Consider the following 57,671-nt stretch of genomic DNA (forward strand, 5'->3'; position numbering starts at 1 on the left):
ATTTTGCGAAGTAACCATCCATGATTTGCGAAATTACCAATCCTCTCTTGTATATTTAAACGGAAATGTTACAGGAAGAAAACCAGGTGCGCCCATTACAGATGTGATGTTAAAAGAATTGTATAAACATGGGGATAGCATAAAAGATATGCCGGGATTTACGACTAGATCAAAAGACGGAAAAATATTAAAAGCATCCATTTCTTTTATACGAAATGAAAAGGAAAAAGTTATTGGCTGCATTGGCATAAATTTTGATATTACATCTATTTTAACTGCTACGCAAGTTCTGCATGATTTATCGATGACGTCTGATATTGAAGGGATAGAAGCGACACCAGAGATGTATGCAAAGGATATTGGCGAAGTTTTTCAGCATATCATCAGAAGCACGTTGGATGAAATGGGAATTCCAATTGATAAAATGAAACGAGAAGATAAAGTCTCTTTTGTGAAGCAATTAGATGAAAAAGGAGTCTTTCTTATAAATGGTGCGATTGATCAAATAAGCGAAACATTAAAAGTAACCAAGCAAACGATTTATAATTATTTGGATGAAATTAGATAGTTGTCAACAAGGCGAAAAACTCCTTCATTTGTGAGAAGTTTTTTGCCTTGTTCTGCATGAAAATCGAGAACCTTTAGGAAAAAACAGGATAGTTTTTCTCCATCCTAACATTTTTCTTCACCTGTTTTTATTTTAGGACTTATTAGTCAGTCCCTTCATTAAATTAAAGAAATACATTTACAATCATAAAGAAAAGCAATATTGCTATAACAAAAGCTAGCAATAAATAACCAATTAATCTAATAGGTTTTGGAAAGGAAGAAATGGAAAAGGGCTGCAATTCTTTTTCGCCTAGCACCTTTCCTAGCATTTCTATTTCTTCAGAAACATAGATGCTATTATCTTGTTTGCTCATATCTTCTTCTATTTTTTGTGTTTCATGTAGATTTGTCATTAAGATTCATCCTTTCTGCTAGGTTACATATAAAAAATTCACTATGTTTTTGTTGCTGATAAACCAATGGCATCGACAAATAGTCTTCACATACAAGTGGAAGAGGAAACCCTGCAATAATGCCAATTAATATGCCATAAATGGAAAAAAATTCATTACATTATTACCTTTTTGTATATATAATGGTCAATATTAAGAAAAAAACTAAAGGGAAGTCTATAAAAATCGGGCGCAAATACATAAATTCTAAAAATCAGTATGCCATTTATACCTATTTATTGCTATGTAATCTATAATTTAACATAATTATTCAAAAAACAGCTGAATAAAAGGGAAGAACTTTCAAAATAGAGGGGAAGTTTTTATGTAACAGCAGGTAATATTTATCTAGAAATGTCCTAGTTTTTTTATTGAGCATCAACAGCATATTGCGATAGACAAAAACTAGGAGTATAATAATCTAAATATTAACATCTTAACAAATATTGGGGGCTTTCCTAGTGGGATTTTTACATGAAGTTTTTGCGACATATGCATCTTTTTTTGACTTTGAGATGTGGGCAGAGGTTTTAACAGATCCTGTTTCTTGGGGATTAATCGGCACATTGATTATATTGGAAGGGCTGCTTTCTGCAGATAACGCCTTGGTTCTTGCCATTATGGTCAAGCATCTTCCGCCGGATAAACAAAAAAAGGCACTGACCTATGGATTGTTTGGAGCCTATTTTTTCCGGTTTATTTTTATCGGAATTGGCGTTTATTTAATTAAATTTATGTGGATTAAAGTGTTGGGTGCAGCCTATCTTGCGTGGATTGTGATTAAGCATTTCTGGAAAGGAGAAGAGGACGAAGAAGCAACTGGCGTCAAAAAGAAAGGATTGCTTGTTCGCACATTCGGCATTTTCTGGGCAACTGTAATTTCCGTTGAATTAATGGACTTGGCTTTTTCTGTTGACAGCATTTTGGCTTCTTTTGCAGTTTCAGAGGAAGTATGGATTCTCCTTCTTGGCGGAATGATCGGCATTTTAATGATGAGAACGGTGGCTAAATTATTTTTAGTGCTTATAGAAAAAGTGCCAGAGCTTGAAACAACTGCTTATGTACTGATTGGCATTATCGCTTTAAAAATGTTTGCAAGTGTTTTAGGCTATGAACTGCATCATTATGTATTTTTTGCGATTTTGATCATTACCTTTATTATTACGTTTATTATTCACTTTATTAATAAAAACAAAAAATTCTCAGAAGAAATTGTATCAACAAAAGAATAACTTGTTATCTGCCTGTTCCTGAATTGGACAGGCTTTTATTTTGTGTATTTATTAGCATAAGAGGAGGCAACAAAAGAGTCTGGCTTAATTTTTGGCTCAATGCCGATAGATTCCATTCTTGCGACCATTTCATTGACAAATTCCCTTGTTTTATTGCGGGCACCTGATCCAATATCAATATGTCCTTCAATCGCAAAGGTAGAACCTTGATAAATATAGGGGAGGACAATGTCAATTAGTTGATTTTTCTTTTCCTCTGTAAATAGACTTACGACTTCTTCTGTCAGGGTGGTTTCATAGGAAATTTTTTCATGGAGGCGAAGTACTTTGCGGGGAACTATTACTTTGCGGATGCAAGCCCAAGCTCCTTTCCCTTTATTTTGGATAACAATTCCTGTAATAAAGGTCGTATGTTTAGCGTGCACTTGGGAGTCTGTGCCGATCATAAGGCGATAATGCCCAATTGGGTTCCGCTTCATAAATGAAACAATGCGTGTGAAAACTGTTTCAAAGGACATATTCCTTTCCTGCAAGTTTCGAAAAGTAATCGATGGCTTTTCTTCAATATTCATAGACAATTCCTCCTTTTTTTAAATAAGGCTGAAAAACGCATGAATTCAATGAATCATCCTAACTATTACTATATTGTATGAATGGAATGATAATTTAGCACCCGATGATTTTTAGGCTTTTGTAGTGATTTTATTGAAAAAATGTAAATAAAATGATGGCGACAACTACTATAATCGAGATTATTGCTTTGCCGCCTCCTTTTATAAGAATTAGACATAGCAGGGAAATATTCCTTTCTGTTAAGCAGATGGAAAAGATAATTATTTTAAAACTTGACTCTCCCCTTAGAGGATACCTTAATGTATGGGGTGAAAGGAGGATATATGAAATATAGTGTAAAAGAATTAGCGAACTTAGCTCATGTTACAGTAAAAACCCTTCATCACTATCATAAATTGGGATTGCTTATGCCAAGTGAAATTAGTGAAGCAGGCTATCGCTACTATGGGATAGAGGAATTAAAAAGGCTGCAGGAGATTCTGTTTTATAAAGAACTTGATATTCCGTTAGCCGAAATCAAAGGCTTAATGGAGGATGCTTCCAACAGGATGCAGACATTAGAGAAACAAAAAGAATTATTTTTGCAAAAACTTGACAGATATGCCAAATTGCTAAAAACATTAAATCTATCTTTAGACTATTCAAGAAAAGGTGAGAATATGGACAAACATTTATTGTTTAAAGGGTTTAACACAGAGGAAGAATGGCAAACTGCATTAGAAGAACAAAAAAACCATCTGCAAAAAGAATATCAAGTAGAATTCGATACTCAAACTATTGAAGTGGAAAAAATGAATCAACTGGCCATAGAGGCTAAAAATTATCTAAACACGATGGCAGCGTCATTAAGAAATGGCGTAAAATATAATGACCCGATTGTGCAAAAACAGGTGCAAAACCATCTCGACTTTTTAAATAAACACGGTCATGCCCTCAGCAAGGAAGACTATATCCAGCAAACAAAGTTTTTTCTGCAGGATGATTTCCATCGCAATATGCTCGAAAGCCAGCAAATAGGATTGGCTTATTATCTCGTAGCTGTTGCGAAAAATCTGTAAAAAGACTGCAGGCATATAGAAAAAACTCCACAAGAAACAAGTATCTTGTGGAGTTTTTTCTGAAAATTACTCCTTGCCAAATACCCCGTAGAAAAAAATATGGATCAAGGATTCTATTATATCTGTATCCTTGCTCATCTTAGCAGTATCAATTATTTCTTTATATTGTTTAATCAGCATATTTAAGTATAAAAGAAAGGCGTCGCTCGATATTTTATCGGATATCTCGCCGCTTTTTTTGCCATCTTCTATTAAGCGCAGAAGGGGCGGGAGAATTTTTTCTCTATATTCTTTTTCCATAGAAAGAGAGAGTTTATCATCTTCTATAAAAATCTGCTGAAGCCAATCAGGAGAAAGCGTATGATAAGATTCATGTTCATGCTGAATGAGTTTATTGATTTTTTCCTTTATCGTATAGTCTCCATTCATATATTCTAGATAACGATCCATGGATTGATTTAAATAATATTGAATGGCTTTTTCCAGCAATTCTTCTTTGCTGCCAAAATAGTTGTAAATCGTTACTTGAGAAACGTTTGCTGCTTTGGCGATATCACCAATGCGAATTCTATTGGGATCTGATGTTTTTAATAATTCTATTGTATTCCTGATAATCTTTTCGTTAATTGCTGCTGCTCTTTTTTCAAATCCATTCATCTATTTCACCCTATATATGTAGTATTAATGAAATTATAACACAAATATATTTCAAAATTTATTGACATCATAGAGAACCAGTTTTAATATAATTTATGAAATGTATTTATTAAAATATTTCATAAATTTCAGGAGGTGTTCATTTGTTAGTTGTGCAAAGGTTAACTAAAACATTTAAAAATGGCAAAGGCATCAAGGATGTTTCTTTTACGGTAAAAAAAGGAGAAGTATTTGGTTTTCTTGGCCCAAATGGTGCCGGCAAATCAACTACAATCAGACAGATAATGGGTTTTATGAAACCAGATAAAGGCTTGGTGCAAGTAAATGGCTTGGATACATGGAAAAAGCAAGGAATCGTGCAAAAATATATCGGCTATTTGCCTGGAGAAATTGCTTTTATTGAAGGAATGACAGGCAAAGAGTTTCTCGATTTTATGGCCGCCATGCATGGAATAAAGGATTCTTCTAAAAGGAACAGCTTAATTGAACGTTTGCAGTTTGATATTTATACACCAATTCGAAAAATGTCAAAAGGAATGAAGCAAAAAGTCGGAATTGTTGCTGCTTTTATGCATGATCCTGAAGTAATTATTTTAGACGAACCTACTTCTGGTTTGGATCCCCTTATGCAGAAGGTATTTATTGATATTGTGCTGGAAGAAAAAGCAAAAGGAAAAACTTTTTTAATGTCATCCCATAGTTTTGCGGAGATTGAACGAACATGCGACCGAGCGGCCATTATAAAAAACGGGATTGTTATTGCTGTAAAAGATATTCATGAATTGCAAACCATGCAGCGAAAACTTTTTGAAGTGACATTTCAGCGTGAACAGGATGTGCAATCATTTTTACAATCTGGGTTACTTTGTGAATTTCAGGAAGGAAACCGGGTAAGAGTAGCTATTCAAGGAGACTATAATAGATTTTTAGCAGAAACAGCGAAATACAATATTCGCAATATCGATGTTTTCACCCAAAATTTAGAGGATATTTTTATGGATTATTATGATAGAAGGGAGAAGAAAGGATGAATCTAACACTTTATAAACAAATGATGAAAGTACATATAAAAGGCATCATGAATTATGCAATCGGATCTGCTTTTTATATGATACTTATGGTATGGATTTATCCAAGCATTGCAGATAATGCCAAATCTTTAAATGACTTAATGAAGGCAATGCCAGCAGGTGTTTCTAAAGCATTTGGCTTAGAGAGCGGATTCAACAGCTTTGATTCCTATATTTCTGGAGAATTTTACGGGCTGCTTTTGCTTCTGATTATGACGATTTTTTGTATAATGCTGTCAACACAGCTAATCGCAAAGCTAGTGGATCAAGGCTCGATGGCTTATTTGCTTTCTACTCCCACTACTAGAGCAAAGATTGCCATTACGCAAGCCGCTGTTTTAGTGACAGGCAGTTTTATTATCTTATTGATTACTACTATTTCAGGCTTTATCGGCTACTATTTATTTATGGAGGATACAAGCGTTTTTCGTGCCATGACATTTATCCAGCTGAATCTTGGAGCTTTTTTCTTATTTTTTGCGGTTGGCGGCATTTCCTTTTTCATTTCTTCTCTTGTTAATGATGAAAAGAGGGCCCTTGGAATAGCTGGCTCTATTGCATTTGGGTTTTTCAGTTTAAATTTATTAGGGAAAATCAGCGGAAAAATCGAATGGCTAAAAAATATTTCGATCTATACATTGTACAATCCAAGTGAAATCGTCAGCGGGCAAGCTGATATAATCCAGTCATTCATCATTTTAGGAATCATTGGTTTAGCAGCTTTTATTATGGCAGTCCTTGTATTTAAAAAACGTGATTTGCCATTATAAAAATTATTTCAAACAAAAAAGTCGATTTTGATGAAAATCGACTTTTTTGCTTCTTTTGCTGACTATAGATAAGGGGCGTTTATACGGAAAATGCACTTGAATATTCCACGATGCCTGAAACATTGTAAAGCCCATTATCAGTTAGCTCTAATGCCATAAATGCTTCTTCCGGCACATCAAATGGCGCTTGAATCCCCCAATAAGCCGCTTTTTTAAAGCCGAATTTGGGATAATATTCAGGATGCCCTAACACAATAACAGAGTGGAATCCAAGTTCTTTTGCTTTTTTTAGTGCTGCATGAATTAATAGTTTCCCAATGCCTTGTTTCTGGTATGCTGGCAAAACGGCTACAGGTGCAAGTGCCAATGAATCAACCGTTTGCTTGTCTGAATGAATCTTAATTTTTGATAAAAGAATATGTCCAACGATTTCTCTCTCTACTGCGATTAATGATAATACAGGGATAAATGCGTCTGATTTTCTAATGCGAGATACTAATTCATGTTCTGTTTGATCACTATGCATACTATCTGCAAATGCCCGTTTTACTACATTTTCGGTTGTTTGATAATCCTCAATAGTTTCCTGTCTGATGATAATATTCATAAATAACCCCTACTATTTCTTTTTGTTCTATTTATTCATTTTCCTTTTTTTTATTTTAGCATAAAAATATAGTTGCTTATTTTCATTTTTACAATAACTTCCTTTTCCGTTAACTTTGTTTGGACATTTTTAAAAATAATCGCTATTGGATTATCAACTAGATTTCATTGGGAAAATTCGCCATTTTGATGGGGTATATGAACTTCTTGTGTAACTACATTGCTTTCATAACCTGTCGTCAACATAATAATAATTTCCTTTTTCCTATCCTCATTGATATCCAGATAGTAGAGAAGAGGAGCATAGTTTTTATTTCTGACATTGATCCACTAAAATAAACATAAAGGAAGAAAAATTTTTTAGCATTAATTATTTTTTCCAACTTTGAAGAATCATTTATTCAAAGAGTTCGAGCAGCTGACTGAAATTTTCTATCACATGATCAAACTCTATTGCTTTTCCAAATCCATATTGTGCATAAATAAATGGGATTCCTGCGATTTTTGCTGCGTTTCCATCACCTATTGTATCACCTACATACACAGGATTTGACAGCTGGTTCCGTTTCATAATCAATAAAATATTTTCTGCTTTTGAAAGTCCTGTTCTTCCTGGATTTTCATAATCTGAAAAATACTTTTCTAATTGGTGATATGTATAAAATGCCTCTATATATCCATCTTGGCAGTTGCTCACAATATACAGCCTATATTTTTTTGATAACTTTTTTAATGCATCTTCAACATATTCATATAATTTCCCGCCATATTGTTCAATATATTTATTTTCAACAGCGCCACAGGTCATCATCAGCTGTTCTCTAGTATCTGCATCTAATTTAGGGAAAAGTTTTTTTCCTATCTCTGGTGTTTGAAGCCCCATCACATTTTGCACATCATTTTTTGTCACTTCTTTATTAACATGCTTATTTTGTTTGAAAACACTATTCCAAGCAAGTGCGACAGTATCGCATGAATCCCATATTGTTCCATCTAAATCAAATATAATACTATCCATTTTTTTAAGCCCTCCCTAAGCCTATAATACGTCAGATAAAAAATAAAAGCACTTTTTTTGTGAAAGCTCTTTCTTTCTAAGAACACGTATAGCTGCAGCTGATAATTTATGCCAGAAGGGCGCTTTAATTTCTTGAGTTGTTTTTCATCTGACTATTCCTTATATAAATTAGAAGTAAAATTTAAACATGAATACTGTTATACCATTTGAAGCAAACATAATATCCTTGGAGGAAGAGAGGAGAAGAATCGTTATATGCAGAAAAGAAAATATGATAATTCTTCGATGGAAAAATATAGCTGGTTGTTTAAAATAAGAAAACCCCAACAGAAGTGTTCCAGCACTTTTAATAGAGTAGAACGGCTGATAACTAAAACAGCCCAAATTAACTTATCTCAAATATCTGGACATAAAAGGCTAAATTTCAAAATGAAATTTAGCCTTTTATTTAGAATCAACTTATTTTAATGTTTCTGCATATTCCTGCACCATTTCTTTTGTGACGATTTTTCTTGTTGGCACAACACCTTGTTTGGCAAGTTCATTCATTTCTTCTGTAATAGCATTAATTGGGGCTACCGTAAATGCTTCGCCATTTAAACATTTTTGCAACGCTTCCTCAATATATGTTTCGCGTTTGGCATCTAATTGCTGAAAGTAGACAACACGGCTGTTTATTTTTTCGACATGTTTGGTTAAGGCTTTATGTACACTCATTTTTGTTTTAGCTCCTTTTTTATGTATCTTTTCCTATTTTAATATTGAAAACAGAAAAATGAAAGTATTTTTGTTAATTAAGATACATAATATGATTATGGTAAACTAATTGCAGTTTTCTAATTAGTAAGGTAATCATAATAAATTAGTTTACATAATATAGTTATGATAAATTAAGCAGAGATAAACAAGATCACCCAACTAATATGAGACATCAAAATAAAAAAATAAAAACACAATGGGATAGATAAAATGACATACCAATTTCTTCTATTTTTTGTAGTAAAAAAGAAAGCGAGAGCAATTAATAAAAAGGATAGAAAAAGTTTACAAAAAAGAAAAAGAGAAGGAGACAAAATCCAGAGGTTATTCATCAATGGGTTAGCCTCTAAAATTAGATTATAGCGCAATCCAATATATGTAAAAATAGCATCTGCTCCATTCAAAAAACTAAGCAGCAAAAATAAAAATTTCATCGTCGCACCCCCATCAATAACTTTCTAAAAACATCCTTATATTTACTTATTATCCTAAAAATAGGCATAAATTTATATAGGTCAATGCTAGCGAAATGAAAAGTAATTCCTTTGTATCACCTTCTACTGCATTACCGCGCATAATATCTCTTATGTGCGGTTTTTTATGATTTATAGTATAATAAAGATAATGAAAAAGGAGGCAGGAGAAACACAGTATGATAGAAAAAGAGAGATTGTTAGATTGGTATAACGAAGAATTGATGATTTTCCAAACAGAGATGGATAATAAAGATTACAGTAAATTCACTATTGATAATTATATGCGTGATATTTTATTTTTCCTGGAATACATAACAAGAAAAAAACAAGAAAAAGCAGAATTATCGGAAGTGAAAAAAATCAGTTTAACGTTATTTATGAATGAATTAAAAACAAAAAGAGGTAACGGTGCAGCATCTAGAAATAGACGTTTAACTGCCATCCGTTCTTTTTATAAATGTCTGGTTGATTATGAGCTTGTCAGCAAAAATCCCGCAAATGAATACGAAAGCGCAAAAGAACAGAAGGGAAAGCTGCCGAGTTATTTGGAAAAAGAAGAATTGCGGGATTTTTTTGCGATGGTCGAAAAAGTTTCCCAAAAACAGCATATCAAACGAAATAAAGTGATTCTTGGACTGATGGCGTTTGCAGGTCTTCGGGTGACAGAAATCCACACCTTAAATATTTCCTCCATTCATTCCTTAAAAAAGGGCATCATTGTGACAGGGAAAGGCAATAAGTCCCGATATATCCCGCTTCCTGCAAAGCTTTATAAGGAAATGATGGAATATATTAAAGAAGAAAGAATTTTTCCGATGAAAGGTTATGAAGATGCTGTGTTTATTTCTAGAAGAGGCAAAAGAATTTCCCGGCGCCGCATTCAAGAAATCACAGAAAAAATTTGTGAAACAGTAGAAGACACATTTCCAGACTATAACTGGAAATCAAAAGGAATCTCCAGCCATAAATTGCGCCATACATTTGCCACCCATTTAGTAAGGGACGGCAGAGACATTCGGACTGTTCAAGAGCTGTTAGGCCACAGCAACTTGAATACAACGCAAAAATATACTCATGTATCGGATGCGCAAAAAGAAAAAGCAATGGATATGGAGGTCTCTGACTATTTTTAAAAAAATCAATAATAATATTATGTAAACTAAATATTTTGCGGAAATAAATGCATCCATCCTATTTTAAAAGCATTGGAAACCCTCCCATTTATCCGCATATTTATAGAGGAAAGAGCATATGCATACTATTATAGTGCCAACATAAGGGAAGTGTTGCAATGCCGCAAAAAAAACATAGTGTTATCGTAAAAGCAAAAATGCCCCAAGTCTGGGATTTTGTGCGCTCAATGGATAACTGGGCGCCCCTTGTGCCTGGGTATATCCAGCATCAAATTCTTTCTGATAAGGTGTCGACATGGGAGTTTAAAACAGATTTTGGTCTAATCAAAAAAAATATTCAGTTGCGGGTTGATATTTTAACATGGCAAGAACCGTCAAAAATAACGTTTCAATTAACAGGAATAAATGAAAAATTTACGGGAAATGGCTACTTTTTGGCAGAAAAAGCAGGAAGTTCAGCTACAAAAATGACTGGTTTTTTAAAAATTGAGGCAACAGGAACGTTTGCTGCAATGATGAACAGCATGCTGGAACCGAAGTTGGAAGAAATAACCGAAGAATTAACCAAAAATGTTTGTCAAAAAATCGAAAGCTTATAACACGATAATAATATTATGTAAACTAGAAAAATGATTTCCATTTGGGGATTGTTTTTTCTTTTTTTAAATCTAATATCTTGATTTCAAGATAAAAATTTTGTATGCTAATTTTATTCATACATAGATAAAAAGAACTAGGAGGAATACAAATGAATTACTTTTCTGCATTAATTAAAGAAAGAAGATCTGCCAATAATTTTATAGAGGAAGTGCCTATTGACAGAAAGGAACTAAATGACATATTTGAGGAAGTGAAACTGGCGCCAAGTGCTTTTAACTTGCAGCATACTCATTATGTGGTTATTCAAGATAAAGAAATAAAAGCAAAAATGCAAGAAGCAGCATTTGGACAGTATAAAGTTCACTCTGCATCTGCCGTAATTCTGGTAACTGGAGATAAAAAGGCGTATGAAAAAGCGGGATCTATTTATGAAGGATTGAAAATGCTTGGGATTTTAAATGAATGCCAGTATGATTCGATGGTAAAGGAAACAGTCGAAACTTATTTGACAAGAGGTCCTGTTTTCCAACGGGATGAAGCAATTCGCAATGCTTCGTTATCGGCGATGCTTTTTATGCTTGCAGCAAAAAATAAAGGCTGGGATACTTGCCCAATGATTGGATTTGACGCCAATAAAGCAAAGGAAATCCTTCAGTTACAAGAAAATGTCGAGCCGGTTATGATGATTGCTATTGGCAAAGAAAAAAAAGAAAGCAGGCATCCTAGAGGCTATCGAAAACCGATTTCAGAATTTGTTCAATATTTTTAAATATTGTCAAATGGACAGCTTCCTCCCTTTCTGGCAAATGTACAAGGAGAACAAAATAAATTTTCAGCTAAAAAGTGGCATTAGGAGAAATCGCAAAAAGTGGAATAGTTACTGTTTTTTATCTTTTTGGCCACACTACCAGTAAAGGAGTGGGAACAAATATGAAAATCGCAGAAAACGTATATGGAATTAGAACAGGCATTAGCAATGTCGCAGTAGTGACAGGACTTGGCCCAAGCAAACAAGATTATGTATTGATCGATGCAGGCATTCCTTTTTGCGGCAGCTATTTGCAAAATGCATTAAAAAAAATCGTCGGAGATAAACAGCCATTAGCGATTATTTTAACACATGGCCATTTTGACCATATTGGCGCTATTAGCCATCTTTTTAAAAGTTGGGATGTTCCTATTTACGCTCATGTGAAAGAACTGCCTTATCTTCAAGGGAAAAAAGTATATGACCCGCCGCATCCGTTTCGGATAAAAGGATTATTATCTTTTATGTCTCCTTTTTATCCACGTGATGGGATTATGTTGACAGATGTGGTGAATCCGCTGGAAAGCAATAAAGAGATTCCATATTTAACTGGATGGCAAATGATTCATACTCCAGGACATACAGAAGGGCACATTTCCATATTTCGAAATAGTGACCGGCTGCTGCTGGCTGGAGATGCCATTATTACTGTAAAACAAGAGTCCCTATTTGCTGTGTTGCAGCAGCGAAAAGAACTCCATGGCCCGCCAGCTTATTTTACACCAAATCGTTATCAAGCCAAACAATCGATTATAAAACTAGCAGAATATATGCCAGAAATTTTATATTCTGGCCATGGAAAACCAATGCATGGACAAGAATTAACAACAGGATTAAAAAAATTAATAAAACAGTACGAATGGGAAGGGGAAAATGCGCCTTCTTTTAGTTAATTTGGATAAGATAGAAGGGAGTTTCCCTTCATCTGATATCATTAGGTCGAAAAAATGACTCTGTTGCTTCTTTTTCGGTTCTGTTTGCGTCAGTTTTTTTAAAATAGCTATTTTTCGACAAAACTTGTCATTTTGCAGTTTTTTCTTAAGCATCTAATGTGATGGGAAGCAGGATATTCCGGTTAGGCAAAACACTTTATCCAGTAATTTTTTCATGTTATGATAAATTTTTAAAAGATATTTTACGATTGAGGAGTTTATAATGGATGAAACTTGTTACATGGAATGTGAATGGCATTCGAGCGTGTGTAAAAAAAGGCTTTTTAGACTTTTTTAACGCCATTGATGCAGATATATTTTGTATTCAAGAATCAAAATTGCAAGAAGGCCAAATTCAATTAGCTTTGGATGGTTATCATCAATTTTGGAATTATGCAGAAAGAAAAGGATATTCTGGAACGGCGGTTTTTTCTAAACAAAAGCCACTTTCTGTTATATATGGCATTGGAGAAGATTTTCCTGAAACGGAAGGCCGGGCGATCACATTAGAATTTGAATCATTTTATTTAGTGAATGTGTATACCCCTAATTCAAAACGGGATTTAAGCAGACTAGATTATCGCATCGAATGGGAAAAGCAATTACAGCTTTATGTAAAGACATTAGATGCACAAAAGCCTGTCATTTACTGCGGGGATTTAAACGTGGCTCACCAAGAGATTGATTTAAAAAATGCAAAATCAAATATCGGCAATTCTGGATTTACAGAAGAAGAACGGGGAGCAATGAGCCAGTTATTGTCCCATGGTTTTATTGATGCATTCCGCTATGTTTATCCGAAAAAAACAGATGTCTATACATGGTGGTCCTATATGGCGAAAGTGAGAGAGAGAAATATTGGCTGGAGAATTGACTATTTTATTGTCTCGGAACGATTAAAAAACAAATTAATTGATACAGACATTCACTGTAGCGTTATGGGAAGCGATCATTGTCCTGTACAGTTATCTATCAATTTGTAAGTGAAATGGGGATGAAAGATGACTATTTTATTAAAATACATGGCAGAAAAAGATTTTCCCATGTATCAAAAAGCGCTTGTCTCCGAATACGCAGAGGAAAAAATAAAAGCTGGAACATGGGCGAAAGAAGAAGCTCTAGAAAAAGCAAAAGAACAAATAGAAAAACTTTTGCCACAAGGCGCCCAATCCGATTGTCATTATCTTTTTAACATTGCAAAAGGGGCTAATGAAGAAACTATTGGTTATCTTTGGTACCACTTAGACCTGAATAATCCATTAAAAGAAGCATTTATTTATGATTTTGTCATCAACGAAAAAGAACAGGGAAAAGGGTATGGCACAAAGGCATTATCTTTACTGGATGACCATGTACAAGCGCAAGGGGGAAAAAAAATAACCCTTCATGTATTTGCCCATAATGAAAAAGCAATTCACTTGTATAAAAAAATGCGTTTTCAAACAAGAGATCTGGTAATGAGCAAAGAATTATAAAGAGAAAGCAGATGGACAATCCATCTGCTTTCTCTTTATTTCTTATACAAATATGCCTCTGATAGAATGATTTCATTTTCGGTCAAAATATATTCATGGCATTCCATCAAAGACTGATCCAGTGAAGCAGGCACTCTCTCTTTATTATAGGCACATACGAGCATTAGTTTATTTTCCGTCACCAATCTATCTGCTTCGTGTTCAAATTCCTTTAGAATATGCAAAACTTCTTCTTCTTTATTCCACTCCACATGCGCCCATATCCGAAAAGATAGGTTTTGTTCGAGATATGGTTTTAGCACACGGTCCAAATAGGCAAATATATAAGGGGGATGAAAGCTTCCGCTAGAAAAATAATAGTCAAAGTTATTGATAGGATAAATTTTTTTCCAATCTTCTTGTGACAAAGAAGCGGATATTTTTTGTTGAAGCAGAGAATAAATTCGATCATTTTCAATTAAAATAATATGATCTCCTTGTTCAATTCCAGCTATTATGTATGCAGCAAGATTTTCTAAATAGTTCTCTTGTTTTTGCGTGGCATAATAAATATGTGCCGTTTGTTTAGAGCTGCTTAATTCTTTAAATTTTTGTTTCATTAATCTTTCCAACTCCCTTTATTACTTCAGTTTTCCATTCTGCTCTATAAATAGGATTCCTGTCGATAGCAACTCTGAAATGATATTTATAAATTTTTCCCTTTATTTTCTCATAACCAACTCTCCATTAACAACATTCTGCCTAGCTGACTGAAGCAATACTCTTTTTTTGCAAAATGAGGGAGTTGACATTATGCTAAAATTATTATTGGAATAGTTTCAACATAAAAAAGGAGAAGACATTTATGAATTTTAAAGGCATTCACCATGTATCTGCCATGACTGCCAATGCAGCAAAAAACTATCATTTTTATACAAAAGTATTGGGGCTTCGCCTTATCAAAAAAACAGTGAACCAAGATGATCCATCTGTTTACCATCTTTTTTATGGAGATGAAGAAGGAAATCCGGGGACGGAATTGACCTTTTTTGAGATCCCAAACCTTGCACAGCATAGAGAAGGCGTAAGCAGCATTTCTGCTTTAAGTCTTCGGGTTCCAACAGATAAGGCATTAGATTATTGGTCCGACCGTTTCGAAAAATTAGCAGTAAAGCATCGAAAAATCCAACAACGCGCCGAAAGACACGCACTAGAATTTTTCGATTTTGAAGGCCAACGCTTTTTCCTCGTTTCCGATGAACAAAATAAAGGGGTTAAAGGAGGAGTTCCTTGGGAAAAAGGACCCATTCCAATGGAATTTGCGATTATTGGTTTAGGACCTGTTCAATTGACTGTTCGCAAACCTGATTCTACTATTCGTTTGCTAACAGAAGTAATGGGGTTTCGTTTTAAGAAAGACTTTCTTTCGACTATTGACGGACAGCCCGCCATTCGTGTGTTTGAAACAGGAGAAGGAGGGAGTGGAGCGGAACTCCATCTAGAAGAAAGAAACGATTTGCCTATCCAGCGATTAGGAAGAGGCGGTGTTCATCATGTAGCCTTTAGAGTAGACAATGAAGATGAATTATACGACTGGATAGAAAAAATCAATGAGGCAAGATTTCAAAACTCTGGATATATTGACCGCTATTATTTTAAATCTCTATACTTCAGAGAGCCGAATGGAATTCTATTTGAATTAGCCACAGATGGTCCAGGTTTTGCGACAGATGAACCACTAGAATGCCTTGGAGAATCATTGGCGCTTCCTCCTTTTTTAGAAGCCAAACGAAAAGAAATAGAAGAGAAGCTAAAACCATTGGATACAGCGATAGATCGCAATTAGAGAACAAAAGCGGAACCAATTATGGTTTTCGCTTTTTTTACATTGACATCATGCGGACAAGAAGTGTAGCATTTTATATGTGTAAACATACTAAGCAGCATTTATAGAAGCAATTGCATTTAGGGGGAAAAATAATGAAATGTGTATCCATAGATTTAGATGGCACCTTATTAAATGATGTACATCAAATCTCTAGCGCTAATAAAGAGGTTATAAAAAAGTTAAAAGACAATCATATTGAAGTCATTTTAAATACAGGCAGACAATATCCAGATGTGATAAAAGTCGCTGGTGTTTCTGAGTTGGAAGTGCCGATTTTTTGCTTAAATGGCAGCATGATGTATGCGCCAAATGGCGAACTGCTGTATGAAACGACTTTATCCATTGAATTATATAAAGAGTTATTAACCGTTCTGCGACCATTGGATGTCGGCATTCTTGTCTACACAAATCAAGGAGGATTTCCTGCAACCTTGCCCCAATTAAGAGGGAAAGCATGGGATGAGATTCAAGCAATGTTTGACAATCAAAACTATGACAGCATCTTAGATTTGAAAAATGTAAAAATCTACAAATTAATTGCTATTGTCGATGAAACAAATATAGCCAAAATTGCAGATGTAAAAGAAACATTGCGGAAACTCGATACTATTTCCTTTTCTTCTTCTTTTCCAAATAACTGTGAAATCACATCGAATGAAGCTCAAAAAGGCAAAGCAATTAGAAGGTATGAAAACTTGAAAAACCTAAGTTTTGACGAAATCTATTCATTTGGCGACGGCGGCAATGATGTCACTCAATTTGAAGTATCGACACGTTCTTTTGCGATGGAAAATGCTCCAGAGGACATTAAAAAAAGAGCAAGCGATTTAACCAAAAGCAATAATGAAGATGGCGTAGCTTATGCGATTGAACATATTTTAAAATTAGTATAGTTAAATAGTTTAGATAGATGTCCGCTGCGAGTGGACGTTTTCCACAGGTGAAGCCAAGAATCGCCACTTGAAAGGATATCAAGTTTTTTCTATGATCCCTATCCCAAAAATGAGCAAAAGGTCTCAAGGAGCGCACTCTTTGAGACCTTTTGCCGACAATCTGGCATTTCTATGCAACTATAGAAACGTTTTTTTATTTTTTTCCACATCCATACAGCTTTTTTTACGAAAATAATTTATAATGATTAATTGATTGTATACATAAAATAAGAAATAGATGCCTTTATATAGAAGGAATTGACGATAGGAGTTTGATTTATTTTGAAAAAAATCGTATTTACAGGCGGCGGTACGGCAGGACATGTGACGCCAAACATCGCTATTATAAATGAACTGAATAAAAAAGACTGGGAGATTCATTATATTGGTTCAAAAGCTGGGATTGAAAAAGAATTAATCGAAAAAATCCAGATCCCCTATCATTCTATCTCAAGCGGGAAGCTGCGACGCTATCTATCAGTGGAAAATGCGAAAGATGTCTTTAAAGTGCTAAAAGGCTGTTTGGATGCACGGAAAGTCTTAAAAAAAATAAAACCGGCTGTTGTTTTTTCAAAAGGCGGATTTGTGTCGGTGCCTGTTGTAATTGCTGCAAGCATGCTGAAAATCCCGGTCATTATTCATGAAAGTGATTTAACGCCAGGGCTTGCCAATAAAATCGCCCTTCGTTTTTCATCAAAAATTTTCACCTCATTTGATGAAACGATCAACTATTTGCCTAAGGAAAAAAGTACAGTTATTGGTTCCCCCATCAGAAAAGATATCTTAACAGGTTCTGCTGTTAAGGGAAGAATCTTTTTAGATTTCACGAGCACTAAACCAATCATCACGGTGATGGGCGGAAGCTTAGGGGCACGGAAAATTAATGAAGTCATCCGGGAAAATTTAGAAGAATTAACACAACAATACCAAATTGTCCATTTATGCGGCAAAGGAAATATTGCAGCAGAATATACGAACAATAAAAATTATAAGCAGCTTGAGTATGTCCATGAAGAATTGGCGGATATTCTGGCTGCGACAAGTCTTGTGATTACAAGGGGCGGCTCTAATGCCATTTTTGAATTCCTTGCTTTAAAACTGCCGATGCTAATCATTCCATTAAGCAAGCTGCAAAGTCGGGGAGACCAAATATTAAATGCTAAATCTTTTACGAAAAAAGGATTTTCTTTAACATTGGAAGAAGAAGAAATTACATCTCAAACTTTTTTAGCGAAATTGGCGGAGTTGGATGAAAAGCAAAAAACCATCAAACAAGCGATGCAGCAATATAACAAACATGATGCGTTAACAGCAATCTTAGAAGAATTAAAAAAATATTAAAGCAACCGGCTGACTCCATTTGAGCCAGCCTTTTTTCTTGTTTCCTCCATCTTTTCCTTGCTATTTATGCTAAGAAAAGCCACAATAAGGAATGTTATACCTTTTTTATCGAAGAAAGTAGGGATTTAGTTGCAAGATTTTAAAAGTTTAGGTATTTCCTCCAATTTAGAAGGGAAATTAAATAAATACGGGATTACTAGTCCAACACCAATACAAACAAAAGTAATTCCATCTTTGCTAAAAGGACAAGATATCATTGCACAGGCACAAACAGGCACAGGGAAAACATTTGCTTTTGCTTTGCCTATATTGGAAAAAATCAAAAAAGATGCCCTTTATACCCAGGCGCTCATCCTTAGTCCAACAAGAGAATTGGCCTTACAAATAACAGATGAAATCAATAAAATAAAAGAAGAAGACATAACTGTGCTTGCTGCCTACGGAGGACAAGATGTAGAAAAACAGCTCCATCGTTTAAAACAGCATATTTCTATTATTGTTGCAACGCCGGGACGTCTGATCGACCATCTGAAAAGAGGAACAATTGATTTAAGCAGCCTTTCTTTTCTTGTATTAGATGAGGCAGATCAAATGCTTCATATTGGCTTTTTAGAGGAAATCGCATTTATCATGAGGCAAACACCAAATAATCGCCAAACAATGCTGTTTAGCGCTACTATTTCATCTGATATAAAAAAATTGGCTAAAAAATATACAAAAAATGCCGCATATGTCACGGTGGAAAAGAAACAAGGACCTGCCTTAACTGTAAAACAAATCAGCATGCACACGCCACCTCGGGCAAAGCAGGGTGCTTTAATGTCTCTAATTAAAGAAGAGCAGCCATTTATGGCCGTTATTTTTTGCCGCACTAAACGTCGGGTGTCTAAATTATATGAAGTGCTTCGCGCTAATCGTTTTTCCTGCCGGGAACTTCACGGCGATCTTTCGCAGGCAAAAAGAGAACAAGTGATGAAAGAATTCCGTGAGGCAAAATTCCAGCTATTGATTGCAACAGATGTAGCAGCAAGAGGGTTGGATATCGACGGAATCACCCATGTATTTAATTATGATATGCCAATGGATGCAGACAGCTATGTTCACCGAATTGGCCGAACAGGCAGAGCAAAGGCTGAAGGATATGCGGTTACATTTTATTCATCCGATGACCGTCCTTTATTAGATGCAATTGAAAAAGAATTAAATATTACCATTGAAAAGAAACCATTGCCGAAAAAAGATGGAAATGGAACAGAACAGTCAACAGAACCGATCCATCAAGCAAGCACTCATTCTAAAAATGCCAATGCAACAAAAGGAACCTTTAAAGGCAAAAGAAAAAGCAAACCGGCGAAAAAAGACGCTGTTTCCCGTAAGCAAGAAAACAAGCAGAAAGAAACAAATCCTGCCTTTGAGCGCTTTAAAGAAGCACGCAAGAAAAAAACAGCCGGCAGTGCCATCTTTAAGCCGAAAAAATCAAAAAAACGCTAATTCGTTTTTTCTTTTTATCCGGTAGATGCTTTTTTTCTACTGGATATCTTACATATTATACAGAAATGAATAGGAGACTAAATCATGTTAAAAAAACAGATGCACGCATATTTAGAACAACAAGCAAAAACAGATGAACCGCTTTTTTTCTTTACAGAAGAAAAGAACTACCTGCTTGAACACTCTTTTGCTATAGATAAGGAGCTGCAGGAAAAAAACACCCCAGAAAGATTTCAAAATATATACTTAGAATTAGCAAATAAAGAAACAGATGAAACGATTGAAGAGAATGTAGATTCCGCTTTTTTATCCACAGAAATCCACTATTTCGAAAAAAAGATAGAAGAATATTTATATGTGGAATCAGATGCTTTTAGCATTGTTGGACTGGAATCCCTCTCTTTAGAAGTAGATTCTGTTTTTCGCACATATGAAGGGATATTCGGTTTGAAAATTCCTAAAAAGGCAGAAGGAGCAATCCGAAGCTTTTTCGAAAAAACATTAGCAGGGGACCATACTACCTATAATTTAATGTTTAATGCACAAGACGGGATGTGGGATGTCAACTTGCCGATTGAAGCAATCCCAGGTTTCTCCAAACAAATGAACATAGGGGACCTCTTGCAGCTTATCTATTTATTTCTATTCCAATTAGGTGAAGAATTGGAAAAAAAGTAGTAGAATAAGGAGAGAAAATGGCAAAATGTTGGATGAATACATTATTTACATATGTAAATGCAAGAAATGAGGGAAACGTATGTCAGATTCAATCGTACGTGTAAAAGTGAATAAAAACGAGTTTACTTGGGATAAGGAGAACGGATTATTTAGCTTTGATGGTGCACCCGCCCTTCTTTTTTGGGATACTGCCATTGAATTATTTATTGATACTATTATGGAGGTTTCCGGTTCAGATGTATCAACTGCTGTGTTTGAAACGACCGGATTCCGCATGGGCCAGCTTGTCAGCAGCTATTATAAGGACAAGTTTGAGATTAAAGAAATTCTTGCTCAATATAGCGATATTTATCGGAATGCGGGCTGGGGCAATGTAGAAATTTCTTATTTTTCATTAGAAGAAAAAAAAATAATTGTCCGTTTACAAAATAGCTGGGAACACCGCATCTTTAAATTATTAGATAAGAATCAAGCATCTGTCCTTTTGCCGAGTCATTGGGCAGGTGTATTCTCTAGTCTGCTTAAAGAAAATATGTGGTATAAACTGACGAAAAATCAACTGGCTGGGGATGAATATGATGAAGTGGAAATTTTTCTGTCGGCCTTCTCCCCAAATCAAAATATTCATGCTCTGACAAGACAAAAAGAACAACGCTATATCAAGGAACTAGAAGAGCAAGTCGATAAACGTACAGAAGAATTGACTAGCCTTGTAAAAGCGTTGTCTACCCCTGTTCTGCCAGTGCTGCAAGGGATTTTGGTCATTCCTCTTGTTGGGAAATTTAATGATGAACGTATGGAAGACCTTATGCAAAAGGCTTTGTTTGAGTTTAAGAAACAACGGGCCAATTATTTGCTTTTAGATTTAACAGCCGTTAGCGATTTTGATGAATATATGGTCGACCGCTTGCAAAAGTTAGTGAAAGCAGTAGATTTAGTAGGAGGCAAATGTATTTTAGTAGGCATCTCGGCTTCTTTCAGTCTGAATATCATTCAATCAGGCGTTCAGCTAAAGGATATCCCATCTTTTTCTACATTGGAGCAGGGAGTCGAGTTCGCTTTAGAACAAACAGGTTTTGAACTAACCAAAACAAAATAATGCCTTCTTATTTTGTATAAGGCTGCTAGAAAAGAAGCTGCTGTCGCTTTTTTCTAGCAGCTTTTTTTTATCCTGCCAAAAAAAAAGAGAAATTTTCCAATTATGAGCAAATGGGCTATAAAAACGCTGTCGCTATCTAAAACGGCCATTTTAATGAAGCTTGGTTTAATGCTACTTGATTGTGTCAACACTGATTTAGAAAGAAGGCAAATCAGGGGAGAGAGCATAAAAAATGAAACAAATTATATTAGCGGTCATAATTGCAGCACTTATATTTTCGCAAAACTGGAGCAATAACAATAACCGAGCAGAAGCAGATACTGTTTCGTTTTCCATCAGCAAAGAACTACAGACTATTGTTTTAAATGAACCTGCATTAAAAGGCAGTCTTGCAGGCATTAGCATTCGAGATCAGCAAAATGGCAATATAGTGTATGAGCATATTGGAAATATTAGGCTTGCTCCTGCCTCTAATATGAAATTGGTGACAGCAGCTGTTGCCTTATCTGTTTTAGGAGAAAATTATCGTTTTTCTACAGAAGTAGCCACAGATGGAAAAGTCAAAAATAATGTTTTGCATGGCAATCTTTATTTAAAAGGAAAAGGCGATACAACCTTAATGGCAGATGATTTGGACCAGCTTGCCCGCACTCTAAAAAAGAAAGGCATTCAAAAAGTGACCGGCAGCCTTATCTATGATACAAGCTGGTATGATTCTATGCCATTATCTATTGATCTTGCTTGGAGTGATGAAGCGGCCTATTATGGGGCAAAAATTTCCCCGTTAACCGTTTCGCCGACAAAAGAGTATGATGCAGGAACGGTTTTAGTGGAAACATCTCCAGCTCCAAAAGCAGGCAGCCCTGCCATCCTTGCTGCAAAACCGGCAACAAAGACAGTAAGGATAGTGAATAAAACCAAAACGGTTGAAAAACAAGGCAACAAGAAACTGCGCTACACAAGAGAGCATGACGGGAAAAAAATTATTGTGTCAGGCACCATTCCTCTCGATGCTTCGGCTGACTCCGAATGGGTATCTGTTTTTGACCCAAGCAAGGTCGCAGCCGATTTATTTCAGCAAGCTTTAACCAAACAGGGAATCCAAACAAATGGCATTCATAAAGGTGTTACACCAGAACTTTCTACGCTTATTGCCTCACATAAATCTATTCCATTAGCTGAGATTCTGATCCCTTTTATGAAATTAAGCAATAACACCATTGCCGAAACATTGCTGAAGGAAATAGGAAAAGAAAAAAGTGGAAAAGGAAGTTTCGAAGCAGGCATTGCTGTTGTCAAAGAGGAGTTGAAAAAGTTTGGACTAAATCCTGATCATATGCTGATTCGCGATGGTTCCGGCATTTCGCCGATTGATTTTGTGACTGCAAATGATCTATCCCTTTTATTGTTTCATATCCAAAAGAAGCCGTGGTTTTCCGTTTATTTAACTTCCTTGCCAGTGTCAGGCAATAAAGAGCGGCTTGTTGGCGGAACCCTGCGGTATCGCCTCCATTCTGAAAATACAAAAGGAAAAGTGCGGGCTAAAACAGGATCTTTATCTGCTGTGAGCACATTATCTGGTTATGTAGAAAGCAGAAGCGGCCAAAAGTACATCTTTTCCATTCTTTTGAATCATCTAGTAGACGATGATAAAGGAAAACAAATTCAAGATAAAATTGTGGAAGCATTGGCGGCGCATTGATGCGCTTATCTTTTGATAATCTGCAACGTCAAAACTGCAGTCTACATGATTCTCTCGTTTTTTATAATATAAATGGTAAAATTTTTTCCTCACTTACATCTTTTTTCCAAAATTGGACAAGATAAAAGCAAGATGAACACCTAGGAGGAAAATGAATGAAAAAAGAATTGCTTTTTGCGTTTGCTGCCTTTTTTTTGATGTCCTTAAGTGCGATTACAGGTGTATATGCATTAGAAAAAGAAGAGATAAACAAAATCGTGCAGGAGAAATCCATTGATTTTGCCAAAGATGGTTCCAATGAAACAGTTCAATTAAAAGGAATCACCACAAAAGAAGATCCTAATTTTTTCAAAAAACTTTTTTTGGAAGTGAAAAATGAAGCCAATAAAACCAATACTCTTCCCTTAGAGGGCGGCTATAAACCAACTTTCGAAACGGTGGATATTAATGGTGATCATGCAAAAGAAATATTTATTACCGTTTTCACTAATAAAAAGTTGAGCAAAGCCAATTATTATTTATATTCGGTATCAAAGGGCAATGTAGAAGAGATACCATTGCCAGAAATCCCTAGCATTTCCAGTCAATTCAAACCGGATTATAAGGCCGAATTATCTATTTCAGGACAAAAAACCTATTTATTTAATTTATACAGCAAAAAAGATACATATGAGAAGTTAGGTCTATATCACAATGGCCAATTAAATGAGCCGACGGAACTAATTGTCCAGCCATTTTCTCCTCTTACTGTCATCACTTATCATGAAACTCCTGCTTTAAAAGGAAAACAAAAAATAAGCGGGATTGCACCGGTTGATACCATTGCTTATTTAGAAACCATATGGACGAAAACAAAAAAAGGCTGGAAGCTAGAAAAAATGACCATGAAAGAAATAAGCCATCACGGACAATAAATGGGAAAAAGCTTAAAAGTACTAGATATATTCAATCAGTACTTTTAAGCTTTTTTATCAGAAAAATATTTTAGCATTTGGAGCATAAAAAGCATAGGAATCCATCTTTTCTTCGTTTTGCCACTTTTTCTAATCCGTAAAGTAGTATAATGAAATATAAGTGAACTAGAATTGTAGGCAAGAAGGGAATTGAGAGATGATATGTCTTATTTAAAGTTATTTGTTTCTGCTTGTATTGGCGGATTGCTTTTTCACTTTTTTCATTTGCCGTTGGCGTGGATTCTTGGTCCAATGATTGGCACCATTTTTTATACGAAACTCACCAGACACTCGATAAAAATGCCGATTCTTTTTCGTGACTTTGGTTTAATTTCCATTGGATATATGATCGGCCTTACCTTCTCCAAAAAAGCATTAGTGGAAATGTTTACCCATTTGCCCTCCATGTTAGTGATGACTTTATCCATGATTGCATTTAGTCTGATTCTTGCATTTTTTACCACAAAAATTACACATACAAACTACAAGTCTACAATAGCTGGAAGCATTCCTGGAGGGCTCACACAAATGGTGGCATTATGCGGAGAAATAAAAGGCATTGATCTTGCCGTAGTGACGATTATCCAAGTGACCAGAATTGTATCTGTTGTAATGCTCGTTCCATTCCTTGTATACAGTCCTTTGCTTCACGGAAAAGAACAGGCAAGCGACGGAATTATACATATCAGCACTTCTTACCACTGGTCTATCCTATCCTTTTTCCTATTGGCCGCAATTGCTGCTTTTTTGAGTAAAAAGGGGAGATTTCCCACCCCTTTCCTAATTGGTCCGATTATTATGATCGCCGTTCTTGTCATAGCAGGAATTCATGTGCCAGCACTGCCGGTCAGTGTCATCAGCATTTCTCAACTTTTTATTGGCATTGATTTAGGATTGCGAATAAAACTCGGAGAAATGGAGAAAAAAGCCATGTTTTCAACTGTCGCTATTATTTCTTCGATTTTATTGGTGAGTTTTTCCTTTGTTTTAGGCATACTCCTCCTTCATTTAGAAAATGGCATCACACTGATGACCGCATTTATCGCCCTTGCTCCAGGGGGCATGGCAGAAATGGCGATACTTGGCCAATCCGTGGGCGGCGATTTAACCATTATTACGACCTATCAACTATTTAGACTGTTATTTATTCTTTTTTGTGTACCGTCTATATTAAAATGGATGTTTCTTTTATTGGATTGGAATGAAAAGCGGAAATTGATAATAAAAAGTGAGGAGAAATAGCATCCTAGCTAAAGAACCTTTTTACCGCAGTGAAACCGACAAAAAGGAAAAACAATAAAAAATAGACAAATGACATTAGGGTGCCGTTTGTCTATTGCCTAGTTCCTTTATTTTCTATATGCTTGAGTAGTTTCTCTTTTTTCAGCTTTTCATTTCCATTTCACCTCAAAATAGTGAAGAGAATCTTCAGGTGTAGCCCAATGAGGAAGATTGTTAAGTGGAGAGTAGTTTAAAAGGGACATGTATTAATAAAAAAGCCAAAAAGAACATTGGGTAAAAGCAGCAGGAGTGTACTGTATTGCTATGAAAATAAAGGCTGTTCGAGTATAATTTATATAAAGGAACGCAAGATAGTCTCATTTAATAAGGTATAAGAAACTATTTAGGAGTGATTATATTGCGGAATGAGGAGAAAAAGGATATGGAAACAAACACAAAGCCGATTGAATCAACTATTGTATGTGAAAAAGACTACGAAAAATTAACAGATATGGTTCGTAATCCTGCAAAACCAAGCAAATTTGTTGAGAATATGTTCAAATTATATCAAGAAAAAAAGAACAATTAATTTTATCGTATGTTTGATTATATTTCCGAAGAATATTTATCTAATGCTCATATTGAAAAATTGCAGGATTTTCAATGTAAAGATGAAATACAAGTGGAAACTTTTCTGAAGGAAGAGGCTTTTCCATTAATGGAACGAAATTTAGTCAGAACTCGATTATTCTTCGACCAACAGAAGAATTTAATTGGGTTCTATTCTTTGTTTAATGACACCATAAAAATGAATAAACAAAAAAGAAAGCAATTGGATATAAATTTGCCGGATAAAGTGAAAGAAATCCCCGCAATACGTTTGCATTATATAGGAGTGGATAATAGATATAGAAAAAATAACTATGGTCTTTATATAATGTCCTCTGTTTTATATCATACCGCTCTAGTTGCGAAAATAAGCGGCTGCCCTCTAATTATAGTAGAATCAACCAAAAACGCCAGAGCATTTTATGAAAAATTTGATTTTACCTATATATGCCCAAAAGATAGCTATTACATCTATTCGTTAAATACAAAATATTTTGCAGGCTTAGTAGAGAATCGTTAAAAAGTCCGCTTATAAAATAAATCATATTAAATCTCCATTCCTAAAAAAAATAAAGCGAATGGGGATTTTTTATAATTGTTCGTGTTCAAAAGAAATAGAGAAGTGTCCCGCCTATGGAAGAATGGCACTTTCACAAATAAAACACGAATTATAAATTATTTTTCATCGTTAATATTCGTATTTTCCTTTTCATTCCACTCGGATTTTTTCTTTATCTTAAACTTTTTTCCTCTACGCTCCTTATACAGCGTTCCATTATTGCTATTTTGTGTAAAATAAACTAATTAACTGATGCCTCATTAAACCAACAAGTTTATCCAGAAGGCCGTACATTAGGAAGAATCGCTTGGCATTTTACAACCATTCTTCCAGAGTATTTAGCCTATTTTGGATTGGATATAGAACAAATAGATGATGCCAAACAGGTTCCCTCTACAGCACATGAAATTGCAAGAACTTTTAGAAAAACAAGTTCCAAAACAGCAAAAGTTATTGAACAGCAATGGACAGATGAATCTCTTAAGCAAATACAAGAATCGAATGATAAGATTTTAATGGGGCTAATTAAGCATATTGTGCACCATAGGGGACAAATTACGGTTCTGATGCGGGCAAGCAGGGCTTAAATCATGTGGGGTTTATGGACCGCCAAAGGAAGACTGGATTCATTTAGGTGTAGAAACTACTCCCCCGCTTTAAATATATTTGCCGTGACTAGATGGAGACATCATACAGCATAGCAAAAAAGCGACCATCTGGGATATATCAGTTGATCGCTTTTTTTTGCTAAAGCAATTGCATGCTATTCAGCGGCTTGAAACATGTTTTGTCAGAGCGGCAGATTTTCTTATATACCCTTTATCGCGATGATAAAGAACCAAGGCAATGACCAATACTCCTGCTGCTACCCAAATGGATTTGTTTCCTATATAAGTAGTAGTAAAGGTTCCTAATAATGCACCAACTAAAAAAGAAATAATAATGACAAAAAATTGTTTAAACTGTTTTTTTGCTTCTGCATCATGATAAATAAATGCTGCATAAGCGGCTTGAGTTGCTGTACGCAGACTTCCGGTCGTCATGGTCGAATTATAGGCCCACTTATCCAATTTATTAAAAGTAGAAATCTGCAAAGAAGAAACAAAAGCAAGACTTGTTGTAACGATAATATTTGGCATGCTTGCCGGCAAAAAGCCAACGATTATCAATACAAGACACTCCAAAATAAGAATAGAACGTCTATAGCTGTATAATAATTCCCGCAAAAAGGGAAGCTTCACCACTTCTGAAACTAAAACTCCTATAATAAAAGCGACGATTGGGGGGATGAAAACAAGTGCATTCCTCCATTCTCCAGTCGCTAAATGAACGGCAAATAAAACGATATTTCCTGTTTGTGCATTCGCAAACACTCCGTCCCTTGAAATAAATGTATAAGCATCTAAAAAACCGCCAACCATTCCTAGTAAAACTGCTAAATGAATGGAATTCGAAGCTAAGGAGGGAAGTGTTTTTTGTATAGGTCTCATTTATTGTAAATCTCCTTTATTTGGTGAAACATTTTTTTCTGGTGGTGTTTCACTCTTCTGACATATATTTTCTGCTAAAACTTTAACATAAAACCACCATAAATTCTGTAAGGAAATTATGAACATTGACCAAAAAGAGAAAAAATAATGGAATGGTTGGAATAATAACAATCAGTTTCTTTGATTTGCTAAAAGAGAAATAATATTTTTAATTTTACGAATAATAACCTATGATAACTTAATGCTTTATTATTCGTTTTAATATGTTATACTTTAATTGTGAAAAATAATATAAAGTATAACATATTAAAAGGAGCGGATGTTAATGAGTGTTACAATTGCAATCAATGGGTTTGGCCGAATTGGAAGAATGGTATTTAGACAAGCTATTCTAAATGAAACAATTCATATTGCAGCAATTAATGCTAGTTACTCTGCAGAAGCGTTAGCACATTTACTTAAATATGACACAACACATGGCAAGTTCGATGGAGAAATACGTTGGGAAGAAAAGGCGTTAATTGTAAATGGAAAACGTATCTTGTTAATTAATGAGCGAAATCCATCATTATTACCTTGGAAACAATTACATATAGACATTGTGGTAGAAGCAACAGGAAAATTCAACAGCCGGGAAAAAGCTGCACTTCATTTAGAAGCAGGCGCAAAAAAAGTAGTGTTAACAGCACCTGGAGACAATGCAGACGCAACGATTGTCATGGGAGTAAATGAAAAAACACTTGATATACATAAACATACGGTTATCTCCAATGCATCGTGTACCACAAATTGTTTAGGACCAGTTGTCAAAGTGATTGACGATTCATTCGGCATTGAAAATGGATTGATGACAACCATCCATGCGTATACAAATGACCAAAATAATATTGACAATCCCCATAAAGATTTAAGAAGAGCAAGATCTTGCGGGCAAAATATTATTCCAACAACAACTGGCGCTGCAAAAGCTTTAAAGCTGATTTTGCCTCATTTAGAAGGCAAGCTTCATGGAATGGCCTTAAGAGTGCCAACCCAAAATGTTTCTCTTGTGGATTTAGTGGTTGATTTAAAGAAAAACACAACGGTTGAAGAGGTAAACAATTGTTTTGCTTTAGCACAACAAGAAAATTTTAAAGGCATTTTGGAAATTACCGATGAACCATTGGTATCGAGCGATTTTAATACAACAACGGTTTCAGCAACAATCGATGGCTTATCGACCATGATGATTGGAGAAAAAAAATTAAAGGTACTTGCCTGGTATGATAATGAATGGGGGTATTCTTCAAGAGTGGTAGATTTGGTCGCTTATGTTGGAGAGCAGCTTAATCGAAAAAACACAGTGATGGTTGGCTGAAAAATCGAATAGTGCAAAAAGAGGTTGGCATTAGGAAAAAAGGCAAACCTCTTTTTCTTGTTCTTATAAAAATGGCATATTATTTTGCTGTTTGTTCGCTTCCATTAAGAGGGAGAGTATTTTTGCTTAGAAATGATTTATACCACAAAGCAATGAATAGGGCTGCTAAAGCTATAAAACTTGTAATAAAAAAGCAATGGAAGGGGGGATATAATCCAGTGTTGCAGTAAAGTCCCAATCAATTCAAAAAAACTGTTTACTTTTCCAATTAAAATCAGACGCAAATAATTTCCACCATAATCATAAAAGGGGACCATTAAGCTGAAATTAATTTGCTACACATACAACTATTTTGAATTTTTAGGAAAATTAATTGTGACTGCAACAGCAAAAAATCATTCATTTGCTGAAACAAGAAGAAGAAATGGATGCATTAAATCTTGCTTTTGTCTTGCATATATCCGATATGGCAGCAAAACAACATCTATATGCTCTTCAGAAAAAGGACCTTGTTGCATATAAGGAATAAGGAGGAGATGCGTAAAATAAGAAGGCCAGCGAAAATGTGGCGATTGCCTTCTGCTGCAGATAAATTTTTCCCAAATCGTTATGCCAAAAGTCTCCACTATGAAGGAGGCCTTTGGCAATAAAGGCTTAGAGCAATTATTAAAAACAGGGAACCAGGAACTGATTGAGGCGCTTCTGCAAAAAATAGGGGGAAATCAATCATTAAAGAGAAATTAGAAACATTGGCCGACTTAAGAACAGAAGAGGGCTATATGGCTGAAATAAAACAAGAAGAAGATCATTCGTATCTCCTTATGGAAAAACATTGCCCCATTTGTGCAGTCGCTTCCGCTTGTTCAGGATTTTGCAACAAAGAAAAGAAATTGTTTCAGGCAGTTGGCAGGAAAAACCCGCTGCACCTACCAAATACGTGAAAATCTTATCATCTAAGGGATGAAACTAGATACATTCTTATTTTAATTGGCATAGCGGGTGATAAACGCTATATTTCGCCCAATATGCTACGTTAAATAAGTGAAAACACAACGGAAAGAAATCGCTTTCTTTATGAGCGGTTTTTATATGGATGTTGACACTAAACTTAAATAATAATATTGAAAATAGTATGTGCAAAAATGAGCATATCAAAAAGAATACAGATGGACGATTAAAAATTGAATAGCCAACTATACATATAATAAATAATGAAGTTTTTGTTTGATGCTCGCAAAAAACCTCCAGAAAAAAACAAAAAATAAAGATGCATGGATGAATGCTATAATTCATAATTGAAAACAGTCTCCATAGAAAATTTAAATTCAAACTAATTAATATATAAATGGGAAAAAATTTTTATTTCGTCTCACTATTACTAGTATACTTAATTATGAGATGAAAAATAAGCATTTATCTGTTTCTTCCTATAATATATATTATGTCGGGGGCGTTATTCGAAATGACAAAAAGGCAAACAATGTTTCCTCCACTGATTTTATATTTTCTAAATCAATATATTTTGTACTGTATTCAATTTCCTCCCTTTTCTGTAAAATTTTCTTATCATTGATGATAACTAAAGTTATTGACCCTATTCTAGAAATAAACACTATAAAGGCCGATAATACTACTTCATTGTAGTATTATCGGCCTTTATTTATAGTTCAATTTATTGTTTCCCTAAAAGGTGCAAACAACTGCTTGTTATTTTTTTGAAGAGATAAACTCTTTTTCTACAGGAAGTAAGTTGGATATCATGTTGTTAACAGCACTAAACAAAGCTTTTACAGATGATGTCATAATATCTACGTCAATCCCACAGCCCCAATATACTGCACCATCTAAAGTGGTGATTCCCACATAAGATACAGCTTTTGATCCTGAACCTATCTCTAGCGCATGCTCCTTATAAACTAAGTCCTTATAATGGATATCCAATTGGTTTTGAAGAACATTGCTGATAGCATCTAGTCTGCCATTTCCACTGCCACTCAACTCGTATTCTTCATTATGTATCCGAATCGATACAATCGTTTCGTACTGTTCATTTGGAGTAAACTTGTAATTGATAAACTCGACAGGTTTCTTAATATTGATATATTCCTTAATGAATATATCATAGATTTCATTCGGCATAAGTTCCTTGTGATTGTGATCTGAAACATTTTTCACACTATATCCAAAGTTTTCACGCATTTGGGCAGGCAAATCAAATCCATATTTTTGTTTAAGTATATAACCGATGCCGCCTTTTCCGGATTGGCTGTTGATTCGGATAATATCTCCTTCATATTCTCTGCCGATATCCATCGGATCAATCAATAGATAAGGTACGTTCCAATGCTCACATTCCCTTTCTTCGCGCCATTTCATTCCTTTGGCAATGGCATCTTGATGAGAGCCTGAAAATGCAGTGAACACAAGTTCGCCTCCATATGGATGTCTTTCATGAACCGTCATTTTTGTCAATTTTTCATACACAGATATAATTTTAGGAATATGATCAAAATTCAGCTTGGCATCTACTCCATGGGAAAACATATTTAATGCAAGCGTGACAATGTCTACATTTCCTGTTCTTTCTCCGTTGCCAAATAATGTTCCCTCCACTCTCTGTGCTCCAGCAAGCATTGCAAGCTCTGCATCTGCAACGCCAGTGCCCCTGTCATTGTGCGGATGGATAGAAAGAATGACATTATCCCGGAAGTTTAAATGATTACTCATATACTCAATTTGGCTTGCGTACACATGAGGCATAGACATGGATACAGTAGCCGGCAGGTTGATAATCACCTTGTTGTCAGCTGTAGGCTGCCATATATCAAGCACTGAATTGCAAATATCTAGCGCAAACTCCATTTCCGTACCTGTGAAGCTTTCTGGAGAATACTGAAATTTGAAATTCCCTTCGGTTTCAGCAGCATATTTCTTCAGCATTTTTGCTCCAGTTACAGCAATGTCAATAATTTGTTCTTTAGATTTTCTGAACACTTGCTCACGCTGTGCCACAGAAGTGGAATTGTAAAGGTGCACCACCGCTTTATTCACACCTCGCAGCGCTTCAAACGTTTTCTTTATAATATGCTCTCTTGACTGTGTCAACACTTGAATGGTCACATCATCCGGAATCAAATCTTGTTCAATCAATGTACGCAAAAAAGCATACTCTGTTTCTGATGCAGCAGGAAAACCCACTTCTATTTCCTTAAAGCCAACTGCTAAAAGCAATTGAAAATATTCTAACTTTTCTTCCAAGCTCATAGGAACGACCAACGCTTGATTTCCATCTCGAAGATCCACGCTGCACCAAGTAGGAGCCTCTTCGATATACTCCTTCTCCGTCCATTTTAAGCTTTTTGCTGGAGGCATAAAGTAACCCTTAGAATACTTTTCAATATTTTTCATTTTTACTTCCCCTTTTCCTTAATAAATAGTTTGTTTAAATTAAAATAAAAAAAGCCTGTCATCTCATAAGAGACGACAGGCTTTGCCTACGTGGTACCACTCTTTTTGATTCATTAAAAAACTAAATGAACCCGCTTCAAGACTTTATTACGGCAGTCAACCGTTAAGACCTACATATCAGCCCTACCACTCCTGAGCGAGTTGGGGAATTCATCGACTGTCTTTCACCAACCGACAGCTCTCTAAACGATAAATATTCCTTAATACTCTCAATCCATGTGTTTTGAATTATCTAATTTTCATAATTTTATAATTTGTTGGATAAATAGTCAACTCCTAATTTAGCTGATTGCTTTTCCTTCCCTTTCTGCTATGTATGACAATATTTATTCGGCAACTATCAACGCTATAGCAATAAATGCGAATAATTTTACAAAATTTCAATAATTCATATACATTTCACCCTTCCTTTTTCCAAAATATATTTTTTCATTTTAATGAAATAGCTATCCCTTTTCATAAAGCGGGAAAATAAAGTGATTTTCTTATTGAATCAAAATAAAAAGCCTTGCTGCATAAAAAAACAGCAAGGCACTTAAAATTTTCTACTACACTTTATTTCTTTTAATAAATGTTCCCATCTATCTATTATCATTCTTTTCTATTAGGAATCTTTGATTTTCTAAAGCCATCAAATATATGAATAACAGCAAATACCACAAAAATTGAAATGATTCCACCAGTTATCCACGCTTTTAACTGCAGAGCTGTGATGGAAAATAAATCGGTCATATAAAAAATAAATTTTTGGTTCAGCAAATCTGGATTGCTGAAAATAACAATAAACACAGTGGTTGCTAAAATTTCGATAACCCCATTTATGATTGCCATATTTTTGGTCCACTGCCCTTTTATTAATTGATAAATGGCCAATGCAGCTTCTGCTCCGACAATGACAACAACAAACGCCCAATACTGCAGCAAAATATCCTGATTCAACGCTGGTATAATAAACTCAAGCCTATTTCCGCCCCCTTCATATACTCCAAGAAGATGATTGGCATAGAAATAAAGTGTTGCCCATATCGCTGTCCACATGAGACTTCCAAATACTTCAAACTTTGTGATAGCCTTTTTCTTTGGGATATAAGGAATATTCTTTAAATCATCGGGCTTCCACGGCTGAAAACTTGCCGTTAAAGGCGTTTTGTCTTTTACTTTGTCTGTTCGCTCTAAAATAGCAAAAACAATGGTTAACCAAAAGAAAACTTGAAAACCTGCTTCGAGAACCCTCCAAATTCCTATTCCGATCATGTCTAATACAAGATTCATAACTGCTTCTTCCCCATTAAAAGCAATAATATGCTCTGCAATCATGGAAAGCAGTGAAATAACAGCAGCAATAGGCAAAATCATTTTTAATAAAGATAGGTATAAATCAAAGTAGCGAGGCCCAATTAAATGCATAGGCTGATCCCGATATCTGCTGGCCAAAATAGCCGGATTTCCCAGTTTCTCAAGCACTAATTTTACATCGCCTTCTGTATAATCATCTGAAAGCATATCCTCAATAGTAGATCTTAACTCCATTCCAATATCTTCACGGTTTTTTTCAGGAAGCCTTCGAACAACTTCTTCTATATAAATCTCAATCAGATTCATTTTCTTCCTCTCCTTTTAATAATCCATATAGTTCTTTTGAATTTTTTAGCCATTCCTTTTTCAACTGTAAAAAGACATCTACTCCATATTCACTTAAAACATAATATTTGCGGGGCCTGCTTTCAGTCGTATCCCAACTGCTGGTTACTAGTTCCTGCTTTTCTAAACGACGAAGCAAAGGATATAACGTGCTTTGATCAATGGGAATTCCTGAATTCTCCAATAATTGAACCAAAGAATAGCCGTATTGTGGTGTTCGCAATTGGCTTAAAACAGCTAATGTCAATGTTCCTCTCCTTAACTCCGTCATTAATGAATTTAGTAATGTACTCATTCACCCACCTCATTTATTAGATACTATATGTCATACACTATACGGTTTATACTATGTATCATACACTATTGTTGTCACTCAAACAATTGAAATAAAAAATATTTACATAAAAGCTGATTTCCTCATAAATAAAATATTTTTTTAATCGCTATAAATCTTGATAGTCTGGGAATTTCTATTTTTTTTAAGTTCGCTATTTATTATGTCGAGGTCTTTTTTTAATGACAAAAAGAGCGAGTATTGTCTACTCGACTCTATAACGATAATCCCTGGATTTTATTGTTTCTACATCAATGTAATTGATGCTGTATTCAATAACATCATTGATAAACAATTGATGCTTTTTGGCAAATTCTTTGACGCGTTCTAATAATTCTTTATCATACGTTGTTTTATACTGAACGCGATCTTTTGGCCTTGTTTTTTTATCAAACATGATGATTCCTTCTGCCATCACATGCTGCAATCCATTTTCAATTAAATAATTGGCATGTGTATCATGTTCATCAGCCAGTTCATTTAATTGTGCAATAATGTTCTTGCTGATATTTGTTCGAAATTTGACCCTTGTTTCATCGACTTCTTGAATTAATCTTCCATTCACCTTTTTCCACATATTTATTTCACCTTTTGTTTAGGATGTTTTAAGCTATATAATTATTTATAACATTATAATAAATGATATTTGCAAGTTTGGTCACCTTTACTTATCTTTGAATGTTATTCAGCAAAAAAATCTTCATAAGGGCTGGCATACAAATCGATATCAAATTCCGCTTCGATACTTGAGGCAAATTTGATTGCTTCTTTATCGAGATATAAAGCTGGAGTGCTTCCATTTGCTATTTTAATTACGATAAAAAATTTGCATTCAACTAAATAGTTCTCTTTTATTTCCTTTATTACTGAAGTTTTATTTTGCAGCTTGTTTAGGATCTGCTGAAGCTGCTCATTGACATCACACGAAACTTGGTAGCCCGTGCTTAAATCCCAACTCGTCTCTTTTCTGGAAAATGATGAGGAACGATTAGCGATTAGTTCACCTTTTTTATAAGCTGTAGTAGGCAATACTCCTAATTTTCCAGAGATATTTTCTATTGGGAATGCATCGCCAAATATACTGAAACAAACCATTACAGTTGTTTTTGTCATAAGTCCCGCCTCCTTCCAAACTTCCTCCTATTCTAGTTAAAGTATTTCTCCACTTCGTTCTTATCTTTTAAAATGATAAAATCCATATTCTCTTGTTGAAAACTTTTTAAAAGCTTTGGTTTGCTGTCTGTTTCAAAAACTTTATTCCATTCAAACATCTTTTTAAATAGGCGAAAAGAAGGTGTATAGTTGGCTTCCTCTATTCCTAATAACTGTCGTATATATCGTTTTGTAATTCTATATTTCCTTACTAAATAAGGGGTATCCAACAAGATGACTATATCCGCATGCTGAAAACTTTTTGCTACCCAGTTGTGATATTGGCTTCCTTCTATAATCCACCTTTTTGTCTTAACTATCTCATCTAAATAGGCATCTCTTTCCTCATCCGTTCTTCTGACATCCCTCAATTCCCCCCTTTTCCATACTACATTATCCAGCTCATAATAAGGCTGGCCATATTGTTTCGATAACACTCGCGCTAATGTAGTTTTCCCGCTGCCTACTGAACCAATAATATGTACTTTATCCGGCATATTTCTTTTCAATTGCTTCACCACGCCATCTATTATTAGCCCATACTCTCTACATTTCTTTGTTAGTTTATAATTACCTTCTTTCGTAATTAAAAATTATGAAGCCATTTTTTTCCTCTCGTATTCGCTATCAATAAATTTAAAATATGGCAGTAAAATCCCTAACAATGAGACGATACTAATAATGGAGCCTACTCCTATGTATAAAGGGCGTATTCCCCATAATTCACTGAAAACACCGCCCGCTGCTACTCCTAATGGCATCATGCTTCTTATAATAAGTGAACGCACAGAGAAAACTTTGCCCATCAGTCGCTCTGGCACTATTTGTTGGGAAATGGTCAAGTTGTTTACATTAAAAACCGCCATCACGATGCCAGCAAGCACTTCTGTAGCTACAGCAAAAACAATAGAACTGGTCATTCCTAAATTAATATAAGTTAAGCCGCCTATCATTAAAGAACCGAGCATAAGCACTCTTCTGCTTTTTAGTATAATTTTCCCCACAAGCAATGTGCCAATCACATATCCTAAAGGGAATCCCGCCATAAAATAACCGTACATTGTGTAATTTCCATGGAGCACATCCGTTATATACGGGATATTGATCACCATTGCCACCCCTACGCCAAATTGGACAAACGCAAGGAATATACCTAACCAAACGATTGTTTTTTGCTGAAAAAAATAGCGGCTTCCTTCGATAAATTGTTCTGCCCAAGTTTTTCGAACACTTGAAACCGTTCTTTTTTCATGAATGCCCCCTAATAAACAGCCGCTTGCAATAAACAATAGACATACTAAACTTAATGACAAACGAATTCCTCCATACTCGATAATAATTCCAGCCATAACAGGAGCACAAAATGTCATAAAACGAACAATGCCATCTGTATAAGCATTTGCGGTGCTTAATTGTTCAGTGGAAACAATTGTCGGCAGAATTACTTGGTTGGCAAGCGAATAAAAAGGAGAAATAAGGCCTACCAGTATTTGCACGGCATATATATGCCAAGGGATTAATGAATTGGTCAAATATCCAATCAGTGGAATAAGAAAAATAATTCCCCTGCTCCAAAGGGAAAAGACCATTATCTTTTTTCTGCTCCATTTGTCAATATAGGGCCCAATAAATAATTGAAGCACAAGTGAAGGCAAAAAATAGACTAGCCACATGCTGCCCAAAGCCATTGGCGAACCAGTCAATTCATAGATTAAAAGAGAATTGCAAAATGCTCCGACAGCACCGCCCAATTCAGAGACAGCATTTCCTATCCACATACATGAAAAAGATTTATTTTTAAATATACGCAATCCAGCACCGCTTTCTCTTTAAATTTCAAGTCTATCTTAGGTGCAAGTATAAATCTAATTCTTTTGCCAAAACATTAATTGCCTCTTTTTTTAAAACGTATCTTGCATTTCTTATCTCTACTAACTGAGCGGATCTCAGCATTTTTAAATGATGATGAACCGTTGATTTTCCTAAATCTAATTGATCTGTAATCTCCTGAAGTGTACGACTACTTTCAAATAGCAGTTTCACGATTCGTAGTCTCATCTCATCACCTAAAGCCTTATATTTTGCTACTAAAAAATTGTTTGGCATATATTTATCAGCTGAAAATACACTCTCATTGGAAACAGGATAATAATATACCTTCGCTCCCTCAATATCAGCAGCAATATTCCATGGACGATAAATAAATTGTGGAATCAACAAAACTTTATATACACTTGGTTCAGGTGAATAGGTAATGCCAGCTGTTGCCCATTCAACCAATTCTTCCGGATTCATTTTTGTTTTCATCTTTTCTTTTGTTGCAGCATCTGTTTGCAATATGGGAGTTAAATTGCTTAATTCCGTCTCCACTACTTCCTCGTACCATCCTGTCATGACACATATTAGATGGCGTTTCAATTGCTCAGCATCTGCATGACTAATAAATGCAATGTAATTTGGAAAAAAAGAGTTATCTTGTGTTAATTCCATTAGTTGTTTTATGGCAGTTTTAACTTTATTTGCTGCTTGTTCTCTTAAAGCTTGCTGTGATTTCCCTATGTATGGAAGACATATAAATTTTAGTTCTGTTGGTGAAAGTTCCTGTATATAAGATGTAAATTCTTTTATGGTTAAAAAATCCTTTTGATGCAGTAATTGCAGTAATGCTTTCCATGTATTATTTTTTTCTACATAGTCTAAATGATTACATAACTCTACAGATAAAGATTCTTTTTGTTCTATCCAGTAGCTCCTTGGTTTTTCTAATGTATCCAATAATGGAGTATTTGTAATGGCAGCTATTCCTAATGCACATTCCCATAATGCCGAATATTTTATTTCCACTTGATACGTTTCTTGTTTTCTGCAAGTTGCACTAAAAACTTCCATACTCGAATACCTCCCCTTAACGTTTATTCCTCTTCATTCTATATTGATAGAATGAAATATTCAATAAATATAGAATATTTATATATGATTTTACATATAAAAAACTTAGTTCTTTCTAGATAATGGTGATCATTAGGAGTAATGATGAATTCTCTGTTAATAAAAAATGGAAGAACTACTTAATTAGCAGCTCATCCATTTTACCAAACAAATCTTTACAATTATGTATCGCCACAACCAAAGAAAGAAAGATGCACCACGACCATTATAATACGCTTCATTTCGCATAAAAAGAATAAACAGTTTTTATTCCTTTCCTAATGAAAACCCTTCAAACAGTCTCCCCCCATATGGCTTTAATACCATATCACACAAATGAATTACCTTATCTTTTTCACCTAATCTATAATAATCCTCAAATGCTTCAACAAACTTTTCGGCCAATGCTTCATCGTATTCTTTTAATGCACGAATAATCCATTTGGAAGAGCCAATCCAGCAACCATTGGCTCTTAAAACAAACTCCTGTAGAAGTTCCGCTAGTGTATTAGCTATAAATAGTTCTTCCCCACGTTTAGTTGATCCTATAAAGTCGTCGAGAGCGTCTGTTATAAAATAACGTTTTATTGTCAGTAATTCTTTGGTCCACCTTTCAGGGCCCTTATCCAATAACGATTTCGCCTCTTTTTTTATAGATTCTAAAATTCCCTCATCTTTTAAAATAATCCCTTCCCATACCATTCTTGGCATAGAAGGTTTTGCATTGTGATAGTCCCTATCAAAAAAATGTTTATAGGAAGTTAAGTTATGAACGAAAATCTCTATTGCCCACCCAAATTCTATCAAAGACTCTCTGTAGGAAGTATGAATACCTTTATCAAATACGACTATATCAAGATCAGAAGTAATCGTTTCTTGCCCTCTCACAACGCTTCCAGCTAATACCGCACCTTGACAGTAGGGAAAATGCTTATCAACAAATAATTTAGCTGCTTTCAGCGGTTCTAACCTTTTAGTAGTTCCCACTATTCCATCCCCCATGATTAATTTAGTTCATAATAAATTTGAATGCACCTTAAATTTATTATGTAATGAAAATATAATTTAAAATGGATCATTCGCTGATGCAATAAACAAAAACCTTATCTATTAAAATTTGCTCATTCATTCCATCAACAAAAAGTTTGCTGCCCTAACTTTAAAGGTGTTTTACATTCTGACTGCCTTTTTATAAAAGTAAGGGTGGCATTTTCATGGAATAATACTTTTATATATTTGAGATTTCCTATCCTTCTATTAATGTTTTTATACAATGGATTGAATTAGTACTTTTTAATATTCCTTTAAACCAATAGTCTCTTCTTCGGAATAGCATAAAAACTCATTTGCAATTTGTGATGGCAAATGAGTTTTCTATTACAGACTGACATCTAGCTTTGTTTTAAAATATGGATTGTTTTAATCATTCTAATTTAATTATTTTGCTCCAGACATTGATAAACCGCCATCATATCTCGTTTATTCAACTCGCGAATACGGTGGAAAATTGGAATATCTGCAACAGCCTCCATATTTAGGTTTTCATCAACAACATCACTTACTTTGCCAGTTAGCCATGTTTGTATGTTTGTGCCATTGACGATTTTCTTACGCCCTTCCTCATCAATGCCACTTGCATAACAACTAACACATGGAACCGATAATTTATGCACACCATCATGGAGCCCATCTTCCGAAATTACTTTTTTTCCTTTACAGAAGGGGCATGGATGACTTTTTTTAATCTTATTAATTAGGGTGACTATTTTTTTATAACCAAACGCTTCATAGACATACGTCAATTTTTTGTATTTTCCATTGGTGAAATACTTATCAATAATTGTTTCTCTAGTTTCGTCAATATTGGCAAAATCACAGATTGTTAACAGACTTTTGCTGCTTATTGCTTCGATATTGCCTTTTATTCTGTCCCAAAATGGTAAAACATTTTGTAATACCATTTCATATCCTGCAAAGCTTGCGAGCTCTAGTTCAAACATTTTCAGCGATACTTGTATTTCCCTAGGAAGTAAAGAAACCTCTTCCGTAAGTGCAATATCGCCGCCAACAATGGCTTTTAGTTTTTCCAGTTCTGGCAGATTCCCTACCGTTTTTATGACTTCATCAATAGGTTGATGAATAATCTCACGAATATCCACATCGCCAAAATTTAGTTTTTTACAGTGATTTAGTACAGTTCCTCGACAAACTGGACAAGTAATCATCTCTTTTGATGCTTTTATATGCTCTTTAATAATTGATTTCGAAATAGCCATATAACGCCCAATGATTAGATTAAAACCTTCCCATGTTCTTGAAGCCTTACCTGCTTTATCATAAAATGACTTTTCCCAATAACCGTATAAAAAGGTATGCTTTTCTGCTTCTGTCATCTCGTTATAACTTTTGCTTATATCCTGACCAAGTTCATTTTTTATCTCATCAAAGATGAATTGCAATTTTGAAAATTGGTAGTATTTTAAAATCTCCATCACATCTGGATGCAATAGGCCATCCCAAAATGGCACAGTTTTATCCTGAATAACAACATCAAAATCAAATTTTTCAATCATCCGGCGGCCTGAGCAGCATGAACAATGATTGTTTTGATAATAGAAATCGAAGCTGTTCGTATCTTTATTGGTTGGATGAGCGGCTACTATATGATTGATCAAACCACCAATTTCATAAAGAAAACTATATTGACTATACAGGTGCCGTTCCAGATCAATGGCGATAACGGGTGCAATTGTTTCAGATTCATATTCACCATAAATCAAACGGGCCATTGATGATAAGCTTTTTAAGATGCCGCCCTTATAAATGTTTTCTGCATTTTTAAAATAGGCAATATGATTTTCTTTTAAATAGTTAATTCCCTTTTGGTGATTAAGTGTTGAAGAAATTTGCAATGGAACAACTCTATCTTCCTTGTTTTTTTCACGATAATAATCATCATGACTGACAACATCAAGATGTTGAACAGGAGCAAGCTGTCTTTTACCAAAATCAACAATAAAATCAGAGCTTTTTAGCATGTAAGTATTATGTTCAATCATCATAATGGAGACAGATTCATCCTGCAGAATGCCTCTGATGCTATCAATAAATTGATTTAAAATATTTTGTGATAAACCTTTTGATGGTTCGTCAAAAATAAAAAGCGTATGTGGATTTCTTGAGTTGGCAAACAGCTCAGAAACTAAATGAACACATTGAAATTCGCCTGTCGACAGGGTTTGCGTTTTTCTTTCCAATGTCAAATAACCGAGTCCCAGCTTAATCAGTAAACTCAAGCGTTTATGAGCGATGTCTCCATTTGGAATGTCCTCCATAATATCTTCAATAGAGCGCTGAAAAATATCATCAATTTCGTTGCTGTATTTGGTGATTTTCTTTTTAATATCAAGAAACGTTGCGACAGTGGACCGGCTGGTAATCGATTGGTTTCGGTCCTGCCCTACCATGACCAGTTTATCTTTTGGATATCGCTTCAGAAAATCCTTGGAGATACACTCATTTACAAGGGTCGATTTCCCACATCCAGACTCACCTGTAAAGGTTACAAGTCTATTTTTTGGAATCTGAATTTCATCTATTTGAACATTACGACAGTAAAGATCATGAAATTGATAGTATCCTGTTGGCATTTCCTGATTTCGTTCCCAAAAAATAGGTTTTGGACGAGGAGATTCCCCGACAATTTCCCCACCGTATTTGCCACTGCCAGGACCAAAAAACAATTGCTCATCAGCTGTATCGAGCACTGTGTCAGAGTGATCAATAAGCCAGATTTGATTCTTATAGCCCAATTGTTTAATCTGTTCCAAAATTTTCAATAGAGTTTGGCGATCAAGACCAACAGAGATTTCATCAATGATAATCACAGTATTTTCACTGGCCGCCATAAATTCCGCCAAGTAAAGCCGTGTTAATTCTCCTCCTGACAATGTACCCATAATCCGATTTAATGTTAAGTAGCCAATATTCATATTGATAATATTTTTAAGAATATATTGTTTTTCTTCATTAATATGTAATTCCTCTGAAAGGGAATGAATCGATTCAATGCTTAAATTGTTGATATCAGAAATACTATACGACTGATTCCATAATTCTATTTTATAATGCTCAACTTCCGGATTATAACGCCTGCCTTTACACTTTTTACATTCGACATTTTTGGTAGTGCCCCGTCCTTTACACTCCGAACACCAGCCTAATGCATTATTAAAGGAAAAAACTTCTGGCGAAAGATGAAATTTTTCTGCAAGCCTCTTGCGAATCTCTTTAAAAACGCCAGTATGGGTGCCAATCGTGGAACGAGGATTAGAAGAAATGGATGACTTCCCTAGAAAAAGAACTAAAGGCATATCCTCTATCTTGATGGCACTAAAATTTGTTTTCATTATATTAGAAAACAAATACTGATACTCAGCTTTAGGCAATAAGGAAACGAGACGCTTCTTGGATTCTTCACCAATGGTTTGACAAAATGTGGTTTTGCCAGATCCAGACAAACCGGCAATTCCTAACGATTGATCTTCCCGTAAGACGGCATCTAAACAGTTAATATTGTTGACAATTAATTGTTTTACTTTCATCGGATATCCTCCTCATTTTCTAAATCTAGCATTACCATGTTAGCATACCTTCAAATGAATTTGTTTTGTTTTAATTCATTTGATTGTAGAGAAATCAATGAAGTAGAGTTTACTAACCTTAAATAGTCCAGCATTTTTCATTTTGTGACAACTCCTTATTTCGGTATATTTTTTTATCAAAATTAGCTTTTCACAATTTTTTTAGGCAAATATTTTAAATTTATAGCGAAACGATGGGAATAACCATTTGTATCGTTGTTCCTAATCCACTAGTTGCATTGCTCTGTCCCCCGTTCACTTCTACACTAGATACCCTAAGCTGAACCCTCCCTTATCAATCCATAAATCGCTCGAAAATATAAGGGTTTTGATTCTTATATCAGATATCCTATGTATATTTCGCCAGCCCTTTTTTACATATTTCAAAAATAGAAAAGATTCAATTGCACAATAAATTTCGTTATAATGATATTCTAAGGAGGTGTTTACATATGGAGAATCACTTAAGATTGTCTGGTACTTCTTCCACTCATGCAAAGCCTATTATTGGAAAGGCGATACTTTGCATGGGGTGAAACAAGTAGTTTTATCGCTAAATAAGCTTTTTTGATAGTTTGGCTTTGCACCTTATTTATTCAAAATCCAAATAAGGAGCGGGCGAAATTGAAATATATGAACGCAAAAAAAGTTTTACCTGAAAAGCTGATCTTAGAAATCCAAAAGTATATTCAAGGGGAAACCCTTTATATTCCGAAGCAGGAAACTAAACATCAAAAATGGGGATCTGCAAGCGGCGGAAGGCAGATGCTTGATCGCCGCAACCGTGAAATTAAAGATGCTTTTATTCGTGGCAGCAACATCCAGCAGCTCGCTGCGGAGTATTATCTCTCCACTGAAACCATCAAAAAAATCGTGTATTCCCATAAAAAATAGAAAAACAGCATGGGTGAAAAATTTTTTATCTGTGCTGTTTTCGTTTTAGGTAAAAAACATTTCTAAATCATTTTCTCTCTTTTAAAAGTTTATGGCATTTTTTAAAATAGGGGGACAGCAATATAAAAATAGGAGAGATAAATAATGACCGAAACATTCATTAAAAATGAACAGTTCAATTTTATAAAAAAACAAATTGCTTTGATTAAAGACAGCGCCAAAAAGCATGTACCCCCTACTGTTTTGGATGCGACGATTGATTTGGCCAATGCCAAAATCTTGGACCTCTTTTCCTATGCCTCATCAGAGCAAATAAATATACTGGATCTTTCCAACCTGAAAACAGATGAGGAGTACGAGCAATACATTCAGCATATTTCCGCCTTGGTACTGCCTTTTCCATCTATCACAGAGCAGCAGCTGAAAAAAATGTTTCCCAAAAATAAAAAATTAAAGCTGCCTGATTTATCAGCACTGACCCAAAGTCCTTTCACTTATTTAGGATGGAACGATTTAAGAGCCAATAAAAAATTTATCGTCTATGAGCTGGAAGGAAAAATGGTTGGAATGGAAGGGAAAGTGACACCGGCCAGCAAATCTAATTTTTGTTCGATCTGCAATTGTTTTGGCGAGGTTGCCTATTTTTCCACCATAACCAAAGCAAAAAAAACAAAAAATCCTGATTATTACAAAGCCATCGGCAATCTTATCTGCGCTGACAGCAGCGAATGCAATCAAAAAATAACTAGTGTCGACTATTTAGAAAGCTTTTTGTACGATTCACTGGGAATATAAATTGTACCTAACCAAAAAAAGAGCCCCGTGTGTTAGAGATGCGACGAAGCGTTTTTTCTTTCATGCTGTAGCAATAAAGGGCAAAAATCCACTTTACATAGGGAAAGTGGATTTTTGCCCTTTATTATTTGACATACCGCGATGCATGTTTGATATTTGCGAGTTTATTTTGTAAATTTGCGCGATCCCGCTTCATCTGCTTCAATCGGTTTGTTACAACCTTTTTTCCATACCCTTCTGGAGCGGAGGCAATCAAAATAACATTTTCTTTATTATTCATGTAGCAGACCTCCAAACAATGTTTTAATAAGATAACAATACGTGTATCCCTTTGATTCCAGTATAGCACTAAAGATATGTTCTTGGTAAGACTGAAGTTTATATTGATCCCATACCCCCAATAAAGGGAGATGAAAACAAAAAACATAAGAGCCTGCCTTAAATAAAAAATAACAAGTCTTTTTTTCAAGAGAATAATAAAGCTTTTCATTATTTTCATTATCAAGGTAAGTTTGCACAACATAAGAAGACAAATCTTCTAAAGAAAAGTTCTCGGGTGTAGTGATGCCATCATATTCTTTGCAGATCATTTGATCATGGATTTTTTCATATACAGTTACTGCATTCGCTTCCATAACCGCCCCAACGGATTCCTGCTGATATTTGGTGCGCAGCGATAAGATATCAAATCCATTCATTTGCGAACGCAAAATTGCTAAAAAAGTTCGCCAATTGGAAATTTTCCCTTTATGAAATAAGCTGATTAATTCAAGGGATTTTTCATAATAATCGCCAAACACATGAACATATTCCAGACTCTGTTCGATTTCCGAACGAATATTTAAATATTGAAGACTTTCCTTAAATAAAGAAGACAAATAAGCGGTAATATTGGATACCACTTCTGTGCCAATAGAGCATCGTTCAAAATAAACGCCTTTTTGTTCTGCATCATACAGAAAATACCAAACATATGGATCAATTGCCGCCGCTTGTTTATCTGCACATTCCTTGATCAAATCGACCAGAGAATCTGGTTCTTTTCCATATGTGCGGAAAAAGGCATCTGCTGCCTTTTTGATCGGAGAACGAATTTGCTGGAAATACATATCGAGCACATGATCAAAAACATACACAATCAATCGCTTGTTTTCATGATAGGCGCGCAAAAATTCAAGGTGCGTCACTGTTTTTCCTTCATCGGCTACCAATGTGCCAGCTTTATCAGCAATAAACAGCAGAAAAACATCACTTTTTGATACATATTCTAAACAAGTCTGAATGGAATCTTCATGTATGTATCTCATAGTATCTTCAAATCGGATCGGTTCATGACCAATTCTTTTCACTTCTTCAAATACAGAGTTTCTTATTGCTGTAAGGGAATCTTGAGCAACAGAGCTAATGAAAATAGTAGTGCGATCCACGAATAGTTCCTCCCCCTTATTCAGTGGTTTTTCTTTTATTATAACACAAAAGGAACATTCGTTCTTATTTTATTTATAAATAAACGCTTTCCCTTTTGCCATGCCCAAAAATGGCTAAACTTATAGAAGAAACCTTCTAAAGTGGATGGTGAAATTAACTTGAAATTGGATGGTTGATTTTTTTTAAAATTTATTATGATAAAAGAAAGATCATTAGCAAGCGTTAAAAAGGAACTGGAGATGATGATAATGACATGGACTGTTTTGCTTGTGACACTTCTTATCTGCATAATCAAAGTATTAATGACCTGTCTGCCAACCGGTGTGGTGGAATGGCTTATCAAAAAATTTGAAATGCATTCAAAGTTAGATGAAAAAAATGCCACAATAACAAAAGCGGGAAAAATTCTGGAAAATAAAGAAAAAAGACAAGTTATTGACTGGTTTAATAATGCTACCGTATTGGAGCGCTATACCATCATAGCAGGATATAATGAAAAAAAGTATTTAGAGCCAGAAAACGGCGGCATCCCTCTAGTGATTTATGCAAAAAGAGGCAGACAAACGCTTAAGATATCCCTTTACAGCTACCATAATCGCATCGATGTAGTCAAACAGCACAAGAAAAAAACAGTGGCATACAGCTTGCGTTCTGACCATCTTCAAAAACAAGCAATGGTAACAGCAGGCGATTTAGTATAAATTTAGAAAATAGAAATATAATATATATCTCACTCTATTTATGCATTTACAATCTAAACAAATAAAGTCATTATTTTTTCTAATAATTTCACCTGTTTACACCACTCCACCTATCCAGAATGTATAGGACAACACATGAGATATTGGTAAATATATTAAAAGGCACGATTCTATTTATTAAGAACCGTGCCTTTCTTTCGTTTGTCTACAGTCTGAAAGAGGATTATGCCTCTTTTTTAAAATTTTATTTATTAGAATTAAATTTTTGTTCCTTTTTTAAGGGAACTACAAGTTTTTTCAAAGCCTGATTCATTTTATCTCTTTCTTTCTATGACATCTTATGTATCCTCCTTTTTTATTGTATGAAACAAGTCTAAATCTTTAGTTTCATAAAAGATGATATTATTATATAATTTTCCTGCAAAATAAAGATTAAATAAAAGGATAATTAATTTAATTATTGATGTATAAGCTTTTCTATCGTCTATACCGTCGTTTAGTCAAAACAAGCAACATACGAAAGGTGTCGTTCAGTCATGGAATGGAAGCCAGATAAAACAAGCAAAAAAGCGGTGTATAAGCAGATTGCAGAATATATTGAACAAGGAATTGCAGACGGCACGTTTCCAATTGACAAGCCGCTGCCTTCCGAAAGAAAATTAGCAGAACAATATGGATTAAATCGCAGCACGATTGTTGCAGCCTATTCGGAGTTGGAAGCAAACGGATTAATAGAAAGAAAAAAAGGCAGCGGGACAATAATCAGCAAAGATATTTGGGGGCTTGCAAAAAAAAGAATTCCCAGCTGGAATCGTTATATTGAAAGAGGCTCTTTTCAGCCTAATATGCCTGTTGTGCAGCGCATACGAAAAGAATCAGAAGAGAAACATCTTATTAATTTTGCCAGTGGAGAACTATCGAAGGAATTGATGCCAGAAGACTATATTCGCGAAATGATTAGAACAAATGAATTTACCGGCAACTTAGGCTATGATCATCCGCAAGGCAATATCGATCTGCGCACAACAATTGCCAGGCACGTCAAAAAATATAAACACATCATAACACAGCCAGCTTCTATTTTAATTACTTCCGGAGCACAGCAAGCTATTCATTTGATTATCGAATGTTTACTGAAGCCAGGTGACGCTGTTGTGATAGAGGATCCATCCTATCATTATAGTTTGCCGATATTTAAATCAGCAGGACTGAAGGTTTTCCGTCTTTCAGTTGGCAGAAATGGGATGAATCCAGAAGATTTGATTGAGTTACATAAAAAGCATCAAATTAAAATGATTTTTCTTAATCCGATTTTTCAAAATCCAACAGGAACATTATTGTCTCACTATCAGCGAAAAAAAATATTAGATATTTCTTCTGAATTTGGCATCCCGATTATAGAGGACGATCCATACAGCCTTATTTCCTTTACAGAAGAAAATGCATCCACATTAAAATCATTAGATAAGAATGGAAATGTTTTATATGTCAGTTCGCTGACGAAAATTGCTGCATCCGGATTCAGAATTGGCTGGATTATAGGACCTACTCCTGTTATTGAAAGACTTGCGGATGCAAAACAGCAGTTTGATTTTGGCCATTCCACCATCTCCCAATGGTTAGGCAACGAGTTTTTACGTTCCGATTATTTTGATGTGCATATTCAAATGCTGAAGACAGAATTAAAAAAACAAAGAGATGTCATGGCCAATAGTTTGCAGGAATATTTACAAGAAGAGATAGACTATTATCTTCCTAAAGGGGGAATCCATTTTTGGTGTCATATCAAAAAAGACATAGATGATTTTGAATTGCTGGAACAAGCAATTAAAGAAGGTGTCATCTATACGCCAAGCCTAACTCTTGGAACCAAAAAGGGCTATATACGGCTGACATATGGACGAGTCAATGCTGAGCAAATACATATAGGCGTAAAACGATTGGCAAATGCAATCCGCAAAAGCAGCAAGAGATAATCTGATTGGATTTGAGTGTTAAATGAAAAAAAGAAATTTTAAATAAACAAACAACATGTTTTAATGAAGATATCTGTCTTCATTGTGCATTAGTTATTGAAGACTTGCTGTCTAACTTAAGGAATATATAGAAAAACAAAAAGCATATTTTATTAAAAATCACTTTTCTAAAAGTTTATTGCCTTTTGAATAAAATGAAAAAACGTTTAGGAATGATGAGAAAAAAGAGAAATCTAGGTAGGGAGAAACAAGCCCGTCAAATCTGCTGGGTTCAACTAACAATCATTAGGGGATGGGGAAACTACCCGATGATTGTTAGTTTATTTTATCTAGCCTTTTCTGTCTGCTGCAAGTGGCGGCTGCTCCATCCATCCTTTTTCAATCATAATGGTGGCAGCACTCTCGATAAATGCGGAGATTTTTACAAGCGATTTACCGTAAAGCAGTCCAACATCGCGCCTTCCATTTACTGCAACGGAATTGCCGAATGCTCTAATCTTCATGGAAAACATATCTACCTTATGAAATAGCATCAGTTTATCCGAAAAAGGCGCAAAAGAAGCGGTTGTCACTAAATCATCAATAAACGATGGGGCTGGCAAACTTTCATTGCTTAGCATTTTCATATAATGTTCAATAGTCGTTGCTGTAAGATTCCTTCCTCTCACAAACAACTCCCGAATTTTTTCATCCTTTGCGACTTGGGCAAATGCCATAATGAGTGCTTTACTTGTTACATTATTTTCTATATTATCGTAAAAATGAGCAATTTCTAATGCATGCAAAGGACGTACATGTCCCAAAAAACCATGCAAAAAATCTTGCTGGGCAAATTCCACTTTATCCGGTATGGGAATAATGGGAGGCTTTATGATTAATCCTTTCTTCATCAACAGTTCTTTAATCTGATCCATTAAATCCATCGTAGCCTCCATTGCATAGACAAAAAACTCTTTTACATCTTTTCTATATACAAGGGGTACAGCTACACTGTAAATGCTTATGCCCGCTTTTGCAGCATATTTCAAGTAATGAACATAAAATGCATCCTCAAATAATCTAGGTGCGCCGATATTTACATCTTCTTTGCCAAATCCTTTTGGAATAGGGAAATCTTCCTTTTCAAAAATTTCTTTTGTGCTGTTCATGAATTCTTTACATAGCTTTAAAGCATTTTCTAGCAGTGTTTTAATCTCTTCATCTTCTACATGCTGAAGATAATAGCTTAAAATGCATTTTGACATGCTGTTGCCTGTGTAGGTTGCCCACAGTTTTCCTATTTCTGCAGATGTTAATTTTTCGTGGATGCTTGTTTTAGCTGTTCCTACTTTAATTGGCTTAATCGTTTTCAACATAACATCTCCCTCGTTCATATCTTTTAGTGTTTTTCTTCCACATAAAATTTATTCTATATTTGTATTTTCTCCGTAAGAAACCCTTTTAATATGATCTCCTAATGAATATTCCTAGTTTATATCCATTAAAAGATCCTCTAACTAAAAATAGTCGGCAAAAAGCTTTTTGCCGACTGATCACAGTTTTTTCATATTTTTTCTAAAAGAAAAATGCTTCTTTTGTATTTTTTATCCAGATGCTGCTTTAAATCCTTTTATTCTTTTACAGAACCGCTTGTTAAGCCTGATACAATCCGGCGCTGAAAAGCAAGCACCAATAGAACAAGGGGAATGGTGACAACAATGGTGGCTGCAGCGATTTCTCCCCATGGAATGGTAAATTGACCTTGGAACATCGCGATGCCAACCGGCACTGTTTTAAATTTTTCTTCTGTATTAATCGTTAAGGCAAATAAAAATTCATTCCATGCAGAGATGAAAACAAGAATAGAAGTGGTAAAAATCCCTGGTGCTGCAAGGGGCAAAATAACTTTCCAATATGTTTGCAGCATAGAAGCTCCATCAATATGGGCAGCTTCTTCCAGGTCAAATGGAATTTTTCGGAAGAACGTAACCAGAATCCAAATGGATAAAGGCAAAGTAATCGTTGTATAAGGAATAATCAGCCCTAAATAGGAATTCGTTAACCCAAGATTTTTCAAAAAAATGTAAATAGGTGAAATCGTTGCAATTTGCGGAAACATGGAAACAGACAGCACCAGTCCTAGAATAAAGGTTTTGCCTTTAAATTGCAGACGAGCAATGGCGTATGCTGCAAAAGAAGCAATAAACACCGTATAAATAGTTGTAATGGATGAAACAACAAAACTATTCCAAAGATAACGAAGAAACGGATAATTCACGAATACTGATATAAAGTTTTGGAATGTTGGGTTTTGTGTATAAGGGGTAAAGGAACTGTCCCCAAACAATTCTGTCATTGGTTTAATAGAGGTAATCAGCATCCACAAAAATGGAAACATCACAACAAAAACAAAAACAAATAAAAATAGATAAAATAAAAATCCGGCCTTTTTTTGCATATACATTCTCCCCCCTTTTTATTTTTTAGACTGATCCCCCAATAAATCTCTTCCCAAAAACTTAATATAAATCATCGAAATAATGGCCACACAAATAAATACAATCACAGAAAGAGCGGAGCCATCGCCGAAGTTTGTTTGATTAAACATCGATTTATATGCCATAACAGAAATCGTTTCTGTCGAGTTGGCAGGTCCTCCCCCTGTCAGCACATAAATTAAATCGAAAACGCGGAATGCATCCAGTGTCCGGAACAACAATGCCACAAGCAAACTGGATTTAATTAGTGGCATGGTAATGGAGGTGAATTGTTTCCATTTTGTTGCCCCATCAATAGAAGCCGCTTCGTACAGAGAACCTGGAATAGTCTGCAATCCAGCAAGCAGAAGAAGGGCCATATATGGCGTTGTTTTCCAAACATCTGCAAAAATAACAGAAAACATGGCGCCTCCTTGGGTGGTAAGCAGGTTAGACATGCTATCCACAAGCCCAAATTTTTCAAAAAGCATGGCGACAATTCCGTTTTGGCCATCATATAGATATTTCCACATAAGAGCAGAAACCGCTGTTGGAATTGCCCATGGAATCAAAATCGTTGCCCGAATCAGGCCACGCCCAATAAATGCTTTATTGATTAATAAGGCAATTGCTAGTCCAAGAACGAGCTCGAGAAATACAGAAATAATTGTAAAGGTCATTGTATTTCCTAATGCACTCCACATTCTTTTATCCGTAAAATTTTCTTTATAATGCTCTAAACCGATAAAAGTAGGTTCTACAACAACTTGATTAATAGCAGAGGATAAACCAACTACTTTTTTCTCTTGTGCAAGCTCTGTTTTTTTGCTGATTGCCATAAGTTCATCATTAATTTCTTGTGTTGCTTCTTGAATATCTTTTGCAGTTTTCTTATCAATCTTTAAAATGCCTTGTTCTGGATTAATTTCTTCCATATTTAAAAGCTTATCATTCACCAGATCATAATTCTTCTGAATATCTGCATTTTTTTGGAGCTTATTGTCTAATGCCTGAAGATCAGATTTTATTTCCACAAGTTCCTCTGTTGCATTTCCATTCCGTATTTCATTGTCAATCCCACTTGCTAAAAATGGGTAATTATCCAAGTATCGTTCTAAGTCAAAACTATAGGATAAATGGGTTTCCGATTTTGTCGGACTATTTAACTTTAGGTCAAACAAACTAAAATAAAATGATTGCAGCACCGGCCAAACAGAGATTACTAAAATCAAAATAAGCGACGGTGCAACTAAAGCGTAAGCCATTTTTTTTTCTGTTGCTTTCTTTTTTGCCATTCCATTGGTTGAATCGGATTTTTGAGCTTTTTTCATTTTTTCACTCCCTATCTAAAAAACTTAAAATGCCTGGTCTTCGACGGATGAATTTGCTAGACTTTGACTAAAGATAAAGGAAGCATAATAAATCATAAGGTAAACCGATTTAGGTTGAGTAAACTTAGAAAAAAGAAAGCGAATTTATATGTAGGCAAATATTGCAGATGGACATCTTTGTATTTGCGCTTTCCTCCTCAAAGTAAGCAAAACATAAACGCTCCATTTTCCCGTAGAGAGATTAAGCAATTTAACCCTGCATATTAGGATTTTCTCCCTTTGCTTTGTTGGGAAAAATATGTATTAGTCTTCATGCGAAGACTAATACATATACGATTCCTTTTTCCTTATTTCACTAATTTTTCATTCATTTCTTTTTCCATGTTTTTTACTGCATCTTCTACCGTTTCTTCCCCAGCGATTGCTTTGGAAACATGAATTTGAATAATTTCAGAAATTTCTTGATAGTTTGCTGCAACAGGGCGTGGAACAGCAGCATTTAACCCTTCTTGGAAGTTTTTATCAGCGAAAGATGGGTTGGCATCCAGGATTTCTTGGTCTTCAAATAATTTAGTGATAGCAGGGGCATGGCCGCCGTAAATCGCATCGATTTTTTGCCCTTCCGCACCAGCCATGAACTTTAAGAACTCCCATGCTTCTTTTGGATGTTTAGAATATTTGTTAATCCCAGCCATCCAGCCGCCAAGTGCTGCTGCACTTCCTGCATCCCCTTTTGGAAGTGGAGCAATTGCAACTTTACCTGCAACTTTGGACTTCTCTTTATCATTGGCACTTGCATATTCATAAGGCCAGTTGCGCAAAAATGGAGTTTGTCCTTCTACAAACGCTTGATCAGATTCCACTTCCGTAAATGTAGTGACATTTCCAGGCACAAAATCAGAAGTAGCTATTTCCACTAATTTTTTCAGCCCTTTAATTGCTTCAGGACTATTGATGACCACTTCATTTTTTTCATTAATGAATTTGCCGCCATATGCAGCCACAAATTCAATCGCATTACATACTAACCCTTCATATTGCTTCGCCTGCATCACATAGCCAAATTTAGTGCCACCTTCCCCTTTTTTTGCTTTGGCTGCTGTAATCAGTTCATCCCATGTTTTAGGGACCTCTTCTTCTTTTACTAAATCGGTGCGATAATAAAGGAGACCTGCATCAATAAATTTTGGCAATGCCCATTGCTTGCCGTTAAATTGTGCTGCTGCAAGCGCACCTTGATTATATTCATTTAAGTCGATGCCATCCTGTTGAATAAAACGATCCAGCGGCATCACATAATCTGCCTGCGCAAACTCAGCTGGCCAAACAACGTCCATATCAAACACGTCAATTTCAGCAGACTTTGCATTTAATGCTGTAATATAAGCATCATGCTGTTGTCCAGAATCATTCGGCATTTCTTTAAATTTAATGTCAATATTCGGATGTGATTTTTCAAAGGCTTCCACCATTTTTTCCGTTCCCTTTGTTTGGTCTTTCCCACGGGAATAAACAATGGTTACCTTTTCATCTTTTCCTTTGTCGCTAACCGTTGTGCTGGTTTCTGAATTCTCTTTGCTTGAACAAGCACCTAAAGCCAAGGATAATGATACCGCTGCTGCTAAGTATTTTATTTTATTTACTTTTTTCATACTTCTCCCCCTCTTTTTGGTATAGCTTGTAACTATTTATGTAATTGAAAAATGGACAATCATGATTACGTGGAAGCCCTTTCGATTAAATGCAATGAAAGAATAATATCCTCCATATCCTCCTGATTTTTTTTTTCAATGACATCCATCATAAGTTTTCCAGCTTGTTTTCCTATTTCTTGCATTGGCTGCATAATAGTGGTGATTGGCGGGACCGTTATTTCCGCAATTGGCTGATCATCAAATCCAATAACAGCTATATCTTCTGGAACACGCAGTCCACATGTTTTGGCTTCCATGATAATACCGGCCGCAACCTGATCACTGCCAGTAAAAATAGCATTTGGGCGATCGTCCTGGGAAAGCATTTTTCTTAATACTCCTTTTCCGCTGTCAATATCCGAACCATGTTCAAAAAACCATTCTTTCCGAGTTTCCAATCCAAATTCCGAAAGTGCTCTCTTATAACCTTCTTCACGTTCAGTAGATATTCTACTGGCAAATTCATCTCGACTAAATCCACGGCAATAGGCTATTTTTGTGTATCCCTTTTTAATTAAGTGCCGGGTGCCAATATATCCTCCATATTCTTGGTCTAATCGCACAGATGGAATCTTTGCGCCATTAATAGATTCGTTACAGAGAACGATTGGACCGCATTCAGTAAAGTGTTTAATGTTCTCCCAGACATTTTCAATAGAGGTTAAAATAATCCCATCCACTTGTTTTGTTTTTAGGAGACTGAAAAAATTTAATTCCTTCTCCTTATCGTACCGGGTTTGACAAACAAGCAGCTGATATCCATAATCATGTGCCACTGTGTCAATCCCTTCTAGCAGATAAGCAAAAAAAGGGTTGGTTAACAAAGGAACGAATACAGCAATTGTTTCTGTTTTTTGACTTCTGAGCTTTTGTGCAGAAGAGTTAGGATAAAAGTTTAAAGCCTTCATTGCTTCTTTTACTAATTTCTTTTTCTCTTCCGATACATATGGATGATTATTAATCACTCTTGAGACCGTTGCACGCGACAAGCCAGCTAGTTTCGCAACATCTTTTATCGTTGGCATATATTCTCTCCCTATCCACTCCCTTCTCCTTTAATCAAATAAAAAACAAAGGACTGAAAATGATTTATGAGAACGATATCATGAAATCGCTTTCATGGATTATTGTAATAAATGCACTCTGAAATTACAATAGTTTTCTTCATATTTTTCACCTTAATAATAACGACAAATTCTAACAATTTATGACATGAATGATACAAATACCAACTTATAGGTCAACAAAAAAGACCTGGATATCAAAAAAAGTACAAAATCACTTATTATGAAGAAATGCTTTTTGTACTTTTTTGCATGTCATGCTATTGCCGCAAGAAGCTTATTTTAATCGGTCCTTTTTAAGATTTCATAGAATATCAGGATATTTAACGATTTCTGCAATAAAAATAAGGTAATGTATAAAAACACGTATCCATCCGTTCTAAACAGAACGTTCCATCCATATTTTATAAAGAACAGGTTTTTTAGTATGTAAAATTGAAATCACAAGGAGAGACCATTATGGTTGTTATTCAATATTTTGAAAATAGAGCATTAGTGACAAGTAAACTGGTCAGAAGCATTCCTTCAGTGGAAGAGGATATTAAATTAAAAGGGCGCAAAGGAAAAGTGGTAAGCGTACAGGAAATTCATGAAAATTTATATCATATACATATTGTTTTCGAAAAAGTGGTAAAAAATCAGCCCTTGTTGAAAGATACCAAAAAGAAAAGAAGATAATCCAAAGTGTCAAAAAAGTGATGATGAAATAAAAATTCAGCCTGATAATTACATGTTTACTTAAATTTTTATAAAAAACAGCCTCACTAGTAATCTAGTAAGGCTGTTTTTATTTGCCTATGCTATTATTTCATCACTAGTCCGCCATCGACATAAAGACATTGACCTGTCATAAAGGAAGCTAGATCAGATGCAAGAAATAAAGCACTGCCAGCAATGTCTTCAGGCACTGCTAAACGCTTCAGAGGAGTCATTTCCATAATTTTCTCCCGTATATCTTCTTTGGTTTCCATACTAGAATCCGTTGGATAAGTTAAGCCTGGAGCGATGGCGTTAACAGTAATCCTGAAAACGCCCAATTCTTTTGCCAGGTTTCGAGTAAATCCTAAAAGAGCCATTTTTGATGTTGTATAATCATGGTAAGGAATAACAGGAAAATCGATTAAGTTGCTTACAATATTAATAATTCTCCCGCTCATTTGATTTTTCATATACGGCAAAACTGCTTGGCAGATATTAAATGCGCCGTGAACATTGCCCTCCCATTGATTTTGATAGTCTTGCCAATCAATATCCCATGCTGTTTTTCTTGTTTTGGGATTAAACGTATAATGGCTTAATGCATTGTTTATGACAATATCAATTGCACCAAAGGAATCGATAATTTGGGCAGCCATCAGGCCAACCTGTTCGGCATTTTGCACATCTGCTTGCAAAGCAACCCCTTGTCCCCCTTGACTTTCTATTTCTTCTATCACTTTTTCGGCAAGTTCTTTATTTTTCAAATAGTTAACCACAACAAAAGCACCTTCACTTGCCAATTTTTTGGCGATTGCAGCACCAATTCCCCTGCTGGCACCAGTAATTAAAGCCACTTTATTATTTACCATCATTACCCCTTCTTTCTATTCCACATCAGGATCAAAGCGCTCTATATAGTCTTCTACATTTCTCTCTATATCCACCATTCTCACTAAATCAAGAAGGTTAAATCCGCCATCATGATGCCAGCCTGGTTTCG

At 35.2% G+C, this 57,671-nt stretch carries 57 protein-coding genes, 1 pseudogene and 1 other annotated feature (2 of these 59 running past the window's edge); of the genes and pseudogenes, 30 read left to right on the forward strand and 28 right to left on the reverse strand.

What is annotated here, in order from left to right:
- Positions 1-568 carry the 3' portion of a helix-turn-helix transcriptional regulator gene (locus tag NCCP28_RS12095; protein WP_248561652.1) on the forward strand. It extends 83 nt beyond the left edge of the window, so only the last 568 of its 651 coding nucleotides appear in the window; the start codon falls outside the window, past its left edge; its stop codon occupies positions 566-568.
- A gap of 163 nt (positions 569-731) precedes the next feature.
- Here NCCP28_RS12095 and NCCP28_RS12100 read toward each other — a convergent pair whose 3' ends face one another.
- Positions 732-962 (reverse strand): hypothetical protein, encoded by a 231-nt coding sequence (locus tag NCCP28_RS12100; protein ID WP_248561653.1) that lies wholly within the window; start codon positions 960-962, stop codon positions 732-734.
- Positions 963-1,462: 500 nt separating this feature from the next.
- On the opposite strand from NCCP28_RS12100, the gene NCCP28_RS12105 reads away from it, so the two are divergent.
- Complete coding sequence (locus NCCP28_RS12105; protein WP_248561654.1) at positions 1,463-2,233, forward strand: TerC family protein; 771 nt, start codon at positions 1,463-1,465, stop codon at positions 2,231-2,233.
- A 35-nt stretch (positions 2,234-2,268) separates the two neighbouring features.
- Here NCCP28_RS12105 and NCCP28_RS12110 read toward each other — a convergent pair whose 3' ends face one another.
- Complete coding sequence (locus NCCP28_RS12110) at positions 2,269-2,805, reverse strand: ribonuclease H-like YkuK family protein (protein WP_248561655.1); 537 nt, start codon at positions 2,803-2,805, stop codon at positions 2,269-2,271.
- Positions 2,806-3,129: 324 nt separating this feature from the next.
- On the opposite strand from NCCP28_RS12110, the gene NCCP28_RS12115 reads away from it, so the two are divergent.
- Positions 3,130-3,864, forward strand: a complete 735-nt coding sequence (locus NCCP28_RS12115) for a MerR family transcriptional regulator (RefSeq protein WP_248561656.1) — start codon at positions 3,130-3,132, stop codon at positions 3,862-3,864.
- Between the two features lie 66 nt (positions 3,865-3,930).
- Here NCCP28_RS12115 and NCCP28_RS12120 read toward each other — a convergent pair whose 3' ends face one another.
- Positions 3,931-4,521 carry a TetR/AcrR family transcriptional regulator gene (locus NCCP28_RS12120; protein WP_248561657.1) on the reverse strand — a complete coding sequence of 197 codons (591 nt, stop codon included), beginning with the start codon at positions 4,519-4,521 and terminating at the stop codon, positions 3,931-3,933.
- Between the two features lie 143 nt (positions 4,522-4,664).
- On the opposite strand from NCCP28_RS12120, the gene NCCP28_RS12125 reads away from it, so the two are divergent.
- A complete protein-coding gene (locus NCCP28_RS12125) occupies positions 4,665-5,552 on the forward strand; it encodes an ABC transporter ATP-binding protein (RefSeq protein ID WP_248561658.1) in 888 nt (295 codons plus the stop codon).
- Positions 5,549-6,361: an ABC transporter permease subunit gene (locus tag NCCP28_RS12130; protein ID WP_248561659.1), complete on the forward strand. Its 813-nt coding sequence runs from the start codon at positions 5,549-5,551 to the stop codon at positions 6,359-6,361. The genes NCCP28_RS12125 and NCCP28_RS12130 overlap by 4 nt, the downstream gene beginning before the upstream one ends.
- Positions 6,362-6,440: 79 nt before the next feature.
- Here NCCP28_RS12130 and NCCP28_RS12135 read toward each other — a convergent pair whose 3' ends face one another.
- The 4 genes from NCCP28_RS12135 to NCCP28_RS23835 all read right to left on the reverse strand — a co-directional run bounded on the left by NCCP28_RS12135 (position 6,441) and on the right by NCCP28_RS23835 (position 9,178).
- Positions 6,441-6,968 (reverse strand): GNAT family N-acetyltransferase, encoded by a 528-nt coding sequence (locus NCCP28_RS12135; protein ID WP_248561660.1) that lies wholly within the window; start codon positions 6,966-6,968, stop codon positions 6,441-6,443.
- Between the two features lie 396 nt (positions 6,969-7,364).
- Positions 7,365-7,985 (reverse strand): HAD family hydrolase, encoded by a 621-nt coding sequence (locus NCCP28_RS12140; protein WP_248561661.1) that lies wholly within the window; start codon positions 7,983-7,985, stop codon positions 7,365-7,367.
- A 459-nt stretch (positions 7,986-8,444) separates the two neighbouring features.
- Positions 8,445-8,702, reverse strand: a complete 258-nt coding sequence (locus tag NCCP28_RS12145) for a DUF2533 family protein (protein WP_248561662.1) — start codon at positions 8,700-8,702, stop codon at positions 8,445-8,447.
- Positions 8,703-8,875: 173 nt separating this feature from the next.
- Entirely contained in the window at positions 8,876-9,178 is a 303-nt protein-coding gene (locus tag NCCP28_RS23835; RefSeq protein ID WP_375709396.1) for a DUF5658 family protein, read from the reverse strand.
- A 218-nt stretch (positions 9,179-9,396) separates the two neighbouring features.
- Here NCCP28_RS23835 and NCCP28_RS12150 point away from each other — a divergent pair, with 218 nt between their 5' ends.
- The 6 genes from NCCP28_RS12150 (at position 9,397) to NCCP28_RS12175 (ending at position 14,168) form a co-directional block, all read left to right on the forward strand.
- The gene (locus NCCP28_RS12150; protein WP_248561663.1) at positions 9,397-10,353 is read left to right on the forward strand and encodes a tyrosine-type recombinase/integrase; all 957 of its coding nucleotides are present in this window, start codon (positions 9,397-9,399) and stop codon (positions 10,351-10,353) included.
- Positions 10,354-10,511: 158 nt separating this feature from the next.
- Positions 10,512-10,952, forward strand: coding sequence for an SRPBCC family protein (locus tag NCCP28_RS12155; RefSeq protein ID WP_248561664.1), 441 nt, complete (start codon positions 10,512-10,514; stop codon positions 10,950-10,952).
- 149 nt (positions 10,953-11,101) lie between these two features.
- Positions 11,102-11,722, forward strand: a complete 621-nt coding sequence (locus NCCP28_RS12160) for a nitroreductase family protein (protein WP_248561665.1) — start codon at positions 11,102-11,104, stop codon at positions 11,720-11,722.
- Positions 11,723-11,883: 161 nt separating this feature from the next.
- Entirely contained in the window at positions 11,884-12,654 is a 771-nt protein-coding gene (locus NCCP28_RS12165) for an MBL fold metallo-hydrolase (RefSeq protein WP_248561666.1), read from the forward strand.
- A 266-nt stretch (positions 12,655-12,920) separates the two neighbouring features.
- Positions 12,921-13,676, forward strand: coding sequence for an exodeoxyribonuclease III (locus NCCP28_RS12170; protein ID WP_248561667.1), 756 nt, complete (start codon positions 12,921-12,923; stop codon positions 13,674-13,676).
- A gap of 18 nt (positions 13,677-13,694) precedes the next feature.
- Positions 13,695-14,168: a GNAT family N-acetyltransferase gene (locus NCCP28_RS12175; protein WP_248561668.1), complete on the forward strand. Its 474-nt coding sequence runs from the start codon at positions 13,695-13,697 to the stop codon at positions 14,166-14,168.
- Positions 14,169-14,203: 35 nt separating this feature from the next.
- Here the strand turns inward: NCCP28_RS12175 and NCCP28_RS12180 are convergent, their stop codons facing one another.
- Positions 14,204-14,767 carry an MEDS domain-containing protein gene (locus NCCP28_RS12180; RefSeq protein ID WP_248561669.1) on the reverse strand — a complete coding sequence of 188 codons (564 nt, stop codon included), beginning with the start codon at positions 14,765-14,767 and terminating at the stop codon, positions 14,204-14,206.
- A gap of 245 nt (positions 14,768-15,012) precedes the next feature.
- On the opposite strand from NCCP28_RS12180, the gene NCCP28_RS12185 reads away from it, so the two are divergent.
- The 12 genes and pseudogenes from NCCP28_RS12185 to NCCP28_RS12240 all read left to right on the forward strand — a co-directional run.
- Positions 15,013-15,993, forward strand: coding sequence for a ring-cleaving dioxygenase (locus NCCP28_RS12185; protein WP_248561670.1), 981 nt, complete (start codon positions 15,013-15,015; stop codon positions 15,991-15,993).
- A gap of 134 nt (positions 15,994-16,127) precedes the next feature.
- On the forward strand, positions 16,128-16,928 hold the full coding sequence (locus NCCP28_RS12190; protein WP_248561671.1) for an HAD family hydrolase: 801 nt from the start codon (positions 16,128-16,130) through the stop codon (positions 16,926-16,928).
- A 321-nt stretch (positions 16,929-17,249) separates the two neighbouring features.
- Positions 17,250-18,308: an undecaprenyldiphospho-muramoylpentapeptide beta-N-acetylglucosaminyltransferase gene (locus NCCP28_RS12195; protein ID WP_248561672.1), complete on the forward strand. Its 1,059-nt coding sequence runs from the start codon at positions 17,250-17,252 to the stop codon at positions 18,306-18,308.
- Positions 18,309-18,437: 129 nt separating this feature from the next.
- The gene (locus NCCP28_RS12200; protein ID WP_248561673.1) at positions 18,438-19,799 is read left to right on the forward strand and encodes a DEAD/DEAH box helicase; all 1,362 of its coding nucleotides are present in this window, start codon (positions 18,438-18,440) and stop codon (positions 19,797-19,799) included.
- A gap of 84 nt (positions 19,800-19,883) precedes the next feature.
- Positions 19,884-20,477 (forward strand): branched-chain amino acid aminotransferase, encoded by a 594-nt coding sequence (locus tag NCCP28_RS12205; protein WP_248561674.1) that lies wholly within the window; start codon positions 19,884-19,886, stop codon positions 20,475-20,477.
- 79 nt (positions 20,478-20,556) lie between these two features.
- Positions 20,557-21,576 carry an STAS domain-containing protein gene (locus NCCP28_RS12210; RefSeq protein ID WP_248561675.1) on the forward strand — a complete coding sequence of 340 codons (1,020 nt, stop codon included), beginning with the start codon at positions 20,557-20,559 and terminating at the stop codon, positions 21,574-21,576.
- A 232-nt stretch (positions 21,577-21,808) separates the two neighbouring features.
- The gene (gene dacB / locus NCCP28_RS12215) at positions 21,809-23,278 is read left to right on the forward strand and encodes a D-alanyl-D-alanine carboxypeptidase/D-alanyl-D-alanine endopeptidase (RefSeq protein ID WP_248561676.1); all 1,470 of its coding nucleotides are present in this window, start codon (positions 21,809-21,811) and stop codon (positions 23,276-23,278) included.
- A 155-nt stretch (positions 23,279-23,433) separates the two neighbouring features.
- A complete protein-coding gene (locus tag NCCP28_RS12220) occupies positions 23,434-24,192 on the forward strand; it encodes a hypothetical protein (RefSeq protein WP_248561677.1) in 759 nt (252 codons plus the stop codon).
- A gap of 201 nt (positions 24,193-24,393) precedes the next feature.
- Complete coding sequence (locus NCCP28_RS12225) at positions 24,394-25,473, forward strand: AbrB family transcriptional regulator (RefSeq protein ID WP_248561678.1); 1,080 nt, start codon at positions 24,394-24,396, stop codon at positions 25,471-25,473.
- 421 nt (positions 25,474-25,894) lie between these two features.
- On the forward strand, positions 25,895-26,041 hold the full coding sequence (locus NCCP28_RS12230) for a hypothetical protein (protein ID WP_248561679.1): 147 nt from the start codon (positions 25,895-25,897) through the stop codon (positions 26,039-26,041).
- A gap of 129 nt (positions 26,042-26,170) precedes the next feature.
- Positions 26,171-26,581: a GNAT family N-acetyltransferase gene (locus NCCP28_RS12235; protein ID WP_248561680.1), complete on the forward strand. Its 411-nt coding sequence runs from the start codon at positions 26,171-26,173 to the stop codon at positions 26,579-26,581.
- Between the two features lie 284 nt (positions 26,582-26,865).
- Positions 26,866-27,280, forward strand: a pseudogene (locus tag NCCP28_RS12240) (DinB family protein); the annotation flags it as partial.
- A 107-nt stretch (positions 27,281-27,387) separates the two neighbouring features.
- Here the strand turns inward: NCCP28_RS12240 and NCCP28_RS12245 are convergent.
- Positions 27,388-28,110, reverse strand: coding sequence for a YoaK family protein (locus NCCP28_RS12245; RefSeq protein WP_248561681.1), 723 nt, complete (start codon positions 28,108-28,110; stop codon positions 27,388-27,390).
- A 325-nt stretch (positions 28,111-28,435) separates the two neighbouring features.
- Between NCCP28_RS12245 and NCCP28_RS12250 the strand changes: the two genes are divergently transcribed.
- Positions 28,436-29,467 carry a glyceraldehyde-3-phosphate dehydrogenase gene (locus NCCP28_RS12250; RefSeq protein ID WP_248561682.1) on the forward strand — a complete coding sequence of 344 codons (1,032 nt, stop codon included), beginning with the start codon at positions 28,436-28,438 and terminating at the stop codon, positions 29,465-29,467.
- A gap of 749 nt (positions 29,468-30,216) precedes the next feature.
- Positions 30,217-30,408 carry a helix-turn-helix domain-containing protein gene (locus tag NCCP28_RS12255; protein WP_248561683.1) on the forward strand — a complete coding sequence of 64 codons (192 nt, stop codon included), beginning with the start codon at positions 30,217-30,219 and terminating at the stop codon, positions 30,406-30,408.
- A gap of 766 nt (positions 30,409-31,174) precedes the next feature.
- Here NCCP28_RS12255 and NCCP28_RS12260 read toward each other — a convergent pair.
- The 10 genes from NCCP28_RS12260 to NCCP28_RS12305 form a co-directional block, all read right to left on the reverse strand.
- Entirely contained in the window at positions 31,175-32,875 is a 1,701-nt protein-coding gene (locus NCCP28_RS12260; RefSeq protein ID WP_248561684.1) for a 2-isopropylmalate synthase, read from the reverse strand.
- Between the two features lie 65 nt (positions 32,876-32,940).
- Positions 32,941-33,161: a binding site (T-box leader), on the reverse strand.
- A 365-nt stretch (positions 33,162-33,526) separates the two neighbouring features.
- Complete coding sequence (locus NCCP28_RS12265; protein WP_248561685.1) at positions 33,527-34,537, reverse strand: hypothetical protein; 1,011 nt, start codon at positions 34,535-34,537, stop codon at positions 33,527-33,529.
- Positions 34,524-34,871 (reverse strand): PadR family transcriptional regulator, encoded by a 348-nt coding sequence (locus NCCP28_RS12270; RefSeq protein WP_248561686.1) that lies wholly within the window; start codon positions 34,869-34,871, stop codon positions 34,524-34,526. Before NCCP28_RS12270 ends, NCCP28_RS12265 begins: the two co-directional genes overlap by 14 nt.
- Before the next feature lie 244 nt (positions 34,872-35,115).
- On the reverse strand, positions 35,116-35,487 hold the full coding sequence (locus NCCP28_RS12275; RefSeq protein ID WP_248561687.1) for an rRNA methyltransferase: 372 nt from the start codon (positions 35,485-35,487) through the stop codon (positions 35,116-35,118).
- A 104-nt stretch (positions 35,488-35,591) separates the two neighbouring features.
- Positions 35,592-36,023, reverse strand: coding sequence for a DUF4279 domain-containing protein (locus NCCP28_RS12280; protein WP_248561688.1), 432 nt, complete (start codon positions 36,021-36,023; stop codon positions 35,592-35,594).
- 32 nt (positions 36,024-36,055) lie between these two features.
- Entirely contained in the window at positions 36,056-36,580 is a 525-nt protein-coding gene (locus NCCP28_RS12285; RefSeq protein WP_309296623.1) for an AAA family ATPase, read from the reverse strand.
- Positions 36,581-36,655: 75 nt separating this feature from the next.
- On the reverse strand, positions 36,656-37,873 hold the full coding sequence (locus NCCP28_RS12290; RefSeq protein WP_282579562.1) for an MFS transporter: 1,218 nt from the start codon (positions 37,871-37,873) through the stop codon (positions 36,656-36,658).
- A 31-nt stretch (positions 37,874-37,904) separates the two neighbouring features.
- Positions 37,905-38,951, reverse strand: a complete 1,047-nt coding sequence (locus NCCP28_RS12295) for an ArsR/SmtB family transcription factor (RefSeq protein WP_248561690.1) — start codon at positions 38,949-38,951, stop codon at positions 37,905-37,907.
- A 306-nt stretch (positions 38,952-39,257) separates the two neighbouring features.
- Positions 39,258-39,977, reverse strand: a complete 720-nt coding sequence (locus NCCP28_RS12300) for a nucleotidyltransferase domain-containing protein (protein ID WP_248561691.1) — start codon at positions 39,975-39,977, stop codon at positions 39,258-39,260.
- Between the two features lie 446 nt (positions 39,978-40,423).
- Complete coding sequence (locus tag NCCP28_RS12305) at positions 40,424-43,594, reverse strand: ATP-binding cassette domain-containing protein (protein ID WP_248561692.1); 3,171 nt, start codon at positions 43,592-43,594, stop codon at positions 40,424-40,426.
- A 663-nt stretch (positions 43,595-44,257) separates the two neighbouring features.
- Between NCCP28_RS12305 and NCCP28_RS12310 the strand changes: the two genes are divergently transcribed.
- Positions 44,258-44,527, forward strand: coding sequence for a CD3324 family protein (locus NCCP28_RS12310; protein ID WP_248561693.1), 270 nt, complete (start codon positions 44,258-44,260; stop codon positions 44,525-44,527).
- Positions 44,528-44,671: 144 nt separating this feature from the next.
- The gene (locus NCCP28_RS12315; RefSeq protein WP_248561694.1) at positions 44,672-45,322 is read left to right on the forward strand and encodes a FusB/FusC family EF-G-binding protein; all 651 of its coding nucleotides are present in this window, start codon (positions 44,672-44,674) and stop codon (positions 45,320-45,322) included.
- Positions 45,323-45,446: 124 nt separating this feature from the next.
- Here the strand turns inward: NCCP28_RS12315 and NCCP28_RS12320 are convergent, their stop codons facing one another.
- Positions 45,447-45,602, reverse strand: coding sequence for a hypothetical protein (locus tag NCCP28_RS12320; protein ID WP_248561695.1), 156 nt, complete (start codon positions 45,600-45,602; stop codon positions 45,447-45,449).
- Entirely contained in the window at positions 45,595-46,749 is a 1,155-nt protein-coding gene (locus NCCP28_RS12325) for a DUF4062 domain-containing protein (RefSeq protein ID WP_248561696.1), read from the reverse strand. The genes NCCP28_RS12320 and NCCP28_RS12325 overlap by 8 nt, the downstream gene beginning before the upstream one ends.
- Positions 46,750-46,998: 249 nt before the next feature.
- Between NCCP28_RS12325 and NCCP28_RS12330 the strand changes: the two genes are divergently transcribed.
- Both NCCP28_RS12330 and pdxR read left to right on the forward strand, forming a co-directional pair.
- The gene (locus NCCP28_RS12330; RefSeq protein WP_248561697.1) at positions 46,999-47,451 is read left to right on the forward strand and encodes a YfmQ family protein; all 453 of its coding nucleotides are present in this window, start codon (positions 46,999-47,001) and stop codon (positions 47,449-47,451) included.
- Positions 47,452-47,987: 536 nt separating this feature from the next.
- On the forward strand, positions 47,988-49,427 hold the full coding sequence (pdxR, locus tag NCCP28_RS12335; protein ID WP_248561698.1) for a MocR-like pyridoxine biosynthesis transcription factor PdxR: 1,440 nt from the start codon (positions 47,988-47,990) through the stop codon (positions 49,425-49,427).
- A 329-nt stretch (positions 49,428-49,756) separates the two neighbouring features.
- On the opposite strand, the gene NCCP28_RS12340 is transcribed toward pdxR, so the two are convergent.
- The 5 genes from NCCP28_RS12340 to NCCP28_RS12360 form a co-directional block, all read right to left on the reverse strand.
- Positions 49,757-50,779, reverse strand: a complete 1,023-nt coding sequence (locus NCCP28_RS12340) for a DUF3231 family protein (RefSeq protein WP_248561788.1) — start codon at positions 50,777-50,779, stop codon at positions 49,757-49,759.
- 257 nt (positions 50,780-51,036) lie between these two features.
- Complete coding sequence (locus NCCP28_RS12345; protein ID WP_248561699.1) at positions 51,037-51,864, reverse strand: carbohydrate ABC transporter permease; 828 nt, start codon at positions 51,862-51,864, stop codon at positions 51,037-51,039.
- 18 nt (positions 51,865-51,882) lie between these two features.
- Entirely contained in the window at positions 51,883-53,178 is a 1,296-nt protein-coding gene (locus NCCP28_RS12350; RefSeq protein WP_248561789.1) for a carbohydrate ABC transporter permease, read from the reverse strand.
- A gap of 383 nt (positions 53,179-53,561) precedes the next feature.
- Positions 53,562-54,866, reverse strand: coding sequence for an ABC transporter substrate-binding protein (locus NCCP28_RS12355; protein WP_248561700.1), 1,305 nt, complete (start codon positions 54,864-54,866; stop codon positions 53,562-53,564).
- A gap of 65 nt (positions 54,867-54,931) precedes the next feature.
- Complete coding sequence (locus tag NCCP28_RS12360; RefSeq protein ID WP_248561701.1) at positions 54,932-55,933, reverse strand: LacI family DNA-binding transcriptional regulator; 1,002 nt, start codon at positions 55,931-55,933, stop codon at positions 54,932-54,934.
- Between the two features lie 498 nt (positions 55,934-56,431).
- Here NCCP28_RS12360 and NCCP28_RS12365 point away from each other — a divergent pair, with 498 nt between their 5' ends.
- The gene (locus NCCP28_RS12365) at positions 56,432-56,650 is read left to right on the forward strand and encodes a hypothetical protein (protein ID WP_248561702.1); all 219 of its coding nucleotides are present in this window, start codon (positions 56,432-56,434) and stop codon (positions 56,648-56,650) included.
- A 125-nt stretch (positions 56,651-56,775) separates the two neighbouring features.
- Here the strand turns inward: NCCP28_RS12365 and NCCP28_RS12370 are convergent, their stop codons facing one another.
- Both NCCP28_RS12370 and NCCP28_RS12375 read right to left on the reverse strand, forming a co-directional pair.
- Entirely contained in the window at positions 56,776-57,543 is a 768-nt protein-coding gene (locus tag NCCP28_RS12370) for an SDR family oxidoreductase (protein ID WP_248561703.1), read from the reverse strand.
- 12 nt (positions 57,544-57,555) lie between these two features.
- Positions 57,556-57,671: the end of an acyl-CoA reductase gene (locus NCCP28_RS12375; RefSeq protein ID WP_248561704.1), read on the reverse strand. It continues 1,345 nt past the right edge of the window; 116 of the gene's 1,461 nt are visible here — the last part of the coding sequence; its start codon lies off the right edge, out of view — the gene reads right to left on this strand; it ends in the stop codon at positions 57,556-57,558.

This window comes from Niallia sp. NCCP-28, from assembly GCF_023168165.1.
GTDB lineage: Bacteria > Bacillota > Bacilli > Bacillales > Cytobacillaceae > Niallia.

Bases quoted from the DNA above. Each gene is read 5' to 3' on its own strand.
- NCCP28_RS12115 (WP_248561656.1), top strand. From the start codon at position 3,130: ATGAAATATAGTGTAAAAGAATTAGCGAACTTAGCTCATGTTACAGTA.
- NCCP28_RS12270 (WP_248561686.1), bottom strand. From the start codon at position 34,871: ATGAGTACATTACTAAATTCATTAATGACGGAGTTAAGGAGAGGAACA.
- NCCP28_RS12120 (WP_248561657.1), bottom strand. From the start codon at position 4,521: ATGAATGGATTTGAAAAAAGAGCAGCAGCAATTAACGAAAAGATTATC.
- NCCP28_RS23835 (WP_375709396.1), bottom strand. From the start codon at position 9,178: ATGAAATTTTTATTTTTGCTGCTTAGTTTTTTGAATGGAGCAGATGCT.
- NCCP28_RS12350 (WP_248561789.1), bottom strand. From the start codon at position 53,178: ATGGCAAAAAAGAAAGCAACAGAAAAAAAAATGGCTTACGCTTTAGTT.
- NCCP28_RS12150 (WP_248561663.1), top strand. From the start codon at position 9,397: ATGATAGAAAAAGAGAGATTGTTAGATTGGTATAACGAAGAATTGATG.
- NCCP28_RS12365 (WP_248561702.1), top strand. From the start codon at position 56,432: ATGGTTGTTATTCAATATTTTGAAAATAGAGCATTAGTGACAAGTAAA.
- NCCP28_RS12355 (WP_248561700.1), bottom strand. From the start codon at position 54,866: ATGAAAAAAGTAAATAAAATAAAATACTTAGCAGCAGCGGTATCATTA.
- NCCP28_RS12180 (WP_248561669.1), bottom strand. From the start codon at position 14,767: ATGAAACAAAAATTTAAAGAATTAAGCAGCTCTAAACAAACGGCACAT.
- NCCP28_RS12170 (WP_248561667.1), top strand. From the start codon at position 12,921: ATGAAACTTGTTACATGGAATGTGAATGGCATTCGAGCGTGTGTAAAA.
- NCCP28_RS12145 (WP_248561662.1), bottom strand. From the start codon at position 8,702: ATGAGTGTACATAAAGCCTTAACCAAACATGTCGAAAAAATAAACAGC.
- NCCP28_RS12160 (WP_248561665.1), top strand. From the start codon at position 11,102: ATGAATTACTTTTCTGCATTAATTAAAGAAAGAAGATCTGCCAATAAT.
- NCCP28_RS12370 (WP_248561703.1), bottom strand. From the start codon at position 57,543: ATGATGGTAAATAATAAAGTGGCTTTAATTACTGGTGCCAGCAGGGGA.
- NCCP28_RS12110 (WP_248561655.1), bottom strand. From the start codon at position 2,805: ATGAATATTGAAGAAAAGCCATCGATTACTTTTCGAAACTTGCAGGAA.
- dacB (WP_248561676.1), top strand. From the start codon at position 21,809: ATGAAACAAATTATATTAGCGGTCATAATTGCAGCACTTATATTTTCG.
- NCCP28_RS12280 (WP_248561688.1), bottom strand. From the start codon at position 36,023: ATGACAAAAACAACTGTAATGGTTTGTTTCAGTATATTTGGCGATGCA.
- NCCP28_RS12230 (WP_248561679.1), top strand. From the start codon at position 25,895: ATGGAAACAAACACAAAGCCGATTGAATCAACTATTGTATGTGAAAAA.
- NCCP28_RS12330 (WP_248561697.1), top strand. From the start codon at position 46,999: ATGACATGGACTGTTTTGCTTGTGACACTTCTTATCTGCATAATCAAA.
- NCCP28_RS12155 (WP_248561664.1), top strand. From the start codon at position 10,512: ATGCCGCAAAAAAAACATAGTGTTATCGTAAAAGCAAAAATGCCCCAA.
- NCCP28_RS12140 (WP_248561661.1), bottom strand. From the start codon at position 7,985: ATGGATAGTATTATATTTGATTTAGATGGAACAATATGGGATTCATGC.
- NCCP28_RS12185 (WP_248561670.1), top strand. From the start codon at position 15,013: ATGAATTTTAAAGGCATTCACCATGTATCTGCCATGACTGCCAATGCA.
- NCCP28_RS12220 (WP_248561677.1), top strand. From the start codon at position 23,434: ATGAAAAAAGAATTGCTTTTTGCGTTTGCTGCCTTTTTTTTGATGTCC.
- NCCP28_RS12260 (WP_248561684.1), bottom strand. From the start codon at position 32,875: ATGAAAAATATTGAAAAGTATTCTAAGGGTTACTTTATGCCTCCAGCA.
- NCCP28_RS12205 (WP_248561674.1), top strand. From the start codon at position 19,884: ATGTTAAAAAAACAGATGCACGCATATTTAGAACAACAAGCAAAAACA.
- NCCP28_RS12295 (WP_248561690.1), bottom strand. From the start codon at position 38,951: ATGGAAGTTTTTAGTGCAACTTGCAGAAAACAAGAAACGTATCAAGTG.
- NCCP28_RS12175 (WP_248561668.1), top strand. From the start codon at position 13,695: ATGACTATTTTATTAAAATACATGGCAGAAAAAGATTTTCCCATGTAT.
- NCCP28_RS12275 (WP_248561687.1), bottom strand. From the start codon at position 35,487: ATGTGGAAAAAGGTGAATGGAAGATTAATTCAAGAAGTCGATGAAACA.
- pdxR (WP_248561698.1), top strand. From the start codon at position 47,988: ATGGAATGGAAGCCAGATAAAACAAGCAAAAAAGCGGTGTATAAGCAG.
- NCCP28_RS12315 (WP_248561694.1), top strand. From the start codon at position 44,672: ATGACCGAAACATTCATTAAAAATGAACAGTTCAATTTTATAAAAAAA.
- NCCP28_RS12360 (WP_248561701.1), bottom strand. From the start codon at position 55,933: ATGCCAACGATAAAAGATGTTGCGAAACTAGCTGGCTTGTCGCGTGCA.
- NCCP28_RS12190 (WP_248561671.1), top strand. From the start codon at position 16,128: ATGAAATGTGTATCCATAGATTTAGATGGCACCTTATTAAATGATGTA.
- NCCP28_RS12250 (WP_248561682.1), top strand. From the start codon at position 28,436: ATGAGTGTTACAATTGCAATCAATGGGTTTGGCCGAATTGGAAGAATG.
- NCCP28_RS12245 (WP_248561681.1), bottom strand. From the start codon at position 28,110: ATGAGACCTATACAAAAAACACTTCCCTCCTTAGCTTCGAATTCCATT.
- NCCP28_RS12135 (WP_248561660.1), bottom strand. From the start codon at position 6,968: ATGAATATTATCATCAGACAGGAAACTATTGAGGATTATCAAACAACC.
- NCCP28_RS12210 (WP_248561675.1), top strand. From the start codon at position 20,557: ATGTCAGATTCAATCGTACGTGTAAAAGTGAATAAAAACGAGTTTACT.
- NCCP28_RS12130 (WP_248561659.1), top strand. From the start codon at position 5,549: ATGAATCTAACACTTTATAAACAAATGATGAAAGTACATATAAAAGGC.
- NCCP28_RS12265 (WP_248561685.1), bottom strand. From the start codon at position 34,537: ATGAATCTGATTGAGATTTATATAGAAGAAGTTGTTCGAAGGCTTCCT.
- NCCP28_RS12320 (WP_248561695.1), bottom strand. From the start codon at position 45,602: ATGAATAATAAAGAAAATGTTATTTTGATTGCCTCCGCTCCAGAAGGG.
- NCCP28_RS12225 (WP_248561678.1), top strand. From the start codon at position 24,394: ATGTCTTATTTAAAGTTATTTGTTTCTGCTTGTATTGGCGGATTGCTT.
- NCCP28_RS12100 (WP_248561653.1), bottom strand. From the start codon at position 962: ATGACAAATCTACATGAAACACAAAAAATAGAAGAAGATATGAGCAAA.
- NCCP28_RS12235 (WP_248561680.1), top strand. From the start codon at position 26,171: ATGGAACGAAATTTAGTCAGAACTCGATTATTCTTCGACCAACAGAAG.
- NCCP28_RS12345 (WP_248561699.1), bottom strand. From the start codon at position 51,864: ATGCAAAAAAAGGCCGGATTTTTATTTTATCTATTTTTATTTGTTTTT.
- NCCP28_RS12165 (WP_248561666.1), top strand. From the start codon at position 11,884: ATGAAAATCGCAGAAAACGTATATGGAATTAGAACAGGCATTAGCAAT.
- NCCP28_RS12305 (WP_248561692.1), bottom strand. From the start codon at position 43,594: ATGAAAGTAAAACAATTAATTGTCAACAATATTAACTGTTTAGATGCC.